Annotated in this window: 53 protein-coding genes and 1 tRNA gene (1 of these 54 only partly in view); 10 read left to right on the forward strand and 44 right to left on the reverse strand. The window is 60.3% G+C overall.

What is annotated here, in order from left to right:
- Positions 1–781 precede the first annotated feature (781 nt).
- The gene (locus tag GJA_RS26355) at positions 782–2800 is read left to right on the forward strand and encodes a right-handed parallel beta-helix repeat-containing protein (protein WP_051781259.1); all 2019 of its coding nucleotides are present in this window, start codon (positions 782–784) and stop codon (positions 2798–2800) included.
- A gap of 65 nt (positions 2801–2865) precedes the next feature.
- Here GJA_RS26355 and ychF read toward each other — a convergent pair whose 3' ends face one another.
- On the reverse strand, positions 2866–3957 hold the full coding sequence (gene ychF, locus GJA_RS22660) for a redox-regulated ATPase YchF (protein WP_038496907.1): 1092 nt from the start codon (positions 3955–3957) through the stop codon (positions 2866–2868).
- Between the two features lie 331 nt (positions 3958–4288).
- Between ychF and GJA_RS22665 the strand changes: the two genes are divergently transcribed.
- Entirely contained in the window at positions 4289–5317 is a 1029-nt protein-coding gene (locus tag GJA_RS22665; protein ID WP_038496910.1) for a D-cysteine desulfhydrase family protein, read from the forward strand.
- Positions 5318–5319: 2 nt separating this feature from the next.
- Here the strand turns inward: GJA_RS22665 and pth are convergent, their stop codons facing one another.
- The 7 genes from pth to GJA_RS22700 all read right to left on the reverse strand — a co-directional run bounded on the left by pth (position 5320) and on the right by GJA_RS22700 (position 11553).
- The gene (gene pth / locus GJA_RS22670; protein ID WP_038496913.1) at positions 5320–5904 is read right to left on the reverse strand and encodes an aminoacyl-tRNA hydrolase; all 585 of its coding nucleotides are present in this window, start codon (positions 5902–5904) and stop codon (positions 5320–5322) included.
- A 126-nt stretch (positions 5905–6030) separates the two neighbouring features.
- On the reverse strand, positions 6031–6654 hold the full coding sequence (locus GJA_RS22675) for a 50S ribosomal protein L25/general stress protein Ctc (protein WP_038496916.1): 624 nt from the start codon (positions 6652–6654) through the stop codon (positions 6031–6033).
- A gap of 268 nt (positions 6655–6922) precedes the next feature.
- Positions 6923–7873, reverse strand: coding sequence for a ribose-phosphate pyrophosphokinase (locus GJA_RS22680; protein ID WP_038496919.1), 951 nt, complete (start codon positions 7871–7873; stop codon positions 6923–6925).
- A 174-nt stretch (positions 7874–8047) separates the two neighbouring features.
- A tRNA-Gln gene (locus GJA_RS22685) sits at positions 8048–8124 on the reverse strand.
- A gap of 90 nt (positions 8125–8214) precedes the next feature.
- Entirely contained in the window at positions 8215–9099 is an 885-nt protein-coding gene (gene ispE, locus GJA_RS22690; protein WP_038496922.1) for a 4-(cytidine 5'-diphospho)-2-C-methyl-D-erythritol kinase, read from the reverse strand.
- Positions 9100–9125: 26 nt separating this feature from the next.
- Entirely contained in the window at positions 9126–9716 is a 591-nt protein-coding gene (locus tag GJA_RS22695) for an outer membrane lipoprotein LolB (protein WP_038496925.1), read from the reverse strand.
- Positions 9717–9777: 61 nt separating this feature from the next.
- Positions 9778–11553, reverse strand: coding sequence for a tetratricopeptide repeat protein (locus tag GJA_RS22700; RefSeq protein WP_051781486.1), 1776 nt, complete (start codon positions 11551–11553; stop codon positions 9778–9780).
- 216 nt (positions 11554–11769) lie between these two features.
- Between GJA_RS22700 and mutM the strand changes: the two genes are divergently transcribed.
- From mutM to mutY, 3 genes are read left to right on the forward strand one after another with little or no spacing between them, the layout of a single operon-like run.
- Positions 11770–12603, forward strand: coding sequence for a bifunctional DNA-formamidopyrimidine glycosylase/DNA-(apurinic or apyrimidinic site) lyase (mutM, locus tag GJA_RS22705; RefSeq protein WP_038496931.1), 834 nt, complete (start codon positions 11770–11772; stop codon positions 12601–12603).
- A 35-nt stretch (positions 12604–12638) separates the two neighbouring features.
- Positions 12639–14573: a dynamin family protein gene (locus GJA_RS22710; RefSeq protein ID WP_038500830.1), complete on the forward strand. Its 1935-nt coding sequence runs from the start codon at positions 12639–12641 to the stop codon at positions 14571–14573.
- Between the two features lie 40 nt (positions 14574–14613).
- Positions 14614–15756 (forward strand): A/G-specific adenine glycosylase, encoded by a 1143-nt coding sequence (gene mutY, locus GJA_RS22715; RefSeq protein ID WP_038496934.1) that lies wholly within the window; start codon positions 14614–14616, stop codon positions 15754–15756.
- 59 nt (positions 15757–15815) lie between these two features.
- On the opposite strand, the gene GJA_RS22720 is transcribed toward mutY, so the two are convergent.
- The 8 genes from GJA_RS22720 to GJA_RS22755 all read right to left on the reverse strand — a co-directional run bounded on the left by GJA_RS22720 (position 15816) and on the right by GJA_RS22755 (position 26193).
- Positions 15816–16952 carry a deoxyguanosinetriphosphate triphosphohydrolase gene (locus tag GJA_RS22720; protein WP_038496937.1) on the reverse strand — a complete coding sequence of 379 codons (1137 nt, stop codon included), beginning with the start codon at positions 16950–16952 and terminating at the stop codon, positions 15816–15818.
- A gap of 1 nt (position 16953) precedes the next feature.
- The gene (gene aroKB / locus GJA_RS22725) at positions 16954–18573 is read right to left on the reverse strand and encodes a bifunctional shikimate kinase/3-dehydroquinate synthase AroKB (protein ID WP_038500833.1); all 1620 of its coding nucleotides are present in this window, start codon (positions 18571–18573) and stop codon (positions 16954–16956) included.
- Positions 18574–18691: 118 nt separating this feature from the next.
- Complete coding sequence (locus tag GJA_RS22730) at positions 18692–20923, reverse strand: beta strand repeat-containing protein (protein ID WP_169803239.1); 2232 nt, start codon at positions 20921–20923, stop codon at positions 18692–18694.
- Between the two features lie 114 nt (positions 20924–21037).
- Positions 21038–23179 carry a type IV pilus secretin PilQ gene (locus GJA_RS22735; protein ID WP_038500836.1) on the reverse strand — a complete coding sequence of 714 codons (2142 nt, stop codon included), beginning with the start codon at positions 23177–23179 and terminating at the stop codon, positions 21038–21040.
- Positions 23180–23238: 59 nt separating this feature from the next.
- Entirely contained in the window at positions 23239–23778 is a 540-nt protein-coding gene (locus tag GJA_RS22740) for a pilus assembly protein PilP (protein ID WP_038496943.1), read from the reverse strand.
- A complete protein-coding gene (locus tag GJA_RS22745) occupies positions 23775–24452 on the reverse strand; it encodes a type IV pilus inner membrane component PilO (protein WP_242404607.1) in 678 nt (225 codons plus the stop codon). Before GJA_RS22745 ends, GJA_RS22740 begins: the two co-directional genes overlap by 4 nt.
- On the reverse strand, positions 24449–25087 hold the full coding sequence (locus tag GJA_RS22750; protein WP_051781261.1) for a PilN domain-containing protein: 639 nt from the start codon (positions 25085–25087) through the stop codon (positions 24449–24451). The genes GJA_RS22745 and GJA_RS22750 overlap by 4 nt, the downstream gene beginning before the upstream one ends.
- Complete coding sequence (locus GJA_RS22755) at positions 25084–26193, reverse strand: pilus assembly protein PilM (RefSeq protein ID WP_038500845.1); 1110 nt, start codon at positions 26191–26193, stop codon at positions 25084–25086. The genes GJA_RS22750 and GJA_RS22755 overlap by 4 nt, the downstream gene beginning before the upstream one ends.
- Positions 26194–26529: 336 nt before the next feature.
- Between GJA_RS22755 and GJA_RS22760 the strand changes: the two genes are divergently transcribed.
- Positions 26530–28881, forward strand: a complete 2352-nt coding sequence (locus GJA_RS22760; RefSeq protein ID WP_038496946.1) for a penicillin-binding protein 1A — start codon at positions 26530–26532, stop codon at positions 28879–28881.
- 283 nt (positions 28882–29164) lie between these two features.
- Here the strand turns inward: GJA_RS22760 and cyaY are convergent, their stop codons facing one another.
- Entirely contained in the window at positions 29165–29494 is a 330-nt protein-coding gene (gene cyaY, locus GJA_RS22765; protein WP_038496949.1) for an iron donor protein CyaY, read from the reverse strand.
- A gap of 39 nt (positions 29495–29533) precedes the next feature.
- Between cyaY and lptM the strand changes: the two genes are divergently transcribed.
- The gene (gene lptM, locus GJA_RS22770) at positions 29534–29764 is read left to right on the forward strand and encodes an LPS translocon maturation chaperone LptM (RefSeq protein ID WP_038496952.1); all 231 of its coding nucleotides are present in this window, start codon (positions 29534–29536) and stop codon (positions 29762–29764) included.
- Positions 29765–29769: 5 nt separating this feature from the next.
- Here lptM and GJA_RS22775 read toward each other — a convergent pair whose 3' ends face one another.
- The 6 genes from GJA_RS22775 to GJA_RS22800 form a co-directional block, all read right to left on the reverse strand.
- Positions 29770–30759 (reverse strand): Rpn family recombination-promoting nuclease/putative transposase, encoded by a 990-nt coding sequence (locus GJA_RS22775; protein WP_038496955.1) that lies wholly within the window; start codon positions 30757–30759, stop codon positions 29770–29772.
- A gap of 56 nt (positions 30760–30815) precedes the next feature.
- Positions 30816–31439, reverse strand: a complete 624-nt coding sequence (locus GJA_RS22780; protein WP_038496958.1) for a protein-methionine-sulfoxide reductase heme-binding subunit MsrQ — start codon at positions 31437–31439, stop codon at positions 30816–30818.
- A 26-nt stretch (positions 31440–31465) separates the two neighbouring features.
- Positions 31466–32446 (reverse strand): protein-methionine-sulfoxide reductase catalytic subunit MsrP, encoded by a 981-nt coding sequence (gene msrP / locus GJA_RS22785; RefSeq protein ID WP_038496960.1) that lies wholly within the window; start codon positions 32444–32446, stop codon positions 31466–31468.
- A gap of 130 nt (positions 32447–32576) precedes the next feature.
- Positions 32577–33728: a c-type cytochrome biogenesis protein CcsB gene (ccsB, locus tag GJA_RS22790; RefSeq protein WP_038496963.1), complete on the reverse strand. Its 1152-nt coding sequence runs from the start codon at positions 33726–33728 to the stop codon at positions 32577–32579.
- A gap of 65 nt (positions 33729–33793) precedes the next feature.
- On the reverse strand, positions 33794–35911 hold the full coding sequence (locus tag GJA_RS22795) for a cytochrome c biogenesis protein ResB (RefSeq protein ID WP_038496966.1): 2118 nt from the start codon (positions 35909–35911) through the stop codon (positions 33794–33796).
- A gap of 223 nt (positions 35912–36134) precedes the next feature.
- A complete protein-coding gene (locus tag GJA_RS22800; RefSeq protein WP_038496969.1) occupies positions 36135–36812 on the reverse strand; it encodes a c-type cytochrome in 678 nt (225 codons plus the stop codon).
- A gap of 169 nt (positions 36813–36981) precedes the next feature.
- Between GJA_RS22800 and yihA the strand changes: the two genes are divergently transcribed.
- Together yihA and hemB are read left to right on the forward strand one after the other, a co-directional pair.
- Positions 36982–37701 carry a ribosome biogenesis GTP-binding protein YihA/YsxC gene (yihA, locus tag GJA_RS22805; RefSeq protein ID WP_038496971.1) on the forward strand — a complete coding sequence of 240 codons (720 nt, stop codon included), beginning with the start codon at positions 36982–36984 and terminating at the stop codon, positions 37699–37701.
- A gap of 33 nt (positions 37702–37734) precedes the next feature.
- Positions 37735–38751 carry a porphobilinogen synthase gene (hemB, locus tag GJA_RS22810; protein WP_038496974.1) on the forward strand — a complete coding sequence of 339 codons (1017 nt, stop codon included), beginning with the start codon at positions 37735–37737 and terminating at the stop codon, positions 38749–38751.
- A gap of 174 nt (positions 38752–38925) precedes the next feature.
- Here hemB and GJA_RS22815 read toward each other — a convergent pair whose 3' ends face one another.
- From GJA_RS22815 to GJA_RS22835, 5 genes are all read right to left on the reverse strand, one after another.
- Complete coding sequence (locus GJA_RS22815; protein ID WP_242404608.1) at positions 38926–39840, reverse strand: hypothetical protein; 915 nt, start codon at positions 39838–39840, stop codon at positions 38926–38928.
- Positions 39841–40398: 558 nt separating this feature from the next.
- On the reverse strand, positions 40399–43485 hold the full coding sequence (locus tag GJA_RS22820) for an efflux RND transporter permease subunit (protein WP_038496977.1): 3087 nt from the start codon (positions 43483–43485) through the stop codon (positions 40399–40401).
- Positions 43482–44672: an efflux RND transporter periplasmic adaptor subunit gene (locus tag GJA_RS22825; protein WP_038496980.1), complete on the reverse strand. Its 1191-nt coding sequence runs from the start codon at positions 44670–44672 to the stop codon at positions 43482–43484. The genes GJA_RS22820 and GJA_RS22825 overlap by 4 nt, the downstream gene beginning before the upstream one ends.
- 260 nt (positions 44673–44932) lie before the next feature.
- On the reverse strand, positions 44933–46303 hold the full coding sequence (locus tag GJA_RS22830) for an ATP-binding protein (protein ID WP_038496983.1): 1371 nt from the start codon (positions 46301–46303) through the stop codon (positions 44933–44935).
- Positions 46300–47028 (reverse strand): response regulator, encoded by a 729-nt coding sequence (locus tag GJA_RS22835; RefSeq protein ID WP_038496986.1) that lies wholly within the window; start codon positions 47026–47028, stop codon positions 46300–46302. The genes GJA_RS22830 and GJA_RS22835 overlap by 4 nt, the downstream gene beginning before the upstream one ends.
- 209 nt (positions 47029–47237) lie before the next feature.
- Here GJA_RS22835 and GJA_RS22840 point away from each other — a divergent pair, with 209 nt between their 5' ends.
- Positions 47238–47735 carry a Spy/CpxP family protein refolding chaperone gene (locus tag GJA_RS22840; protein WP_038496989.1) on the forward strand — a complete coding sequence of 166 codons (498 nt, stop codon included), beginning with the start codon at positions 47238–47240 and terminating at the stop codon, positions 47733–47735.
- Positions 47736–47811: 76 nt separating this feature from the next.
- On the opposite strand, the gene dsbD is transcribed toward GJA_RS22840, so the two are convergent.
- The 16 genes from dsbD to rpsN form a co-directional block, all read right to left on the reverse strand.
- Entirely contained in the window at positions 47812–49686 is a 1875-nt protein-coding gene (gene dsbD / locus GJA_RS22845; protein WP_051781262.1) for a protein-disulfide reductase DsbD, read from the reverse strand.
- Between the two features lie 205 nt (positions 49687–49891).
- On the reverse strand, positions 49892–50287 hold the full coding sequence (rplQ, locus tag GJA_RS22850; protein WP_038496992.1) for a 50S ribosomal protein L17: 396 nt from the start codon (positions 50285–50287) through the stop codon (positions 49892–49894).
- 153 nt (positions 50288–50440) lie between these two features.
- Positions 50441–51418 carry a DNA-directed RNA polymerase subunit alpha gene (locus GJA_RS22855; RefSeq protein ID WP_038496995.1) on the reverse strand — a complete coding sequence of 326 codons (978 nt, stop codon included), beginning with the start codon at positions 51416–51418 and terminating at the stop codon, positions 50441–50443.
- Between the two features lie 102 nt (positions 51419–51520).
- Complete coding sequence (gene rpsD, locus GJA_RS22860; RefSeq protein ID WP_038496998.1) at positions 51521–52144, reverse strand: 30S ribosomal protein S4; 624 nt, start codon at positions 52142–52144, stop codon at positions 51521–51523.
- A 253-nt stretch (positions 52145–52397) separates the two neighbouring features.
- Entirely contained in the window at positions 52398–52802 is a 405-nt protein-coding gene (rpsK, locus tag GJA_RS22865; protein ID WP_010394475.1) for a 30S ribosomal protein S11, read from the reverse strand.
- A 16-nt stretch (positions 52803–52818) separates the two neighbouring features.
- Entirely contained in the window at positions 52819–53184 is a 366-nt protein-coding gene (gene rpsM / locus GJA_RS22870; RefSeq protein ID WP_038497004.1) for a 30S ribosomal protein S13, read from the reverse strand.
- 14 nt (positions 53185–53198) lie between these two features.
- Positions 53199–53312: a 50S ribosomal protein L36 gene (gene rpmJ, locus GJA_RS26910; protein ID WP_010394471.1), complete on the reverse strand. Its 114-nt coding sequence runs from the start codon at positions 53310–53312 to the stop codon at positions 53199–53201.
- A 42-nt stretch (positions 53313–53354) separates the two neighbouring features.
- Positions 53355–53573, reverse strand: a complete 219-nt coding sequence (gene infA, locus GJA_RS22875; RefSeq protein ID WP_005663428.1) for a translation initiation factor IF-1 — start codon at positions 53571–53573, stop codon at positions 53355–53357.
- 18 nt (positions 53574–53591) lie between these two features.
- Positions 53592–54926: a preprotein translocase subunit SecY gene (gene secY / locus GJA_RS22880; RefSeq protein ID WP_038497008.1), complete on the reverse strand. Its 1335-nt coding sequence runs from the start codon at positions 54924–54926 to the stop codon at positions 53592–53594.
- Positions 54927–54960: 34 nt separating this feature from the next.
- Positions 54961–55392, reverse strand: a complete 432-nt coding sequence (gene rplO / locus GJA_RS22885) for a 50S ribosomal protein L15 (RefSeq protein WP_038497011.1) — start codon at positions 55390–55392, stop codon at positions 54961–54963.
- Positions 55393–55422: 30 nt separating this feature from the next.
- Positions 55423–55602, reverse strand: a complete 180-nt coding sequence (rpmD, locus tag GJA_RS26915; protein ID WP_010394435.1) for a 50S ribosomal protein L30 — start codon at positions 55600–55602, stop codon at positions 55423–55425.
- A 10-nt stretch (positions 55603–55612) separates the two neighbouring features.
- Positions 55613–56131: a 30S ribosomal protein S5 gene (rpsE, locus tag GJA_RS22890; RefSeq protein ID WP_038497012.1), complete on the reverse strand. Its 519-nt coding sequence runs from the start codon at positions 56129–56131 to the stop codon at positions 55613–55615.
- A 12-nt stretch (positions 56132–56143) separates the two neighbouring features.
- Positions 56144–56506 (reverse strand): 50S ribosomal protein L18, encoded by a 363-nt coding sequence (gene rplR, locus GJA_RS22895; RefSeq protein ID WP_010394431.1) that lies wholly within the window; start codon positions 56504–56506, stop codon positions 56144–56146.
- Positions 56507–56519: 13 nt separating this feature from the next.
- Positions 56520–57053 (reverse strand): 50S ribosomal protein L6, encoded by a 534-nt coding sequence (rplF, locus tag GJA_RS22900; protein WP_038497015.1) that lies wholly within the window; start codon positions 57051–57053, stop codon positions 56520–56522.
- 10 nt (positions 57054–57063) lie between these two features.
- Complete coding sequence (gene rpsH, locus GJA_RS22905) at positions 57064–57459, reverse strand: 30S ribosomal protein S8 (protein ID WP_008444325.1); 396 nt, start codon at positions 57457–57459, stop codon at positions 57064–57066.
- A gap of 14 nt (positions 57460–57473) precedes the next feature.
- Positions 57474–57671: the 3' portion of a 30S ribosomal protein S14 gene (gene rpsN / locus GJA_RS22910; protein ID WP_038497021.1), read on the reverse strand. Its footprint extends 108 nt past the window's final position; 198 of the gene's 306 nt are visible here — the last part of the coding sequence; its start codon lies beyond the right edge, outside the window — the gene reads right to left on this strand; the stop codon is at positions 57474–57476.

Raw genomic sequence — 57671 nt, forward strand, 5'->3', positions numbered from 1 at the left:
GTACTTGAGGAATTCATCGGTGATTTAAACCCGCAGTCGCCCCCCCCTCTCCTCTCCATTGCAGAGCAGCGGTTAAACATCGATCCATGAGTACATGCATCCATCTCCAAGGTCCTCATGACCGCAAATATCTGACAAGAACTCCGGACTCAAGACTTCAACATTACCCAAGGCACAGCTGCAAACTAATTCAAGCGCGGTGTTGCCCCAAACCTGTCGCACCATGCCCGTACCTTGCACTCAACATTGAGCTCCAAGGCCATCTTCTTTCCTCGCATCAATTGCTGTAACTAACATTCCTACGGTGGCACGATCGATAAGAACTGGGACTTTTTGCATAGGATAAAACTGGCATCTCCGATCAACATTATCAATACAGCAATAAATAACGGTTCACGGCCCACCAACCGTTTTGAGTCGAAAACAAGACGCACAGCGGAGAACATGCTGTCGACAAAGTCTACGCTGGCATGGCCATTGGACATCGACTCGCGCCCCCATCGGCAGCAAAGCATCGATTCAGGCCCTCCTACAATGGAAGCAACAGAGGCTGGAATTATTTGCTAAACACGTTCATCGCTACCAGTGATATGACAGATTCGTCGCATTGACACATCAAACTGACAATTATTTCTTTTGGTTAAATTATCAATATATGCAATAATTTCCATACGGAAACTTTAATTAAATATTTGCATCGATATCGTCAAATGCGTAATTACCAGGGAAATAAGGCATGACAAACTTTTTGAAAATCGGACTTGCCAGTGCGGCAAGTATCATGTTGCTGGCCTCGTGCGGCGGCGGTGGTGGCGAAAGTAGTGCCGGCGGCTCGCCGGCCGCGCCTGACCCGGTGGTGGTAGCCGGCAAGCTGAGCATCAGCGGCACGGCGGCAACCGGTCTGGCGATTGCCGGCGCCAATGTCAGCGCCAAATGCCAAAGCGGCAGCGCGGCGGCAATCACCAAGGCCGACGGCAGCTACAGCTTCGTCATCGCGGACGGCAAATTGCCCTGCCTGCTGGAGCTGGTCCAGCCGGCGGACGGCTTGACCTTGCATACGGTCGCCACTGGCAATAGCACTACGCTTAGCGCCAACATCACGCCGCTGACCAACATGGTCGTGGCGCGCGCGGCGCGCAAGGAACCCGCGGTGCTGTTCGCGGCCTTTGACGCCGCCGCATCTGCGGCGCTGACCGGCGCCGCGCTGAAGGCGGCGCAAAGCGATGTCACGACGGTCTTGAGCGGCATGGTCGAGACTGGCTCCGTGGCCGATTTCATCGCCACGCCGCTCAAGGCCGCCACGCCAGACCAGCCGGCCGGCGGCGATGCGCACGACAAGATCCTGGATGCGCTGGGCGCCCGCTTCAATCGTGCTCAATTAACGCAAATTGTGGCGTCGCTGAGCAACATCGCCAATCCGGCCGACATCAAACAAACCTTGCACGATATGACGGGCACGCCGCCGCTGGCCGATGCCGGCGTCGTCCAAAGCGTGCTGGTCGGCGCTACCGTCGCCCTCGATGGCAGCGGCAGTTCGGTCGACCTGAACCAGTCGCCGATTTATAGCTGGACACTGATCGCCAAACCGGCCGGCAGCAGCGCCACCTTGTCTTCGGCCAGCGCGGTGCGGCCATCGTTTACCGCCGATGTCGCCGGCACCTATATTGCCGGCCTCTCCGTCAGCGATGGCAAGATCAACAGCGGCATGGTGCCGGTCACCATCACCGCATCGACAGGCAATGCGGCGCCGGTGGCCCATGCCGGCTGGCTGCAAAATGTCGGCGCGGGCACCTTGGTCACGCTCGACGGCAGCGCCAGTTCGGACGCCAACCATGACAAACTCAGCTATGCCTGGAGCTTGACGGCAAAACCGGCCGGCAGCACGGCGGTGTTATCGTCCACGTCCAGCGTACAGCCTACCTTCACCGCCGATCTGGCCGGCACCTATGTCGCGTCGCTGGTCGTCAATGACGGCAAGGCCGATAGCCAGACTGCCAGCGCCACGGTCAATGTGGGCAACGCGCTCGGCAACATCATCTCCCGCGATACCGTGCTGAGCGCCGACAAATCGCCGTACTTCATCACCGACACGATACAGATTGCCTATGGCGCCACGCTCACCGTCGGGCCGGGCGTCACGCTGCGTTCGCAGGGCTTGCCGATCTATGTGTACGGCACGCTGAAAGTGGCGGGCAATGCCAGCGCCTATGCGCGGCTGGACAATGTGCAAATCTATCAGGCTGGCGCCAGCGAAGCCCAAAGCAGTTCCATCCAGATCAGCTACGCCAGGATGAATGGCGGCAAGCTGATGCAATCGAGCGGCGGTGCGATGTATGGCAATGTCGTGCTGACCGATTCGGTGCTGAGCTCGGTCAATACCTTTGGCGAGATGTATCTGTGGTACCCGGTGAAAGACAGCTACATCGAAAGGAATATCTTCCGCAATTCCGGTGGCTTGAGTATCGGCGTGGACGCGCGTTCCGTCGCCAAAAAAGTCTATGTCCGGAATAATGTCTTCACCAGCATATGGGGCACGGCGGTGACCAACTGGGCCAGTTATGGCGGCGAGACGACCGTAGTCTCAGGAAACTCTTTCCTCGACCACCAGGAGGACGCCATCCTGCGCCTGCGCGGCTCGGCGAGCGCCATGACGGCCACCGGCAATTACTGGGGCACCACCGATGCCGCCGCGATCCAGGCCCGCATCGATGACAAGACCAATAATCCGGACGCGGGCGGCTTGATACCGTTCCTGCCGGCGCTGGCCCAGCCGGACCCGGCGACGCCGACGTATCCATAACGCACGGACAATAAAACCCGCCATGGCGGGTTTTATTTTGCCCGGCAATGACTGCCGCTGCGCTGTTAGACGTTGAACAGGAAGTTCAGCACGTCGCCATCCTTGACCACGTATTCCTTGCCCTCGGCGCGCATCTTGCCCGCTTCCTTGGCGCCGGATTCCCCCTTGTAGGCGATGTAGTCGTCGTAGGCAATGGTTTGCGCGCGGATGAAGCCGCGTTCGAAGTCGGTGTGGATCACGCCGGCCGCCTGCGGCGCGGTGTCGCCGATGTGGATGGTCCAGGCGCGGACTTCCTTGACGCCGGCGGTGAAGTAGGTTTGCAGGCCCAGCAGCTTGTAAGCGGCGCGGATCAGGCGGTCCAGGCCCGGCTCTTCCATGCCCATGTCGGCCAGGAACGCGCCCTTGTCGGCGTCGTCCAGGTCGGCGATTTCCGATTCGATCGATGCGCAGATCGCCACGATCGGCGCGTTTTGCGACTTCGCGTAGGCGGTCAGCTGGTCCAGCAGCGGGTTATTGGTGAAACCGCTGTCCGACACGTTGGCGACGTACATCGCCGGCTTGGCGGTGATCAGGCACAGCGGCTTGATCAGCAGCATTTCTTCGGCGTCCAGGCCCAGCGCGCGCACCGGCTTGGCGTCGTTCAGGTGCGGCATGATGCGTTCCAGCAAGGTCACCAGTTTCAGCGCATCCTTGTCGCCGGAACGGGCTTTCTTGTTTTCGCGGTGAATCGCCTTTTCCACGGTGCCCATGTCGGCCAGCGCCAACTCGGTCTGGATCACTTCGATATCGTCCAGCGGATTGATCTTGCCGGCCACGTGGATCACGTTGTCGTCCTCGAAGCAGCGCACCACGTTGACGATGGCGTCGGTTTCGCGGATGTGCGACAGGAACTGGTTGCCCAGGCCCTCGCCTTTCGAGGCGCCCGCCACCAGGCCGGCGATGTCGACGAATTCGACGATGGCGTTGACCAGCCGCTCGGGCTTGACGATATCGGCCAGCGCCGCCATGCGCGGATCCGGCACTTCGACCACGCCGACGTTCGGCTCGATGGTGCAGAACGGATAGTTCTCGGCCGGGATGCCGGCCTTGGTCAGCGCGTTGAAGAGGGTGGACTTGCCGACGTTAGGCAAGCCGACGATGCCGCATTGGAGACTCATGGAAAGACTTTCTAATTCAATTAACAAAGGCGTCCGCATCAAGGGCGGACAGGCGGGGCCAGGCTGTGCAACGGGGCCGGCTGGGCATACTGGGACGCTCCCTGCTGAGATAGCTTCTTAGGCCGCCGGATTCCCCAACCCCGCCATTGTACCCCCGCTCAGCCCCGAATATCGCAAAAACCAACTTTTTCAATGGCTTGGAGCACAGTTTGCCACAGGATTTTCAAAGATTTTTTGAAACAGAATCGGCGGCGCACGGGTTTTTCGCTACTGGCCACGCTGTTACACTTTCGGCATCTCCGCAGCGTTTTCGCCTTCAAGGACAGCATTCATGACGACTCTCCCACTCTCCGGCCTCGACCGTTTCCCACGCCTGCCCCTGCTGGACGGCCCGACGCCGATCCAGCGCCTGGGCCGGCTTGAAGCCCGCCTTGGCGATGCGCTGCGCGGCGTGCGCCTGTACGTCAAGCGCGACGACCATATCGCGCTGGGCGGCGGCGGCAACAAGTTGCGCAAGCTGGAATTCCTGCTCGGCCAGGCCGTCACCGACGGCGCCGACACCATCATCACCATGGGCGGCTTGCAGTCCAACCATGCGCGGCTGACCGCCGCCGCCTGCGCGCGGGCCGGCCTGGCCTGCGAATTAGTGCTGCCGCGCCTGGTGCCGCGCGACGATGCCGACTATGAACACAGCGGGAATGTGTTGCTGGACCGCTTGTTCGGCGCCACCGTGCACGCGCTGCCCGGCACGGTCAGCGCGCTGGAATGGGCCGAACGGCGGGCGCTGGAATTGCGCGCCCAGGGCCGGTCCGTGGCGGTCTTGCCGACCGGCGGCTCGACGCCGCTGGGCAGCCTCGGCTACGTCGCGTGCGCGCAAGAAATCGTGACGCAAGCGCGGCAAATGGACGTCGAGTTTGCACAGATTGCGCTGGCCAACGGCAGCAGCGGCACCCACGCCGGACTGGCCGCCGGACTGGCGGCGCTGGGCTTGCCGGCATCGCTGGTGCGTTCGTACGCGGTGCTGATCGACGGCGAGACCACCCAGCGCAAGACGAGCGAGCTGGCGCGCACCGCGCTGGCCCTGCTCGATGGCGCTAACACCATCGCGGAGACCGACATCGATGTCGACGGCAGCCAGCGCGGCCCCTATTATGGCGCGCCGACCGAGGCCATGATCGCCGCGGTGCGCGCGCTGGCCGGCAGCGAAGGTTTATTGCTGGACCCGGTCTACTCGGGCAAGGCGTTCGCCGGCTTGCTGGCCGATATCAAAAACGGACGCTACCAGCCGGGCCAGAACGTGCTGTTCGTCATGACAGGCGGTGCGCCCGGTCTGTATGCCTACCGAAGCATCTTCGAATAAATTTACACGGTATGCAATTGCATCGTGGCGGCGTCGAACTTGCCTTCGCACACCATGGTGATGATGCGCAAACTCTTGTCGATCGCTTCATCGATCAGGGTTTGCTCTTCCTTGCGCGGCCGGTGCAGCACAAAATCGGCCACCGCCTGCTGCAATCCCAGCGTGCGCGGATGGCCGATACCGAGCCGCAAGCGCCAGTAATCCTGGGTGCCCAGTGCGGCGGTAATATCCTTCAAGCCATTGTGGCCGCCGGATGAGCCGCCCTTCTTCATCTTCACCAGGCCGGGCGCGATGTCGAGCTCGTCGTGCACCACCAGCACTTCATCCGGATTGATCTTGTAAAAACGGGCCAGCGCGCCGACCGATTGCCCGGAGCGGTTCATGAAAGTCAGCGGTTCCAGCAGCCAGACGTCGTGGCCGGCGAGCGCCGTTTTTGCCACCATGGCGTTAAAGCGCGATTCGCGCTGCAGGCGCACGCCGGGCAAGCTGTTGGCAAGATTGTCCACCAGCCAGAAGCCGGCATTGTGGCGGGTTTGTTCGTATTCGGGGCCGGGGTTGCCGAGGCCGACGATCAGGCGAATAGGCATGGCGTTCTGACAAAAGGAAAAAAACGATTATCACGGAAAAGCGGGCAATAAAAAACCCGCCAGGCGGGTTTTTTATTGATTGGCGCCATGCTGCCGATGCCGGCAAGACAGCGCCTGTCGCAAGAATTACTTCTTGCCTTTAGCAGCAGGAGCAGCAGCTTCAGCGGCTGGAGCGGCGTCAGCCGAAACGTGGCCTGGCGGTACCAGAGCGGTTGCAACGGTTGGGTTTGCAGCCAGGGCAACAGCGGTAACGCCTTCCGGCAAGACCACGTCAGCCAGGTGCAGCGAGTGACCGACGTCGATGTTCGACAGGTCGACGGTGATGAATTCCGGCAGTTTGCCTGGCAGGCACGATACTTCGATTTCGTTCAACACGTGGCTGATGGTCGCAGCGTGCAGTTTGACGGCTGGCGAAACGTCAGCGTTGGCAAAGTGCAGAGCGACTTTCATGTGGATCGGTTGATTGGCATCGATGCGCTGGAAGTCAGCGTGCAGGACCAATTGTTTGTACGCGTGGACTTGGAAGTCGCGCAGCAGAACTTGTTGGGAAACGCCATCGATTTCCAGATCCAGGATCGACGAGTGGAACACTTCTTTTTTCAGCGCGTGGTACAGCGCGTTGTGATCCAGGGAAATGGTGACAGGGGCTTCAGCGCCGCCGTACACGATACCAGGGGTTTGGCCGGAAGTGCGCAGGCGGCGGCTCGCTCCGGAACCTTGCAATTCGCGTTTGAATGCGATAACTTTCATGTGATACTCCAAGAAGAACAAGGCTCGCGCCTTGCGTTATGAAAACCCCCGCGACCAGGGATTTTCGGAAATTGAACGCGGAAATCGCGCCCAAGAATAAAAACATAACGGCGCAAGCGGCAAATTTGCCGGCCGCGCCGCAGAATACTGCTCGTGACTTATCGTTTAAAAACCGTAGCGAGCGGATGGGAGTTGCGGCTGAGAAGCGGAGCTGTGCGACTGCACAGTGAGCATCGCAGGCCGCAAATCGCGACGCGCAGCAGGTTTTTTAGTCGATAAACAGGGAGATGACGGAATCTCCCTTGATAATGCGTTTGAACGTCTCTGCCAGCAACGGCGCGCACGTCAATTGACGAATCTTGCCGCAAGCCAAAGCAGCTTCCGACAGTGGAATCGTGTCGGTGACCACCAGTTCATCCAGCGGCGAGGCCGAGATGCGGTCGATCGCCGGGCCGGACAAGACTGCGTGCGTGCAATACGCGACCACTTTCTTGGCGCCGCGCTCTTTCAGCACTTCAGCCGCTTTAGTCAGCGTGCCGGCGGTGTCGACCATGTCATCCATGATCACGCAATTGCGGCCTTCGACTTCACCGATGATGTTCATCACTTCGGAAACGTTGGCTTTCGGACGGCGCTTGTCGATGATGGCCAGGTCGCAGCCGAGGCGTTTCGCCAGGGCGCGCGCGCGCACCACGCCGCCGACGTCCGGCGATACTACCAGCAAATCCTGGTAGTTTTTCTTTTGCAAGTCACCCAGCAAGATCGGCGATGCATAGATGTTATCGACTGGAATATCGAAGAAACCCTGGATCTGGTCGGCGTGCAAGTCCATGATCAGGACCCGTTCGACGCCGGCTTTTTCCAGCATATTGGCGACCACCTTGGCCGAGATCGCGACGCGCGCGGAACGCGGACGACGGTCTTGGCGGGCGTAGCCGAAATAAGGAATCGCTGCCGTGATGCGGCCGGCGGAAGCGCGTTTCAAGGCATCGACCATCAGCATGATTTCCATCAAGCTGTCATTGGTCGGAGCGCAGGTGGATTGCAAAACAAAAACATCCTTGCCGCGAACGTTTTCGTTAATCTCGACCATTACTTCGCCGTCAGAAAATTTCGAAACGTTTGCTTTGCCGAGGGGGATGCCGAGATTTTTTGCGACCCCTTCTGCCAACGCTGGATTCGCGTTGCCGGTAAAAACCATCAGGTTTTCGTAAGCCATTGGAGTCCCAAGAGGTAATCGTTGTGAAGTCTTGAAAAGTCATCGAGCCGAACAAAAGTCCGGCCCAACGCTGTAGTTTGTACTGATACTGTGCTTAGAATGATTCGCGTAGCGAATTATCTGCTTTCCCGGCCCGGACGCTGACTTCGCATCGACAGTACCGGCGAAAATGAATGGCAGGGGAAGAAGGATTCGAACCTTCGCATGCTGGAATCAAAATCCAGTGCCTTAACCAGCTTGGCGATTCCCCTACGCAACTGACTGCTTGCCGTCACATTGGCCAGTATTCTACCGGCAATTTCACGTTAAGCCAAATCTTTTTTGATACTTTTTACTGCGCTCTACAACATCGCAAACATCGGATGCCTGTTCAGCGCTTTTGCCTTCCAGCCGATCCAGACAGGTGGCACATTACTGAGCACCGCATCCGCTTCCGACTCGCTGGAAAACGCGCAAAACACACAAGCACCGGAGCCAGTCATCCTGGCCTTGCCGTAACGCCCTAGCCATTCCAGCGCCTGTGCTACCTGCGGGAATAAGCGGCTTGCCACTTGTTGTAAATCGTTTTGTCCAAACCCGCTTGCATCATTATCTTTTGCGAGGTGCCTGGAAAAGTCCGCTATTGTGACGAGTTTCGTATCGCGTGTCAAATCTTCTGCGCAAAAAATTGCGGCGGTCGGTACTTGCACCCCGGGTTCGAGCACCACATACCAGCACTCCGGCGTGTTTACGGCTTGCATTTGCTCGCCGACGCCTTCGGCGAACGCACTTTGGCCAAAGATGAAGAACGGGATATCGGCGCCCAGCGGCAAGCCCAGCGCCATCAATTCCCCGCGGCTCAGGCCGGCCTGCCACAAGGTATTGAGCGCCATCAGCGCGGTGGCGGCGTCGGACGAACCGCCGCCCAGCCCGCCGCCCATCGGCAAGCGCTTGTCGATGGCGATATCGACGCCGGCCGGCAGCGCGCCGCTACGGCGCCGCACCTCGGCCTGCAACAGCCGGGCCGCGCGGATGATCAAGTCCTGCTCTTGCGGCACGCCGGGAAGGTCGTTGACGCGATGGATTTGATCGTCGCTGCGCAAGGTGAAGTGCAGCGTGTCGCCGTGGTCGATCAGCTGGAACACGGTTTGCAGCAAATGATAGCCATCGGCGCGCCGGCCGTTGATGTGCAGGAACAGGTTCAGTTTGGCCGGGGCCGGGCAATTTTCAAGTCTGGAGAGTGTCATGCGTTATTGGCGAGGCGTGAAGCGGGTTATTGGTCGAGCACGATGCGGATCGCCACCTGTCCCGCTGCGACGGTGGCGCTGCGTTCGGCGTCGATGCGCCTGGGCCGGGAATAAGCGCCGTCGCCATCTTGCCATGACACATAATGCAGGCGCCAGCCGTCGCGCGTGGTGACGCTGTCATTCAGGGGCGAGGCGACGAAGCGCTTGCCGTCGGCGTCTTGCGCATACCCTTGCAGCCAGTCGCGCAAGCCCGACACCGGCAGCGACCAGCCCAGCGCCTGCGCGCTCAGCGTATCGATGTCGGCGGCGCTGCGCGGCGCCTTGCCGGCCTGTGTCAGCGTCGCCTGCCCCGGTATCACGCTGATGCTGGCGATGGTCTGGCCCAGCGGCGAATCGAGGCTGACATCGGTGCGCGCACCGCTCTGGCGCCAATTGAACTTGCCGGTCAGCGATTCGCCCTTGCCATCGCGCTCGTAATTGACCGACAGGCGGCCAGACAATTCAACGGCGTCGCTATACGGCGCGGCCGGCGTGGACGAGCGCGGCGCGCTGGTGGTGGCGCAAGCGCTCAGCAAGGCGCACAGGACGCTCACGGTGACGAAGTTGTTCAGGGTCATCGGTTTTCTTAAGGAGCCTGGTTAGGTGAGTGGGCCAGAGTGTCGGCAATTGCCGCGCAGCTTACAGGCTCAGGTTCAGGCGCGCCAGCGTGCTTTTCAGCGCGTCGTTGCCCGGATCCTTGGCCCGGGCCGCGCGCCACAATGCCTGCGCGTCCTCTTTCTCGCCTTTTTGCCATAATACTTCGCCCAGGTGCACCGCGATTTCCGGATCGCTGCGCAAGGCGTAGGCGCGGCGCAGCAGGTTTTCCGCTTCGCCCAGCTGGCCGAGGCGGAAATGCACCCAGCCCATGCTATCCATGATGAAAGGATCGTTCGGCGCGATCGACAGCGCCTTTTCGACCAGCGCATACGCTTCCGGCAAGCGCACATTGCGTTCGGCCAGCGAATAGCCCAGCGCATTGTAGGCGTGCTGGTTATCCGGCGCCTGCGCGATCACCTTGCGCAAGCTCGCTTCCATCACATCGGTGCGGCCCAGTTTTTCAGCCGCCAGCGCATGGTCGTACAGCAATTCATTGCTGTCGGGGAAGCGTTTCAACGCATTATCGAGTACCGTGAAGGCGGTCTGGGTATAACCGCCGTCGCGCAGCAATTGCGCATCGACCAGCAGGATTTGCGCCTGGTCGTTGACATCGTCGCTCCTGATCTCGGCCAGCGCCTTGCGCGCGCCATCCAGGTCGCCATTCCTGGCGATCAATTGGGCGCGGCGCAGGCGGGCGTCGTAATAGGCGCGCGGTTCGCGGCCGTCGATCTTGTCCAGCCACTGGATCGCGCCCTTGACATCGCCCCGCTCCTCGGCCATTTGCGACAGGATCATCAATACCTTGGACGGATCGCGGTCATCGTCGGGATTGGCCGCCAGCACCGCCAGGAATTGCTTGAAATAATTCTCCGCCACCGCGTTGTCATTCAATTGCAGCGAAATGATGCCCAGCGCATACATCGTCACGATATTGTCCGGCTGGGCTTTTTGCAACAGCAGGAATTGCTGGCGGCCCGCCTCGAACTGCTTTTGCTCGACCAGCAGCCGCGCATAGGCCGAACGCACTTCCAGCGCGCCGGGATTCTTGTCGAGGAAGGCCGACAATTGCTTGCCGATCGCATCCGCATCGTCCATCACCTGGGCCAGCGACAGCACCGCCAGTTCCGAATCCGGCTTGAGCTCCAGCGCTTTTTGCGCCTCGCGCACGGCGCGGTCGCGTTCGCCGATCGAAAACGCGCCTTGCGATATCACCATATGCGCTTCGGCCGTGGCGCCGTACGGCGCCATCAAGCGCTCCAGGATCGAGAAGGCCATCAATTTATCCTTGGCGCGGCTGAGGAATTGCTGCGTCTGGAACATTGCGGCCGGCAGCGCTGCCGGCTTGGCGTCCTTCAGGCGCTGGGCGAATACCGGTTCGGTTTCCAGGATATCGTCGGTCAGCACGACGAAGCCGAGGAAATACTGGTTCGCCTCGTCGGAATTGGGCGCCAGTTCGCGCCACAGGCGGATCGCCGCCAGCGCCTCGCCGCCCTGCTTGGCCGCCAGCGCCATTTCCGCCGCCCGCTGCGCCAGGCGCGGGTCGCGGGTTTGCTGCGCGGTCACCATCATCGTAATGTACGGCCCTTGCCACTGGCCCTGCTTGAATTCGAGTTCCGCCTTGGTCAGCTTGTACAGCAGGTCGCTGCTCAGGGCGACGTTCGGCAACGCTTGCGCCGGCGAAGCCGTGGCCGGGCCAGCCGGGACTTTCGCCGGCACGATATCGGGGACACTGGCGGGGACACTCGCCGGGGCCTCGCCCGGCGGCTGGTCGGCGGAAACTGGCTGTGCCTGCGGTGCGGCGGCGCACACCGACATCATGGCGGACAGAGTTACAATGGCGAAAGCGTTTTTCAAAGGACGTTCCTGGCTATGCGGGCAAATACTGATTCTACGCCCAACCCGCCGTTTGCGTGCTTCACGTATGTAACGAAATATTTAACGAATTGTTGAACCCTTTATTCAAGTTAGCAATTTTAAGTAACCAATCACCGGTGCGCGCCATGTGCCGCGCCGGACAACCAGATCCGAGCAAGCATGCCTGAATTGCCAGAAGTTGAAGTGACGCGGCGCGGTGTCGCGCCCCATATCGAAGGCCGCGCCGTGCAGGCGGTGGTATTGCGCCGCAGCGGCTTGCGCTGGCCCTTCCCCGCCGGCCTGGCCGGGCAATTGTCCGGCCACACCATCGGCCTGACCGGGCGGCGCGGCAAATACCTGCTGATCGGCTTCGAACACGGCACGCTGATCATCCACCTCGGCATGTCCGGCCACCTGCGCGTGCTGCCGCCGGACACGCTGGCCAACAAGCATGACCATTTCGACCTGGTGGTCGAGGGTGCGGATGGCGCGCAAGTGCTGCGCATGACCGATCCGCGCCGCTTCGGCGCCGTGCTGTGGCACGATATCCGCGAAGGCCCGGTCGACAGCCACATCCTGCTGCGCGGCCTGGGCGTCGAACCGCTGGAAGACGGCTTTACCGGCGCATTGCTGTACCAGCAGACCCGCAACCGCGGCGCCAACATCAAGCAAGTGCTGCTGGCCGGCGATATCGTGGTCGGCGTCGGCAATATCTATTGTTCCGAAAGCCTGTTCCGCGCCGGCATCAATCCCAACACGCCGGCCAAACGCATCGGCCTGGCCCGTTATGAAAAGCTGGCGCAGGCGATCCGCGAAACGCTGGCCGCCGCGATTGTCCAGGGCGGCAGCACCTTGCGCGACTTTATCGCCGTCAATGGCCAGTCCGGTTATTTCCAGCAAAGTTATTTTGTGTACGACCGCGGCGGCCTGCCGTGCAAAGTGTGCCAGGCGCCGATCCGCCAGATCAAGCAGGGACAGCGTTCGACGTTTTATTGCGTGAATTGCCAAAAATAGTCCTCGTATCCGGTGTATCAAGACAAGGGAGCATGATGGTCAGGGATTTCGAACAATACAGCGCATGGCGCCAGGCCGTCGCCGCCACGTTGCAACGCTACCAGGCTGGCCTGGCCGAAGCCGGCCTGATCGACGGCGCCATCGCGCTGCGCCTGCACCGCACCCTGCACCGCCTGGCCGACGATAAATTGTCGGTGGCCTTCGTCGCCGAATTTTCGCGCGGAAAATCCGAATTGATCAATGCGATTTTCTTTGCCGATTACGGCCAGCGCATCTTGCCGTCCGGCGCAGGCCGCACCACCATGTGCCCGACCGAATTGCTGTACGACGCCAGCCGGCCGCCATCGATACGCCTGCTGCCGATCGAAACCCGGGCCGGCAACCTGTCGACCGGCGATTACCTCGACGACGACGCGGCGTGGACCGTACTGCCGCTGAACCTGGACGCCGGCGGCGACATGCAGGCGGCGATCCGGCAGGTCAGCCTGACCAGGCACGTCAGCCTGGCAGACGCGAAATCGTATGGCCTGTACGACGACGATGCCGACCATGTCGCGCCGCCGGACGAAAACGGCACCATCGAAATTTCAATGTGGCGCCACGCCATCATCAACTTCCCCCATCCGCTGCTGAAACAGGGGCTGGTGATACTCGACACGCCCGGCTTGAACGCGATCGGCACCGAGCCGGAACTGACGCTGAACCTGATCCCGAACGCGCACGCGGTGCTGTTCATCCTGGCCGCCGACACCGGCGTCACGCGCAGCGATATCGAGGTCTGGCGCCACCATATCGGCGCCGGCCCGGGGCGGCTGGTGGTGCTCAACAAGATCGACAGCATGTGGGATGAATTGCGCAGCGATGGCGAGGTCGATGACGCGATCCGGCGCCAGCAAAACAGCGTCGCGCATTTGCTGACGCTGGACATGCAGCAAGTGTTTCCCGTATCGGCGCAAAAGGCGCTGGTCGGCAAGATCAACCACGATACCGCGCTGCTCGGCAAGAGCCGTTTATTGGCATTGGAAACGGCGCTGTTCGACGAATTGATACCGGCCCGCAAGGACATCATCCGGCGTCAATTGTCGGTCGATGTGCAGGCGATCAACGCGGCCCGGCACAGCGCGCTGTCGGCCCGGCTGCGCGGCATCGCCGAACAATTGCATGAGCTGAAAAGCATGCGCGGCAAGAACCAGAGCGTGCTGGCGCACATGATGCGGCGCATCGATATCGAGAAAAAGGAATTCGACAGCAGCCTGTTCAAATTGCAGGCGACCCGCGCCGTGTTCACCCGCTTGTCGACCGAGCTGTACACCAGCCTCGGCATGGATATCGTGCGCGACGATATCGAACTGGTGCGCGAAGAAATGCAGCGCAGCCGCTTTTTCACCGGCGTGCGCGAAGCCGTCAGGCAGTACTTCGAGCGCATCGCCCACAACTTGCAGCGCTCCGAGCGCAAGACGGCCGAGATCACGGAAATGATGGGCGTGATGTACCGTAAATTTTCGGCCGAACATGGCTTGACGCTGGCCTTGCCGATGCCCTTTTCACTGGCCCGCTATCGGCAGGAAATCGGCGATATCGAAGCCGTGTATCACCGGCAATTCGGTACCGCGACCTTGCTGACCACCAGCCGGGTGGTGTTGATGGAGAAATTTTTCGACACCATCGCTTCGCGCGTGCGCAAGAGTTTCAAGACCGCCAACGACGATGCCGAAGCGTGGCTCAAAGTCATCATGGCGCCGCTGGAAGCACAAATCCTGCAATACAAGGAACAATTAAAACACCGCATGGCGTCGATCCAGCGCATCCACGATGCGACCGGCGGCCTGGAACAAAAAATCGAGGCGCTGGAAGCCGGCCTGTCCACGCTGGAACAACAGCAATCGCAGCTCGACGAATTAGCGGGCGACATCGGTGTCGCCATCCAGGCGGACGGGGCGGATCAGCCCGGCCATGGCGTCGCCGCATAAGAAACTCAGCAAAAGAAACGCCGCATAAGAAGGATTTTGAATGAAACGCTTGACCCATCCCCTGGTCCAGGAACACCTGGCCGACCCGACCTTTTCCGCCGACGTGATCGCCTGGCAAAAACAATATGGCCGCCACGTCTTGCCATGGCAAAACACGCGCGACGCCTACCTGATCTGGCTGTCCGAAATCATGCTGCAGCAAACCCAGGTCGCCGCGGTACTCGGTTATTACGCGCGCTTCCTGGAGCGTTTTCCCACGCTGCGCGACTTGGCCGAAGCCAGCAGCGAAGACGTGATGGCGCAATGGAGCGGCCTCGGTTATTACACCCGCGCCCGCAACCTGCACAAATGCGCGCAGCGCGTGATGGCCGAATACGACGGTGTGTTTCCCAGCGACCCGCTGTTGCTGGCCGACTTGCCCGGCATCGGCCGCTCGACGGCGGCGGCGATTTCCGCGTTTTCCAGCGGCACCCGCGCCGCCATCCTCGACGGCAACGTCAAGCGCGTGTTTGCGCGGGTGTTCGGCATCGACGCCTATCCGGGCGAAAAACGGGTCGAGGAAGGCTTGTGGCGGCGCGCCGAAGCCCTGCTGCCGGAACAGGGGATCGAATCCTATACCCAAGGCTTGATGGACCTGGGCGCCACGCTGTGCACCCGTAGCAGTCCCGATTGCGGGCGCTGTCCGTTACAGGCGCGCTGCGTCGCCTACGCCACCAACCGCACCAAGGATTTGCCGGTGCGCAAACCGAAGAAAACCAGCCCGGAAAAACACGCGACCATGCTGCTCATCATCGACCGCGGCCAGGTGTTGCTGGAACAGCGGCCCGGCACCGGCATCTGGGGCGGCTTGCTGTCGCTGCCGGAACTCGATGGCCATGTGCTGCAGGATGACGATGGCCGCGAACACGACCACGATGCGGTGGCGCTGGCGGTCAACAAGTTTGGCCAGATTGAATCGCAGCACTGTCTGCTGCCGATCACGCATGTGTTCACGCACTACAAATTGCACATCACGCCTTGCCGCATCGTACTGGCGCGGCGTCTCGACGTAGCCGGCGAAGCGGGCCACGTCTGGTACGACGGCGACAAGGTCGCCGACGCGCCGCTGCCGGCGCCAATCAAAAAACTGCTGCTGGATATCTTCGGCGATGCCACGGCGGCGCAAAGCCGGATGGTGTTTTAACCGGGGACAGACCACGATTATCAGGCAACTAATTGCTTCATGCGTGGCCTGTCCCCGGTTTAGAGTTCGTCGAGGGAAAACAGACGGGTGTGCTCGCGGATCGCGTAGCGGTCGGTCATGCCGGCGATGTAGTCGGCGATCTTGCGCGCCTGCTTGCCGATGTCGCCGCCGGCCACCTGGTAATCCGGCGGCAGCAAGGCCGGTTCCGCCATGAAGCTTTCATATAATTCGCGCACGATGCGGCTGGCCTTTACGCGCATGCGGTTGACCTGGTAATGGCGGTACAGATTGGTGCGCAAAAAGCGTTTCAGCTCGGTCGCATCGTTGCGCATCGGTTCTGAAAAACGGATCAGCGGCGGGCTGACCCGCACTTCATCGACGCTGCGCGGCGCGGCCGACTGGATCAGCCCGGTCGAGGTGGCGATCAAGTCGTCGGCCAGCGCGGTGATCAGGCGGCGCAGCGTTTCATAAATCGCGCGCCGGCCCGACAGGCCCGGATACCTGGCCTGCACTTCCGACCACAGGCGGCCGAAAAACGCGACTTGCTCCAGCTGGGCGATGGTGATCAGCCCGGAGCGCAAGCCGTCGTCGATGTCGTGGCTGTTGTAGGCGATTTCATCGGCCAGGTTGGTCAGCTGCGCTTCCAGCGTCGGCTGGGTGCGGTCGATAAAACGCTGCGCCACCGGCCCCAGTTCTTTTGCATTGGCCAGCGAGCAATGCTTCAAGATGCCCTCGCGGGTGTCGAACATCAGGTTCAAGCCGTCGAAGGCGCCGTAATGTTCTTCCAGCGTATCGACCACCCGCAAGCTTTGCAGATTGTGCTCGAAGCCGCCATGGTCTTTCATGCATTCGTTCAAGACATCCTGGCCGACATGGCCGAACGGCGTGTGGCCCAGGTCATGCGCCAGCGCGATCGCCTCGACCAGGTCTTCGTTCAGGCGCAGGTTGCGCGCGATCGAACGGCCGATTTGCGCCACTTCCAGACTGTGCGTCAGACGGGTGCGGAACAGGTCGCCTTCGTGGTTCAGGAATACCTGGGTCTTGTATTCGAGGCGGCGGAAGGCCGACGAATGGATGATGCGGTCGCGGTCGCGCTGGAACTGGCTGCGCGACGCATGCGCCGTCTCGGGATAACGACGTCCCTGCCCGGTAGCCGAACGGGCCGCGTACGGGGCGAGGAAGTCGTCGGGTATCATGTCACAGCACGCCGGCGGCCAGCGTCGCCAGCAAATGTTCTTGCGGCGCATTGGTGATGCTCGGACTGCCTAGCGGCTTGAGCAAGATGAACTTGATCGCGCCACCCTCGTTTTTCTTGTCCACCTCCATCAATTCCAGCCAGCGTTCGATGCCGAGATCGGGCGCCGTGACCGGCAAGCCGGCCGCTTCCACCAGCGCCCGCACGCGGGCCGCGCTGTCCGCGTCGATCAAGCCCATCCGTTGCGACAAGTCGGCCGCCATCACCATGCCGCAACCGACCGCTTCGCCATGCAGCCACTCGCCGTAGCCGAGGCCCGCTTCGATCGCGTGGCCGAAGGTGTGGCCGAAATTGAGGATGGCGCGCAAGCCGCCTTCGCGCTCATCCTGGCGCACCACCTCGGCCTTGATTTCGCACGAACGGGCGATCGCATACGCCAGCGCGCCCTTGTCGCGCGCCACCAGTTTCTCGATATTGGCTTCGATCCAGTCGAAGAATGCGGCGTCGATGATGGCGCCATGCTTGATCACTTCGGCCAGGCCGGCCGCCAGTTCGCGCGCCGGCAGGGTTTCCAGCGTCGACGTGTCGGCGATCACCACGCGCGGCTGGTAAAACGCGCCGATCATGTTCTTGCCCAGCGGATGGTTGATGCCGGTCTTGCCGCCGACCGAGGAATCGACCTGCGCCAGCAAGGTGGTCGGGACTTGCACGAAGTTGATGCCGCGCATGTAGCTGGCCGCCGCATAGCCGGTCAAGTCGCCGATCACGCCGCCGCCCAGCGCCACCAGCGTGGTCTTGCGGTCGCATTTGTGTTCCAGCAAGGTGTCGAAAATCGTCATCAGGCTGGACCAGTTTTTATGTTCTTCGCCATCCGGCAACACGATGCTGATGACTTCCTTGCCGCCATCGGCCAGCGTCTGCTGCAATCGCTGCAGGTACAGCGGGGCGACGGTGGTATTGGTGACCACGGCGACCTTGTGGCCATTGATATGGCGCAGCAGCAAGTCGCTATCGTCCAGCATGCCGGGACCGATCGCGATCGGGTAGCTGCGTTCGTCGAGGTCTACGGTTAACAGCATTTTGGATTGTTCATTCATCGAGGGCTCGGCTTGTGTGGTGCAGTTCGGGGTCGCCTCGCATTCGAGGCTGGCCAGCTGCATCAAAATAGTTTGGACCATTGATTGTACGTTAGGACGGCCGGTATCGATGACGATGTCCGCCACTTCCAGGTACAACGGTTCGCGCTGGAGCGTCAATTCTTCCAGTTTCTTGCGCGGGTCGGCGGTTTGCAGCAAGGGCCGGTTCTTGTCGTGGCTGGTACGCGTGATGATGCTGCTGACATTGGCGCGCAGGTAAATCACGGTACCGCGCCGCATCAGGAACGCCCGGCTGTCGGGATCGAGCACGGCGCCGCCGCCGGTCGCCATGACGATGCCTTCCTGCATCGTCAAATCGCGTATCACTTCCGCTTCGCGGCGCCGGAAGCTCGGTTCGCCTTCGATTTCGAAGATCCATGGAATCGACGCGCCGGTGCGGGCTTCGATTTCATGGTCCGAATCGACAAAACGCATGCCGAGCTTGCGGGCCAGGATGCGGCCTATCGTGGTCTTGCCCGCGCCCATCAGCCCGACCAGGAAAATATTGCTGTTATAAATTTCAGACACTGTGTTGTATATCAATCAAGTAAAAGCAGTCAGCGCCCGGCCCGGCGCCTCGCCACCTGATCTGACCGTGGCCCCTTTATTGGCATTTGAACGTCAGTGTAAACGGATAGGTGGTGGTTAGTAAATGCGGCGTTGTAATTGCGACATTAAACGTGGCCACATTATCCGCGGTACAAGTCGCCGCCAGGGTGCTGCCGATCGTGAAGCTGTGGTTCGATCCCTGGTTGCCGCTGATGTTGTTGCCGCTCGGGTCGTCGCCGCCGGCATAGTGCGGGAAAATGCCCGGCACGGTGGCCGGCAGCACGCCGCCATTGCTGGCATTGATGATGTTGCTGATGGCTACCGTGGTGCCGGCCGGCATAGGATTATTGTTCACATCGTTGATTTGCAAGGTAAACACTTTCGACGCGGTTTTGGCCGCCGTGCCCAGGTCGACCACGCTGCCGTTCAACGGCGTGGCGCTGCCGTTCAGGTAGACATTGGCCGCGGTGCTGCCGCTGAAGAAAATGCCGACCTTGGCAAACAGCGTATTGCTGCCGTCGGTGCTGCTGGCGCACACCGTCGCCAGGCCCGGACGGGTGCTGTCGTTGTTGCCGCCGGGCAGCGTGTTGCATGGCGTCGATGGCGTATTCGGCGCCGCGACGCGCGGGTTCTGGGTCCGGAAATCGACCGAGCAACCGCCATTGACGGTATTGCAAGCGCCCTTGCTGGACGAACCGACCGAACCCAGGTTGGTCTGGAATACCACCGGCACGCCATCGGGCACCGGATTGCCGGCCTGGTCGGCCAGCAGCACATTGACATTGGTGGCCGGCGTGGTCGGACCGCTGTCGAGCGTCCAGCCTTCGACGTTCGGGCTGCCGACGCTGAGCGAGAATGCGCGCTGCACAGGCACGCCGGTGGTGACGACGATGGAATCGGATTGGGTAAAGATGCCGCTGTCGAGCGTGGCCTTGATGCGGAAGGTGGTCGGCGTCGATTTCGAATTGACGGTGGTAATTACTTCGCCGTTCGCATCGGTGCTGTCGGCCAGCTTGTTGATCGTCACATCCGGCGAGGTGGTGCTGAAGGTCACGTTCTTGCCCGGCAATGGATTATTGAAGGTATCGAATACCTTGAATTTCAAGGTGGCCGTTTCGGTGCGGCCGATGCCGCCCTGGCCCTGGATCACGATCGACTTGTCGGTCGGCACGGCCGAGTTGAACTGGATCGATGCGGCGCTCGGCGCGGCAATCGCAATGGTGGCGCTGCTGCTGCCGCTGATGCCGTCGACCGACGCCGAGATGGTGTCGTTATTGCCGCACCCCTGGTCGCGGTACACCGACGTCGCCGTGCCATTGCTGGTCGGCACGGCGGCGGCGAAAGTCGCCTTGCCGGCGGCCACGCAAGCCGACGTGAAATTGACCACCAGTTTCTGGTCGGTATATTTCACGCCGCCAGCCAGCACGTCGAGCGAGACCACGGTCGAATCGTAGGCGACGATGCTGGGCGCGCTCAGGCGCAGGCTGCTCAAGCTCAGCGCGGTGGCGCCGACCACGTAATTGGCCGAGCTGTTGGCGGTGCTGCCGGCCACCGTCACGACCGCATTCAGCGTGGCGGCGCCGCCGGCCGACAGGCTGGCCGGACGCAGCGTGATGCTGGCCACGCCATTCGCATCGCTCAGCACGGTGCCCGCCGATGGCGAAAACACCGCCAGCGCACTATTGGTCGAGAACGCCACCAGTGCGTTGGCCAGCGTCTTGCCATCCTGGTCCTTGACCAGCGCCTTGGCGATCAGCGGCGTGGCGCTGGACAGGGTATTGCTGGCGGCGCCGCTGGAATTGACCAGCGACAAGGAAATACTGGCGGTCGACACCACGCTGGCAGTGACCTGGTAATTGATGTCGGCAGTGACCGTGGCGCTGGCCAGCGTCACGCTGGCACTCAGTTTGCCTGCCCCGCTGAGGCCGCCGGTAGCGGGACTCAAGGTGATTGTCGCTACGCCGCTGGCATCGGTCAGCGCGGTGCCGGCCGATGGCGACAGCCTGGCCAGCGTCGTATCCGTCGTAAACGTCACCAGCACATTGGCCATCGGCCGGCCGGCCGAATCGGCCACCAGCGCCTTGACGGTCAACGGCGACGCCGAGGTGGCCAGATTGCTGGTCTTGCCGCCGGCGTCAAGCAAGCTCAAGGTGATCGACGCGGCCGCCGCGCCGCCGCCCGACCCGCCGCCACCGCCCACCGCACCGGGACTGCCGCCGCCACCGCCGCAAGCGGCCAGCAACGCGGCGCAGGCCAGCAGCGCCAGCCAGTTCAATATATTGTTCACGACCATCTTCGGGGTGGTTCTCATCGGGCGCCCTAGTAATAAAGCAACATCAGTCAAGTGGGTAAAGCCGTATCGGCCGCATTCATCAGGCAGGCTGATATAAGTTGCAATACATTAACGTGTTGACAGCCGCTCGGCTACTATTTTCGGTGTCAGGAATACCAATAATTCGGTTTTGTCGTTCTGCCGATTGCTGCTGCGGAATAAATAACCGAGCACCGGCAGGTCGCCCAGCAGCGGCACCTTGCTCACGACATTGTTTTCGACCTGCTGGTAAATACCGCCCAGCACTACCGTGCCGCCGTTTTCCACCATCACCTGGGTCTTCACATGCTTGGTGTCGATCGCGAAACCGGCCGTGGTTTGCTGGCCGACGCTATCCTTGTTGACATCGACTTCCAGCACCACGTTGCCGTCCGGCGTGATTTGCGGCGTCACTTCCAGGCGCAGGTTGGCTTTGCGGAAGGTGATCGAGGTGGCGCCGCTGCTGGTCGCGACCTGGTAAGGCAATTCGATGCCTTGCTCGATCAGCGCGATCGACTTGTCGGCCGTTACCACCCGCGGGCTGGAAATGATCTTGCCCTTGCCGTCGGCTTCCAGCGCCGACAATTCCAGGTTCAGGAAACGGTTGGCCGCCGATGAAAACAGGCTGACCGCCAGGCTGCCCGGCGCGCTGCCGTTGATGTTGGCCGCCGGCAGGTTGACGAACTGCGAATTGGCGTAGGCGTTGGCGCTGACCGGGGTTTGCCCGGTGACTTCGCCAACGCCCTGGATATTGCCACCGATGGCGACCCGGTTGTTCGAATTGCCGAGCTGGTAGCCGCTGTCGCCGCCGCGCTGGGTGCGCAAGTCGGAAAAGCCCAGCTTGGCGCCCAGGTTGCGGCTGAAGGTGTCGGACGCTTCGACGATGCGCGCTTCGATCAGCACTTGCTTGGTGGCGATATCGGTCTTCTGGATCAGCTTGCGGATATCCTCCAGCTTGGACGCGGTATCGGTGACAAACAGCTGGTTGGTGCGCGGCTCGATGATGGCGCTGCCGCGCTTGGACAGCATGCGGTTGCGGTTATTGGTGTCGCCGCTGGCGCCGCCGGTGGACGCATCGAGCCCGAACACGGTGCGGAACGCTTCGGCCTTTTGATAATTCAACTGGAAAATCTCGGAGCGCAACGGCTCCAGGTCGGCGATCTGGGCGCGCTGTTCCAGCTCCAGCTTTTCCTTGGTCAGCAATTCTTCGCGCGGCGCGATCCACAGCACATTGCCATTCTTGCGCATGTCCAGGCCCTTGGCCTGCATCACCACATCGAGCGCCTGGTCCCATGGCACTTCCTTCAATTGCAAGGTCAGGCTGCCGCTGACGCTGTCGCTGGCGACGATGTTTTGGCCCGAAATTTCGGCCAGCGCCTTCAGCACCGCGCGGATTTCCACATTCTGGAAATTGAAGGACAGTTTTTCGCCGCGATACCCCTGGGTGCCCTGGGTCAGCTTGTTCGGGTCTTCCTTGATCGGCTTGACTTCGATCACCAATTGGGTGTCGCTCTGGTAGGCGCTTTGCTCCCACAAGCCGTGGGCCTCGATGGTCATGCGCACATTGTCGCCTTGCGGCGCGGTGGTGATGCGCGACACCGGGCTGCCGAAGTCCTGCACGTCCATGCGCCGCCGTAAATTTTCCGGCAAGCCGGTGCGCATGAAATCGACCAGCAGCTTGTCGCCCTGCTGGCGCACGTCGACCGCCACCTGGTTGTTCGGCAAGTCGACCACGATGCGGCCTTCGCCGTTATTGCCGCGCCGGAAATCGATGGCGCGCAGCATCTGCCGCGCCGGCAGCGCCGGCTTGGCGGCGGCCACCGGCACGCCGGCCGCGTTGACCGCCGTCGCCACGCCGCCCGACGCTTCGATGGTGACGATGAAATCCTTGCCGTCGACAGCCGTCGCGTAATTGAGCGCGCGCGCCAGGTTCAGCACCACGCGCACCCGCGCACCGGCCTGCACCAGGTGCACGCTGCGCAAGTCGCCCAGGTTCAAGTCGTAGCCGCCCTTGCCGCTGGCATTGTCGGTATCGTTAAAGTCGAGCACGATGCGCGCCGGACTGGCGATCGAAAACGCCGCGGCCGGCGGCGCCGGCGGATTTTTCATGCTGATCTTCAAGACCACGTTGGCGCCCTGCTGGTGCGCGCTGATCGCCTCGATGCTGTTGGCGCTACTTTGCGCATGCGCCGGATTGCCCATCGTCACGAGCAACAGGCACACCGTCAACATGGCGCCGGACGCGCCGGCCAGCCTCGCTGGCCAGCTGCGTAACATTCCTGATAAAGCGCTCATTTCCCGGTCTCCTTACTATCCTGCAACTCCAACTTCGTCATGCGCTCGACCCAGTCGCCGGCGGCATCCTGGACTATTTCCTTGATCGTCACGGCCGCCTCGTTGACGCCGGTGACCAAGCCAAAGTTCTGCCCCAGGTGCTGACCGGCCTGCACCTGGTAATACACGCGGTCCACTTGTAGCAAAGCAAAGATCTGCTTGCCTTTTTGCAGGGTGCCGACCATCTTGATGGTGTCCAGCGGATAACTCTCCAATGCTTCCTTGCGCCGTTCCAGGTCCGGCTTGAAGGTGCTGCCGGACTTTTCCTGCCGCGCCAGTTCGGCCAGCAATTTATTGGGACTGAACGGGTCGGGCAATTCGTGGCCGCCATACGCAAACGGGATGAAGGTCTTGGGCGGCTGCAACGGCGGCACGGCGACCTTGGCCTGCTGTTGCACGTTCGCCATCCACGCCTGCAATTCCTGCGCATCGTGATCGCCGCAACCGGCCACGGCCAGCAACAGCAGCACGGCCAACAAAGTCAGCGCGGCCCTCATTTTTTCCCCGCCTTCTTGTCGGCCTGCGCCTTGCGCTGGGCAATCAATTCATCCTGGTCCAGGTAGCGGAAGGTCTTGGCCACCGCCTCCAGCGCCAGGCTGCCATCCTTGCCGGTGGTCAGCGCCATATTGTTGAGCGTGACGATGCGCGGCAAATTGGCCATGTCGCCGGTGAACGCGCCGATATCGTGATACGAACCGGTCACCCTGATATCGATCGGCAATTCGGCGTAATAATCCCGGACCACCACCTGGCCCGGCCGGAACAGCTCGAATTGCAAGCCCCTGCCCAGGCCGGCCTGGTTGATGTCGGACAACAACGCGGCCATTTCCGCCTTGCTCGGCAATTGCTTTTGCAAACGGTCGACATACTGGTCGACCAGCATTTTTTGCGCGCGCAACGCCTGTAAATTGATCGCCTTGCTCATCTTCAGCTGGTATTCATTGCGCAGCGACGTTTCGCGCAGCGCGCCGGCGTCCTGCTCGTCGAACTGGCCGCTCCAGTAGCCGACATAACCGAGCGCCACCACCAGCAGCATCACGCCGAAGCCGCACAGCAGGCGCGGCGCCAGCGGCCACTGGCCGGGATGGCGTCCGCCCAGGCCGCGGAACTGGTCCAGCAACGGCGCCATCGACAAGGACGGCTTGGCGATCACGCCATGCTGCGCCTTCATGATGCCGCTCCCGCTGCGCCCGGCTTGACGGCCGGCGTGGCGCCGGGCTTGCCTGGATGCTTGTCGGCGTCCTTGTCGCGCGGACGCTTGATGCCGACCACCAGCGTGAATTCCACCACTTTCTTGGCGCTGCGGCCCTGCCCCAGCGCGGTGGCGCGCACTTCGATCAGTTCAGGCCGTTCCAGCCACGGCGACTGGCCGGACAGCTTGCGCAGGAATTCCGAGACCCGCTCCTGCGACTGGGCATACCCGCCCACATTGACCTTCTGGCCATCCTGCTTGAACGATTTCAGGTACACGCCTTCCGGCGTCTGCTTGGCCAGCTCATCCATCAAATACACCGGCTGGTTGCGGTCGCCCTGCAAATCCTCGACCGCTTGCTGGCGCGACTTGAGCGCTTCGATATCCTGTTTCAAGGTGGCGATTTCAACGATTTTCTTGTCCAGTTCCTTGATCGCGGTTTGCAGCACCGCATTGCGCTGATCCTGGATCGCCAATTGCCGCGCGTTATACGCGGCCACGATCAGCACCACCGCCGCGCCTGCCAGCGCGCCGCACACCAGCAAGGCGACAAACGCCGTCTTCTGCTGCTTGCGCCGCGCTTCCCGATGCGGCAAGAGGTTGATGCGTATCATGGCGCAAACCTCCGCAACGCCAGGCCGCACGCGACCAGGTAGGCCGGCGCGTCGCCGCGCAACGCGCTTTCGCGCACGCCGGGTGCGAACGACATGCCGGCGAACGGCGACAGCAGCGTGGTCGGGATCTTGCTGCGGGTGGCGATGATGTCGACCAGGCCCGGCAATTGGGCGCAACCGCCGGCCAGGAACAGCTGATCCACCTTGGTGTAAGGCGTGGAGGTGAAAAAGAACTGGATCGCGCGGGTGATTTCCAGCGCCGCGCTGTCGAGGAAGGGCGGCAGGATTTCTTGCTGATAAGACTCTGGCAAGTCGCCGGTCTTCTTGCGCGCCTCGGCCTCATCGAATGGCAAGCCGAAGCTGCGCACGATATCCTGGGTCAGCTGATTGCCGCCGAAAATCTGTTCTTTTTCGTAAATCGTCACGCCGCCCTGCAGCACCGAAAGATGCATCACTTGTGCACCGATCTGGAACAGCGCCAACACGTGCTGCGCGCCGATGGCCGGCGTGCGCAAGGTGACCCGCTCCAGCGCGGCGCGCGCCGCATACGAATCGATATCCATCACCAGCGCCTTCAAGCCGGCGGCCTCGGCGACGGCGATGCGGTCTTCCACTTTTTCGCGGCGCGACGCGGCCAGCATGACTTCGATATCGTCGCCGGCATTGGCGGCCGGGCCGATCACGTCGAAATCGAGGCTGACTTCATCGAGCGCAAACGGGATATACTGGCTGGCCTCGGACTCGACCTGGATTTCCAGTTGTTCTTCCGACAGCCCCGCCGGTAAAATGATTTTCTTGGTGATCACCGACGCCGGCGGCATGCCAAGCGCGATATGGCGGGTGCGCGCGCCGCTCTTTTTCCAGACCCGGCGCACCGCTTCGGCGACTTGCTCCAGGTTTTCAATATTGCCGTCCACCACAGCGCCGCGCGGCAGCGCCTCGGTGGCGTAGCGTTCCAGGCGGATGTCGGGCGGCTCGCCAGGCCTGGCGCCCTTGCCGGGCTTGGCCCCCAGCGACAATTCGACCAGCCGCACGCCGGACGTGCTGATATCGACGCCCAGCAAAGGGCCGCCGCTTTGCCCGAACAGCGCTTTCAGTTCAAACACGACGTATCCCCGGCGCGCGGCGATGCCGCGATGCCCGTGCAAGCGCTATTGTGCTGGGAAGCACAGATTAGTACCATTTGCATAAGAGAAACTTGTTTAGAAACCGGCGGTTAAACGGAACAGATCAGACACTACATTAAATCGTAGCAATAAGGCTTGTCGCCTGTAAAGATATTTCTCTAATGCATAATTTAAAGCGGGCCGAACAGCCACATTTGATGATACAACGCAATATTGCCAACTTCATCAAGTTACTTCACCTTGGCTTGCGCGCCACCCCGAATCGACCTCGCTTATAATGACCCGGATAAAAATATAGCGAAAGACCACAAGCGCATGACCACATCCCACTCCGCCGGCGCCGCCTCCGGCAAGCAGCCTGGCAAGAAGCCCGGCAGCAAATCCAAGCGTTTCCTTTTGCTTACCCTGTTTTCACTGCTGGGATTGGGCGTGGTCGGCGTGCTGCTGGTGGTGTTCGGCCTGGCGCTGGCGTATCCGAACTTGCCGGCGCTCGACACGCTGACCGATTACCGGCCGAAGATGCCGCTGCGCATCTTTACCTCGGACAGCGTGCTGATCGGCGAATTCGGCGAAGAGCGTCGCAACCTGGTGCATATCAAGGATATCCCGGATGTGATGAAAAAAGCCGTGCTGGCCATCGAGGATGACCGTTTTTACGAGCATGGCGGGGTCGATTACCTGGGCATCACCCGGGCCGCGCTGCACAACCTGACCGGCGGCGCCAAACAGGGCGCATCGACCATCACCCAGCAAGTGGCGCGCAATTTCTTCCTGTCCAGCGAGCAAACCCTGAAACGCAAGGCGTATGAAGTCTTGCTGGCGTGGAAGATCGAGCAAAACCTGAGCAAGGATCAGATCCTGGAAGTCTATATGAACCAGATCTACCTGGGCCAGCGCGCCTACGGCTTCGCCTCGGCCGCGCAGATTTATTTTGGCAAGGACCTGAAAGACATCACCGTGGCCGAAGCGGCCATGCTGGCCGGCCTGCCGAAAGCGCCGTCGGCCTACAACCCGGTGGTCAACCCGAAACGCGCCCGCACCCGCCAGCAATACATCTTGCAGCGCATGAGCCAGCTCGGCTACATCACCCCGGCCCAGTACGAAGACGCCAAAAACGAACCGCTGAAAGTGAAGACCGACAGCAGCGACTTCGGCGTGCATGCCGAATACGTGGCCGAAATGGCGCGCCAGCTGGTCTACGAGCAATTCAAGGAAGACACCTACACGCGTGGCTTGAACGTGTTCACCACCATCACCAAGGCCGACCAGGATGCGGCCTACCTGGCGCTGCGCCGCGGCGTGATGGACTATGAAAAACGCCATGGCTACCGCGGCCCGGAAGCGTATATCGACATTCCGAAAACCAAGGAAGAGGCCGACGACGCGATCGAGACCGAACTGGCCGACCATCCGGACAGCGACGACATCGTCGCGGCGATGGTGTTGCAGGCAACGCCGCAAAAAATCGTCGCGGTGACCGCCGCCGGCGAGGAAATCGCCATCACCGGCCCCGGCCTGACGTTCGGCGCGGCCTGGCTGTCGGAAAAAGCGGCGCCGAACCGGCGCATCCGGCGCGGCGCGGTGATCCGCGTGATCCGCGAAGAAGCGGGCTGGAGCGTTACGCAGATGCCGGAAGTGCAATCGGCCTTCATCTCGGCCAGCACCACCGACGGCGCGATCCGCGCGATGATCGGCGGCTTCGATTACAACCGCAACAAGTTCAACCATGTGACGCAGGCCTGGCGCCAGCCGGGTTCGTCGTTCAAGCCGTTCATCTATTCGGCATCGCTGGAACGGGGCTTGTCGCCGTCGACCATCATCAACGATGCGCCGATCTCGTTCGACGCCGGCCAGACCGGCGGCCAGGCGTGGGAACCGAAGAACTACGACAGCAAATACGAAGGTCCGATGACCATGCGCAAGGGCTTGATGAAATCGAAAAACATGATTTCGATCCGCATCCTGCACAAGATCGGCGCCAAGTACGGCCAGGAATATGCGACGCGCTTCGGTTTCGACCCGGAGCGCAACCCGCCCTACCTGACCCTGGCGCTGGGCGCCGGTTCGGTGACGCCGCTGCAAATGGCCGGCGCCTACGCGGTGTTCGCCAACGGCGGCTACAAGGTCAATCCCTACCTGATCGCCAAGGTGACCGATAGCGACGGCAAGATCTTGTCGCAAGCCAATCCGGACAAGGCCGGCGAAGAAGGCAACCGCGTCATCGACGAGCGCAACGCCTTCCTGATGAACAGCATGCTCAACGACGTGGTGCGCCACGGCACCGCGATCAAGGCGATGGCGCTGAAGCGCCCGGACCTGTCCGGCAAGACCGGCACCACCAACGATTCGATCGACGCCTGGTTCGCCGGATATCAGGCCAAGCTGGTCGGTATTGCGTGGATGGGCTACGACCAGCCGAAAAACCTCGGCAACCGCGAAACCGGCGGCGGCCTGGCGTTGCCGATCTGGATCAACTACATGCAAAAAGCGTTGAAGAGCATCCCGGTCGAAGAACGCGCGGTGCCGGATGGCGTGATACAGGTCGGCGAGGATTATTACTATGCCGAAAATCCACCAGGCACCGGCGTGAGCAGCCTGGAAGGGGCGGCGCGCGGCACGCCGGCCGAGGAAAAAGCCAAGGAAGCGGTCAAGAACGAATTGTTCTGATGATCATTATTTGAAACGGTACTAAGAGCCTATCCCAGTAGATGAATACGCCCTCTTCTGGCGCCCCTCAGGAACGGGGACTGCGTTGATCGTCGTCGCGTGGCGCGCCACGCTTGCTCCTCACGCCTGGTCCGCGCTCCTGATGCGCGGCCAGTAGACGACGCTCACTACTGGGATAGGCTCTAAAACAAAGAGGCTTGTCGGATTAGCCCAAAGGGCGTAATCCGACAAGCCAGCAACGGCTAGCTGTTTGCTTACGCTGCGCTAAGCAAACCTACGCACTTTACGACAAGACGACCGTGGCGCCCGCTTGCTCGCTGACCAGGCCTGACAAGGCGGCCAGCAATTCGGAACCGTCGCGGGTATTGACCCACGCGTCGCCCGCCCGTTTATAGTGGAAACCGCCGGACCGGGCGGCGACCCACAGTTCCTGCATCGGCGCCTGGCTGTTGACGATGATTTTCGAGCCATTGTCGATAAACTCGATTTCCAGCACATTGCCGCTGCGGCTGCATTCCACGTCGAGCGCGTCTTGATCGTTCAAACGATCCAGCGCCGCCTCGATGTCGCTCAAGGTCGCTTCGGCCAGGGCCAGGAATTCCGATTCGCTCATGCTACACTCCAAGATCTTAATCAAACCGTGATTCTAATCGTGAAGTCATCTCCAGCGTTTTATATCGGCATTTTCCTTGCACTTGGCGGCGTCCTGAGCGGCTGCGGCCAGCCCGGCCCGCTGTACCTGCCACGGCCACCGGCCAAGGCCGGCCCATTTACTCCGGCCCCGGTACCGCCTCCGCCCGCGCTGCAAGTGCCGGCCAATCCAGACGCGATTGCGCCGATCGCCGCGCCGGCCTCGAATAATCCACCGGCGCCGGCCAGGTAAGCCACTCAGTCCGGCTTGAATAGTTCTTCGAGGGTATTTACCCTCAAGAACCGTTTAAACCAGCCATCCAGTTCGGATGCCGACGCGGCAGTGATACGCTGCTGCGCCGCGACCGGCACATCGGGGAAACGGTTATTCAGCAAGAAAAGCAGGCGCTCCCGATCAGCCTCGATCCGGCCCTGGATCCGGCCCTGCAATCGGCCCTGCAACCGGCCCTTCTCAACCGCCTCGTACTCCCACTCTTCTTCAAATGTCTTGAATTTTTGGTTGTACATTGCTTTTACCTCCAATAAATCATCGACCATGGGTATATCCGCATCCACCCGCTGACGTTTCAGACATGCCACGATCCAGTGCGACAGGCTGGTGCGCAAGGTCGCATTCTTGCCATGTTTCAGCCATGCCGCCAATTTTGTGATCACGTCCAGTATATCTTCAGTACTGCGCCAGCGCTGCAAACGGAAAATGGCGGCCACCAGATTGGTTTGCTCGGCCAGGATTCCCGGTTGATAGCTATTTTGATCTATTAAGAGGTATTTTTGTTCCGGCTGCAAGTCCTGCAAACCTTCCGGCGGACTCAGCATCAATGACGACAGTGCGATGGCCGCGCGCCAAGGCTGGTCGCCGCTGTACAGCACCAGCGGCAATACCGGCGGCAGCATGCCCTGGACGGTCAGTTGATGCCGCTTGACCAGGTCTTGCAACAACAAGCCGACATACACTTGCATGCGCAGCGCCATCCAGCGCTCGCTGTGCGACTGGAACTCCAGCAAAAGATAGACATAGATCCAGTCGCCGCCCAACTTCAAACGCCATACCATATCGTCGTGGCGCTGCTGTCCTACTTCACTGACATAACTGGCGTTGACACGTTCGAAGGCCGAAACGTCAAGTTGCCGTACCCACGGAAAAGGCGCAAAGCCGGCCAGCAAGTCACGCACCATTTCTGGATGAGCAAACAGTTGTTTGTAAGCGCTGTCGTGCGAACTGGCCATCGTTATAGTGTGATGGCCCAGGCGCTGCCCGCCTTGGGACAGCGCAAAGGAATGACTCAGGCCGGCGTCACGGCGGCCTTCTTGGCCCTGGAATAATACACGCGGATAGCGAGCAATAAGGCGACGATGAGACCAAATAAGATCGGTTGTGCAAAATTATGCTTGCCGGCCTTCATCCACCAAAAGTGCAGGATGCCGAGCGGCGCGATCACGTAGATCAGCCGGTGCAGCCATTGCCAGCGCTTGCCGCCGAGCCGGCGCACCATGCCGTTGGTGCTGGTCACTGCCAGCGGGATCAGCAGGATGAAGGCGATGAAACCGACCGTGATGAACGGCCGTTTCAGCACGTCGGCCCACATTTCGGCGATATCGAAGAAATGGTCGAACCACAGGAACGTGGTGAAGTGCAGCGCGCCATAAAAGAACGCGAACAGTCCCAGCATGCGGCGCAGCTTGATCAGCCAGTTCCATTTCGCGATGCGGCGCAGCGGCGTCACCGCCAGGCTGATGCACAGGAAATACAGCGTCCAGTCGCCGGTGCCGCGGGTGATGAATTCCAGCGGCTCGACCAGTTGGCCGGTGTAGCTGAGCCACACCATGCGCACAAAGGGAATGAGCGCCAGCACGAAGATGACGGCTTTCAGCAAGCTGAGTTGTTTGGGCGCTGGAGTAAATGGCATGGCGGCGGCTACCTGGGCTGGCTGATTTAGAAAAATTTCTTCAAGTCCATTCCCGTATACAGGGAAGCGACATCGTTATAACCGTTAAACATCAAGGTCTTGCGTTTGCGGTTGAAGAAACCGTCTTCGCCGATGCGCCGTTCGGACGCCTGCGACCAACGCGGATGGTCGACATTCGGATTGACGTTGGAATAAAAGCCATATTCCGCCGGCGCCACGGTATTCCAGGCGGTTTTCGGCTGGTCCTTGACAAAGCGGATCTTGACGATCGACTTGGCCGACTTGAAGCCATATTTCCACGGCAATTCCATGCGTACCGGCGCGCCATTTTGATTCGGCAAGACTTCGCCATACATGCCGAAAGTCAGCAAGGCCAGCGGATGGTTCGCTTCATCGATGCGCAAGCCCTCGACATATGGCCAGGTCAGCACGCGGCTGCCGATGCCGGGCATTTGTTTCTTGTCGGCCAGCGTGACGAATTCCACATATTTGGCATTGCCGGTCGGCTCGACTTTCTTGATCAATTCGGACAGCGAATAACCGATCCACGGGATCACCATCGACCAGCCTTCGACGCAGCGCATGCGGTAGACGCGCTCTTCCAGCGGCGCGATCTTCATCAGCCCATCCAGGTCCAGCACCATCGGCTTCTTGACTTCGCCTTCGATCGACACAGTCCACGGACGCGTCTTCAAGGTGCCGGCGTTTTGCGCCGGATCGGCCTTGTCGGTGCCGAACTCGTAGTAATTATTGTAGGTGCTGGCGTCTTTGTAGGGGGTCTGCTTGTCCAGCGCCGAATAGGCCGGATTCAGTCTGGCGGCCAGTTTCGGGTTGCCGGCGGTTTGCGCAAACGCCTCGCGGCTGGCCATTTCCAGCAAGCCGGCGCCGGCGATCGAGCCGGCCGCCACCTGCTTGATGAAGCTGCGGCGCGACTCGAACACCGCGCGCGGCGTGATTTCTGAAGAGAACGGCAATTCAATGCCGTTGGGACTACGTTTAATCAACATGGCAACTCCGGGACAGAAAGACAAACAGTGAATAACTGGGTGAATGGGTCTTGGACCTCATACCTTGGTCTGTCCAGGACCCAGTAACCTTACACCATCCGTCAAATTTCCGCAGTTGCCTTTTTAATGATTAAAGTTTTCCGTAAGAATGCAAGCCGGACAGGAACATATTAACGCCCAGGAAAGCAAAGGTCGTCACCAGCAAGCCGACCAAGGCCCACCACGCCGCCGGACGGCCACGCAAGCCCGTCATCAGCCGCATGTGCAGCCAGGCCGCGTAATTGAGCCAGACGATCAGCGCCCAGGTTTCCTTCGGATCCCACGACCAGTAGCCGCCCCACGCTTCGGCGGCCCACAGCGCCCCCAGGATGGTCGCTACCGTGAAGAAAGCGAAGCCGACCGAAATCGCCTTGTACATCACGTCGTCCAGCACTTCCAGGTCCGGCAAGCGGTCGACCAGGTAGCCGCTCGACTTCAGCAGATAGGCCGAAGCCACCATCGCCGACAGCGCGAACGTGCCGTAACCGATGAAGTTGGCCGGCACGTGGATTTTCATCCACCAGCTTTGCAGCGCCGGCACCAGCGGCTGGATATCGGCGGCGTCGCGGGTGACGGTGTACCACATCAGGAAACCGACGGCCGCGCTGATCACCAGCATGACGAAGGCGCCCAGCTGGCGGGTCTGGTAATGTTGTTCGTAATACAGGTAGAACATCGCGGTGATCAGCGAAAACAGGATGAATACTTCATACAGGTTCGACACCGGGATGTGGCCGACGTCGGCGCCGATCAGATACGATTCATACCAGCGCACCAGCATGCCGGTAATGCCCAGCACCACGCCGGCCCAGCACAGCCTGGAGCCGACCGAGGCGCCGAAATCCGAACGGGTCACCAGGCCGATCCAGTAAAACAGCGTCGACAGCACGAACATGGTGGCCATCCACAAGATCGCCGACTGGCTGGAGATCAGGTATTTCAGGAAGAATTTCTGGTTAGCCATTTCAAGATTGCCGCTGTACAGCGAAATCGCGAACAGCGCCAGCAGCGCCGACAGCGGCAACAGCCAGCGCACCGGTTTCCAGGTCCAGCCCAGCCACGCGAAGGTCGGCGCGGCCGCCAGCAAGATGGCTTTTTCATAGATATCCATGAAGGCGCCATAATTGCTCAAGCCAAACAGCGAGCCACCCAGCAAGACCGCGCCGTACAGCCAGTCCAGCAACGTCAAGCTCTTGAAGAAACCTGGTGCCTGGGAATAAGTTTGTTTTTGTGTCAATTCCATTATGTTCTCCAAAACCGCCCCGCCACGGCCGCCGCTCCAGCGGGCCGGGCAAGACTGTGCACAAATTACGCCGATTGCGGCAGCTTTGTTTTCAAGTTCTCAAACTCTTTTTCGAAATCCAGCGTCTTGCGCTGCGTGCTCATCGCCATCAACGCATCGCTGCCGCCGTTTTCATGATCCTTGACCCACACCCACAGGCGCCGTTCGCGGATATAAAACATCGAAAACACGCCGATCACCAGGAACAAACAGCCCAGGTAAACCACGCCCTTGCCCGGCGAACGGGTGACTTGCAAGACCGATGCTTTGACCTCGGTAAAGTCTTCCAGTTGCAGGTACACCGGCGCGCCGTAAAAGAAGCTGTCCGACAAGGCGTTGGTCGCCAGTTGCAGGAAGCGGCCATGGGCTTCATCGGCCGTCACGGCTTCCAGGCCATCCTTGGCGCGGGCCGCCTGCCACAAATCCCACAGGCTGCCATTCAAGATTTTCATGAATATTTCTGCCGCTTTTTCTTGCTCTCCGGGTGGAATCTTCTCTAAAAACTTTGAAATCGCCAGGAAACCACCTTCCTTATCATGGCCGGCAAAGATGCCCAGGCTTTTGGCGGCCGATTCCTGCAATTGCACGCGCAGCGAGGCGGCCTCGTCTTGCGGCATGGCGCGCTGCGCATAACGCTGCGCCGCCTGCTGGCGCAAGGCCGGATCCTGCAAGGCCGCCCGCAAGCGCATCCATTCGGTCACGCCATGTCCGTCGTCGGCCGGGATGCGCAGGAAACTGAACTGGTCCGATGGATTGACGCGCATGCCCGCCAGGAACACGCTGGCGCCGTCGACCGTCACCGGCTGCATATAATTCTGGTATTCGCGCGCCTGGCCGGTCTTGTCGCGCAATTTGTATTGCACGCTCGGGCCGACGTTTTTTAAATCCTTGTTGTTGGCGTTCCTGGCGGCAGAACCGAGACGCTTGTCGAGACCGACCGCGAACTTGTCGTTGAAACTTTCCGACTTGTTGACTGCGCGCACATCCTGGCCGGCGCTGAGGTTTTCCACGTTGAAGGGACGGAAACCCGACCATTCGATGCTGTACGTCTCGCCATCGCCGGCATAGTCGGCGCTCAGCGAGGTGTTGGCGCCCACTTCGCCAGCGATGTTGAAACGCTTGCTATTGGCGCCGGTCATCGGGAAGCCGGTCAGTTTCAGCTTGCTGCCGCCGTCTTCGAAACTGGACTGGTACACCGCCAGTCCCTTGTACAGCAACGGTTCGTTGACCTTGATGGTGGCCGGGAACACGGCGCCGGTCTCGTGGTCCTTGATGTCGACATCGCTGGCGAACAGCTTCGGCATGCCGGTACTGTAGAAATCGATGTGGAATTTTTTCAGCGAGATGGTGAACGGCAACTCCTGGATCAGCACGCCATCGGCTTGCGGAATGATCGCCACCTCGCTGCTGGAGCCTTCCGGGATCATGGTATTGCCGCGGAACGTAGGATTGCCCAGTCCCAGGCGATGTTCGGCCGGGATTTCGGCGATGACGCCGCTGCCGGCGAACGGGGTCTTGCCCATGAACCATTTCTGCATGCGGATCGGCATCTCGGAATCGAGCAAGCCGCCGATGCAGATCACCACGATGGCGCCGTGGGCGAAGATATAGCCCCATTTATTGGCGGCGCCCTGCTTGGCGGCGATCAAGGTAGCGTGGTCTTTTTCGACCACCTTGGCCTTGTAGCCTGCGTCAGCCAGCCGCGCCACGGTCTGGCCCACCAGCGCGGCCCGGCCCAGCGGGGCTTGCCATTCAGCCTTGTGATGGAAATTGCGCAGCGATTGTTCGCGCACGTTTTCGCGCCAGCTGCGCATGTCCTTCAACATCTTCGGCGCATTGCGGATGATGCACAGCGACGTCGATATCACCAGGAAGGCCATGATCAGCAGGAACCACCATGCCGAATACACCGCATACAGGCTGAACTTGTCGAAAATCCCGAACCAGAACGGCCCGAACTGGTTCACATAGTCCGGCATCGGCTCGTTTTGCTTGAGCACCGTGCCAATCATCGAGGCGATCGCGATCAGCGTCAGCAGGCTGATCGCAAAGCGCATCGACGACACCAGCTCGACGGCTTCGGCCAGCAGCGGGCGGCGCGTTTTTATTTCAATTCCAGTAGTGCGGGTGCTAGGGATATCCATGCTTGCTTTATCTCATGTGGGACGGCCGGGCAGTCAGTATAAGCAAAAGGGCAGCCCGCTTGCGCTGCTGCCCTTTTGGTATCGCCCGCACCGTGGTGCCAGCCTGTGTGTTCTTGATCTTGACCGGGCTTACTTAATTGATGCTTAAGTATATATTCGGAGTATCCGTCAAATATTGCCACATGGCAATAAAAATAATATTGTATGTGGCAACTCCGCGGTTTTATTTCAGGCCGGCGATATAGTCGGAGACCGCCTTGATCTCATCGTCGGACAGGCGCTTGGCGAGGATCGTCATTTGCGGACTGTTCTTGCGGCCGCCCTGGCGGAACAGCGTCAGCTGCTCGCTGGTGTAGTCCTGGTGCTGGCCGGCGATGCGCGGATACTGGACCGGGATGCCCGCCCCGGCCGCGCCATGACAGCTGGCGCAGGCGGCGACGTTTTTCTCGGCGATGCCGCCGCGATAAATTTTCTTGCCCAGTTCAACCGTATCCTTGTTTTTCGCGGCGCCCGGCTTTTCGGCCTGGGTGCTCAGGTAGGCGGCGATGTTTTTCTTTTCCGCGTCCGTCAGCATCTTGGCGTAGGTCGCCATGATCGGCTGCTCGCGTCCCGGAGTGGTGAAATCGACCAGCTGCTTGTACAGGTAGCCTTCGTGCTGGCCGGCCAGTTTCGGATTGGCGGCGATGGTCGAATTGCCGCCGGCGCCGTGGCACGATACGCAGGCCGGCAAGCCGCGCGCGTTGTCGCCATCGGTGTACAGGGTGCCGCCCTTGGCCGCATCGGCCTTGACCGGCGTTGCGGCTGGCGCCGGCTTTTTCTCTTCGGCCGCGTGGGCGGTGGTCGAAACGGCGAGCAAGGCGGCAAACAAGGATTTTACAAACGGTGAAAATGCACGATTCATTCAAACACCCTGGGACTAGTAAAAAAAGTTGTTGTAAAGATCGCTGCCCGGTTCGACCTGTGAAAGCGCCGTCAGCGTGATTCCGCTGGCATGGCAACAATTCGTAACCCCTTATTGTACAATAGCTTTCTAGCGTAACCGCTCCATTTGTTGCATTTCTACCCACTCCATGTCTAAACTCTGGCAAGCCCGCTTCTTTACGACCGTCAACCAATTGCGTGATCTTCCTGACACGACCGTGCCGGAAATCGCCTTTGCCGGCCGCTCCAACGCCGGCAAATCGACCGCGATCAATATCTTGTGCAATCAGAAAGGTTTGGCCTTCGCATCGAAGACGCCGGGCCGTACCCAGCACATCAATTACTTTTCGATCGGCGGCGCCCACGTCGCGCAGCACCGCAAGGACGCCACCATCGTCGAAGAGATCGAATGCCTGCTGGTCGACTTGCCCGGTTACGGCTACGCGGAAGTGTCGGGTTCGGCCAAGCTGCACTGGCAACGCTTGCTGGGCGACTACGTCCAGCGCCGCGACCAGCTGGCCGCGCTGATCCTGATCATGGATTCGCGCCGCCCGTTCACCGACCTCGACATCCAGATGCTGGAATGGTTCGCCCCTACCGGCAAGCCGATCCATTGCATCCTGACCAAGGCCGACAAGCTCAACCGCAACGACTCGGTCAATGCGCTGCGCCAGGCCAAGGCCAGGCTCGACAGCTATGTCGATGAAGACGGCGAAGGTTTCCCCTTCACCGTGCAACTGTTCTCGGCGCTGAAACGCATCGGCATCGACGAAGCCAACGACAAGATCATGGAATTGGCCGGCATCACCGAAGATGCAGCGGCGGTGATGGAAAACGTCAAGCTGATCGACATGGAAGACGACGAGTAAATCCCTCTAATCATTTATCCGGACACCACAGCGATGCATCATTCCCAGACCACAGCCCAATTCCCCGGCATCCGCATGCGCCGCATGCGCCGCGACCCGTTTTCGCGCGCGCTGATGCGTGAAAACGTCGTCACCAGCGCCGACCTGATTTACCCGGTCTTCATCCTCGAAGGCACGAACCAGCGCGAGCAGGTAGCGTCGATGCCGGGCGTGGAACGGGTTTCGGTCGACCTGCTGTTGAAAGTGGCGCAAGAATGCGTGGCGCTGGGCATCCCGGTGCTGGCCTTGTTCCCGGTCATCGATGTCGCGCTGAAAACCCCGGACGGTATCGAGGCGACCAATCCGGACGGCCTGGTGCCGCGCGCCGTGCGCACGCTGAAACAGCACTTCCCGCAACTGGGCATCCTGACCGACGTGGCGCTCGATCCGTACACCAGCCACGGCCAGGATGGCTTGATCGATGAAAACGGCTATGTGCTCAACGACGCCACTACCGCCATGCTGATCCGCCAGGCGCTGACACAGGCGCGGGCCGGCGTCGACGTGGTGGCGCCGTCGGACATGATGGATGGCCGCATCGGCGCGATCCGCACCGCGCTGGAACAGGAACAATTCATTCATACCCGCATCATGGCGTATTCGGCCAAATACGCGTCGGCCTTCTACGGTCCGTTCCGCGACGCGGTCGGTTCCGCCAAGAACCTCGGCAAGGGCGACAAGAACACTTACCAGATGGACCCGGCCAATAGCGACGAAGCGCTGCGCGAAGTGGCGCTGGACTTGTCCGAAGGCGCCGACATGGTGATGGTCAAGCCGGGCATGCCTTACCTGGACATCGTGCGCCGCGTCAAGGATGAATTCAAGGTGCCGACCTTCGCCTACCAGGTCAGCGGCGAATACGCGATGATCAAGGCCGCGGCCCAGAACGGCTGGCTGGACCACGATAAAGTGGTGATGGAAGCGCTGCTGGCCTTCAAGCGCGCCGGCGCCGACGGCGTGCTGACTTATTTCGCGCTCGACGTCGCGCGCATGCTGAAAGCGCAGGCTTAAAGCGTCCTGACCTCAAAAAAGGCGGCTCCCGCATGATGCGGGAGCCGCCTTTTTTCATGGCCAGCCAAAGCCGGAGTAGCAGGCACAACGTTCAGGGCAAGGCGCATCGCCGCAGGCAGTACGACTGTACGACAAGGCGATGCAACGCAGCCATGGACGTTGTGCCAGCGACTCCTATCGGGCGCGACGGTAATTGGGGAAGAATTCCTGTAACAGGAACGCTTGCAATTCCGCCGTATCTTCGACCCGCGCGCTCATCGGTATATTGCGGCCCAGGCGGCGCGATTCCCACACGAAGTCGCCCGGTTTTTCCTGGCGGATCAACTGGATCATCTTCTTGACGATCGCCGTCTCGATATCGCGCTCGCTGCCGATGTCGACTTTTTCCTCTTTCAGCCAATTACGCTTGAAGTTGGTATTCCAGCCGCGGAACTTGATGGTCGCGCTGAACGAGGTCTGGTCGACGATCGAGAACACGCCGCCCGAATCGTCGCTGTCGGCGCCCGAATTACGGCCCTGGGCGCCGGCGATATTGGCCTTGGCGATGCGGATCGCGCGGTCGTTATCGCTCTCGGCCGGCGCTTGCGGCGGCGCTGGCGGCTGCGCATCTTCGCGGGCCTTGCGGCGCGCGGCGATCATCGATTCCATATCTTGCTGCGGCGGCGGTGGCGGCACTTTCATGGTCGCCACGACCGGCGGCGTAAAGGTTTTCTCGACCGGCTGTTCGCGCGGCGCATTGCGGGGAGTGACCGGTTTTTGCGGCGTCGGCGGCTTGACCTTTTCCTTCACCGGCTTGGTTTTCTTCGGCTCGCTCAGCGGCTTGGACAAGGGCTTGGTGCTCGGCGGCGCGATATACACCATCGCGCTTTCGCGTTTCGGCTGCGTCACCTTGACGATGGTATCGCTGCGCAACATGAAATACAGCGCGGCGATCACGTGCAGCAGAATCGAGATACCGATGCCGATGCGGCTCGATAAACTTCTTCCAGACCCGTAAGTTTCCGGCGGCTTGATCAATTGACCGCAGGTTTCGCAATATTCCGAATGGGCGGCCATCAAATGGGTCTTGTCATGCAAAATAAATAACACTTTCTTTGGAACGACATCGGAATAAGATCAAACGGCAGCCAGTGTGCCAGAGCGGCACATTTTTGTGAACCGCCGACGGCACAGACTACAGGATACAGTCTTTCTTTGCAGAACCTTGCCGACCGTGGGCAAAACCATGGCCGGATGATGATGCTAGGGTACTAGAGGCGGCTCTTTATTGTTGTTACCGTATGTATCAGTTTATTTGACCAAGCTGATAAAATTCGGTCAATCGCGGTAAACAGGGCATGGATGAAGGGCTGGAATCTGGCATCGGCGCGGCACGGACGCCGGTCGCGGCAAGAGGAAGGCCGGCGGCGCCGCGTCACTTTCCGCAAGAACCGGGCGCCGCCACTACGGGGAAGGGGCGATGGTGCGGCTGGTGCGCTTAGAGCCTATCCCAGTAGATGAATACGCCCTGTTCTGGCGCTCCTCAGGAACGGGGACTGCGTTGATCGTCGTCGCGTGGCCCGCCACGCGTCCTCCTCACGCCTGGTCCGCGCTCCTGATGCGCGGCCAGAACAAGACGCTCACTACTGGGATAGGCTCTTAGTCTGGCTACGTATCGCCCGCCATCAATTGCTCGTCGCTCATCGGGCCGTTGCCGCTGTATTTGTCGAGGAACAGATAAATCACCGGCGTGATGAACAAGGTGATGACTTGCGAGAACAGCAGCCCGCCGACCACCGCCAGGCCCAGCGGCTGGCGCAGTTCGGCGCCGGCGCCCAGGCCCAGCGCGATCGGCAGCGCGCCCATCAGGGCCGCCGCCGAGGTCATCATGATCGGACGGAAGCGCAGGATGCAGGCCTCGCGGATCGCCGCGGCCGGCGTCATGCCGTCGTTGCGCTGCGCATGCAGCGCGAAGTCGATCATCATGATGGCGTTTTTCTTGACGATGCCGATCAGCATCAGGATGCCGATGATGGCGATCATCGTCAAATCCAGGCCGAACAGGCGCAGCGTCAGCAGCGCGCCGACCGCCGCCGACGGCAAGCCGGCCAGGATCGTCAGCGGATGGATATAACTTTCATACAGCACGCCCAGCAGCACGTAGATCACCGCCAGCGCCGCCACGATCAAAATGATCTGGCTCGCCTGCGACGACTGGAACACCGCCGCGTCGCCGCCGTATTTGGTGATGATGGCCGGCGGCAAGCTCATCGCCGCGCCCATCTGGTCGATCTTGGCGGTGGCCACGCCCAGCGGCACGTCCGGCGCCAGGTTGAAGGCCACCGTCACGGCTTGCAGCTGGCCCTGGTGATTGACCGAGGTCGGGCCGATGGTGCGCCGCACGCTGGCAAAGCTGGACAGCTTGACCAGCTCGCCGGTCTTGCTGCGCACCGCGATCCTGGTCAGCGCATCGTCGTACTGGCGGTCCGGCGTGGCCGCTTCGAGTATCACGTAATAACTGGCGGCCGACGAATAAATGGTCGATACCTGGCGCTCGCCAAAGGCGCTGTACAAGGCGGTGCGCACGTCGGCAATTTGCACGCCGAGATTATTGGCCTTGTCGCGGTCGATTTCCAGCGACGCTTGCAAGCCCTTGATTTGCGAATCGCTGGTGACGTCGCGGAATACCGGGTCTTGCCGCATGCGCGCCAGGAATTTTTCGGCCCAGTCGTTCAAGGCATCCGGACTGACGCTTTGCAAAGTGTATTGATAACGGCTCTTGCTCTGGCGTCCGCCCAGCTGCAAGTTTTGCACCGGACGGAAATACACGGCGATGCCGGGCACGGTGCGGGCGGCGCGGCGCAGGCTTTCCAGCACCACCGGCATTTTCGGCCGCTGCTCGCGCGGTTTCAGCACCATGAACATGCGTCCGGTATTGCCGCCACCGACGAACGACGTCACGTCTTGCACGCTCGGGTCGGCTTGCAGCACGGCGGCGACGCGGTTTTGCAAGTCTTGCAGCGCGACCGACGAGATATCTTCCGACGCTTCGGTATTGATCTGGATTTGCCCCAGGTCCTCTTCCGGGAAAAAGCCTTTCGGGATCGTCGCATACAGCACCACCGTCAGCACAAACGTGCCCAGCGCGATCAGCAGCACCAGCGTACGATGGGCCAGCGCCTGGTCGAGCCAACGCACATAACCGTTCCTCAGCCACGTAAAGCCCGCTTCGAAATGGCGTCCGATAAAAGTGTCGTCGCCTTCGGCCTCATGCGCGCCGGCCGGCAGGAAGCGGCTCGACAGCATCGGCACCAGCGTCAGCGACACCAGCGCCGATACCAGGATCGACAGCGACACCACCACCGCGAATTCGTGGAACAGCAAGCCGATCACGCCCGGCATGAAAAAGATCGGGATGAACACCGCCACCAGCGACACCGAAATCGAAATGATCGTGAAGCCCATTTCCCTGGCGCCGACCAGCGCGGCCTGGATCGGCTTCTTGCCCATCTCGATATGGCGCACGATGTTTTCCAGCACCACGATGGCGTCATCGACCACCAGCCCGACCGCCAGCGTAATGCCGAGCAGCGACACGTTGTCGAGGCTATAGCCCAGCCAGTACAGCAGCGCCAGCGCGCCGAGCAGCGAAATCGGCATCGTGACGGCGGGAATGAAGGTCGCCGCGGCGCGCCGCAGGAACAGGAAAATCACCAGCACCACCAGGATCACGGTCAGCGCCAGCGTCAGGTTGACGTCGTGGATCGCTTCGCGGATCGAGACCGAACGGTCGTTGACCAGGCTGATCTGTATCGACGCCGGCAATTGCGCTTTAAAGTCAGGCAACAGTTTGCGCACCGCATCGACCACTTGCACGGTGTTCGCGTCCGGCTGGCGTTGCACCAGCAACGCGATCGACCGTTCGCCGTTAAAACTGCCGGCCGTCTTGGTCGACTGGAAACTGTCCTCGACCGTCGCCACGTCTTTCAGGCGCACCGGCTGGCCATTGCGGTTGGCGATGATCAACTCGGCAAAATCGACGGCCTTCATCATTTGCTTGTTGCCCTGGATGGTCAGCGTCTGGCTCGGGCCATCGAGGATGCCCAGCGGCGAATTGGTATTGGCGGCGCGCAAGGCGGCGGCCAGCTCATCCATCGTCAGGTTGCGCGCATTCATCAAATCGGAATGGGCGCGCACCCGCACCGCAAAACGCTTCTGGCCGTTGACGCTCACTTGCGCCACGCCCGGCAACGTCGACAGGCCAGGCGCGATCAGGTTTTCGGCGTAATCGTTCAAGTCCGACAAATTCAGCGACGGCGACGTCATCTGGATGAACAGCACCGGCGCATCAGCCGGATTGACCTTGCGGTAAGACGGCAAGTCGGTCATTTCCACCGGCAATTGGCGCTGCGCGCGCAGCAACGCCGCCTGCACGTCGACCGCCGCGTCATTGACGTTGATGCTGGGGTCGAATTCCAGCGTCAGCGAGGTATTGCCGAGCGTGCTGGTCGACGTGATCAGGCTCAGGCCGGCGATTGTCGAAAATTGCTTTTCCAGCGGCAGCGCGACCGATGACGCCATCGTGTCCGGGCTGGCGCCGGCCAGGTCGGCGCTGACGTTGATCACCGGGGTGTTGTAGCTGGGCAGCGCCGCGACCGGAATATTTCCATATGCCAGCACACCAGCCAAAATCACGCTGATCGACAGCAGCACCACCATCACCGGGCGGCGAATGCATAATTCTGACAGGTTCATGCTGGCTTGCCCTGCTTGGCGGCGACGTTGGCATGCGCGTCCCTGGCCGCATCCCCAGGCGCTTCCTTGACCTTGTCGGCGAGGCGCACCTTGCCGCCCGGACGCAGGTTTTGCTTGCCGTCGACAATCACCTGTTCACCGCCTTGCAGGCCGGACACCGCCGCGTTGCCCCCGAACGCATACAGCGTACTCACTTTGCGCACCCTGGCCGTATGCTCGCTGTCGACGATGTACACAAAGGTGCCGCTGGTATTGTTGATGATGGCGTTTTGCGGAATCACCAGCGCATCCTTCAACGTCTGCACCGTCAGGCGGGTATACACATACTGGCCCGGCCACAACTGGGTATCCTGGTTGGCGAATTGCGCCTTGACCCGGATCACGCCCGCTTGCGGATCGACGGTGTTGTCGATGAAGCTCAGCGCGCCCCGCACTTCCTTGCCGCCGGCGTCCGGCAGCAGCGCCTGCACCGGCACCGTGCCGGCCTTGTTGGCGGCCAGCAAACCCGACAGCCTACTTTCAGGCAAGGTAAACGCCACCGTGATCGGATCGAGCTGGGTAATCGTGGTCAGCGACGTGGCCAGTTGCACCAGGCTGCCCGCATACACCGGGATCGCGCCGACCCGGCCGCTCATCGGCGCGCGGATGGTGGTGTAGCTGGCGTCGACTTGCACCGCGCGCAAGGCGGCGGTATCGGCGACCAGCAGCGCCCGGGCCGAATCGCGCTGGCTTTTCAGCGTATCGACGGCGCCCTGGGCGATGAAATTCTTGCTCAGCAATTCCATGCTGCGTTTGTATTGACGCTCGACATCGGCCAGCGCGGCCTGGTCGCGCAACACCTGCGCCTTGGCCTTGTCGACATTGGCGTGTTCGCTGCGCGCATCGAGCGTGAACATCAAGTCGCCGGCCTTGATGAACTGGCCTTCGCGGATATGCACCTTGGTAATCGTGCTGGTGGTTTGCGGATGCAGGTCGACGCTGCTGATCGGCGTTACCGTGCCGTTCGCTTGCAACACCACCGGCACATCCTGGCGCAGCGGCGTAATGGTGCTGACCACGGTGGCTGGCTGCGCCGCGCCGGCGCCGCCCTTGCCGCCTTCCGGCCCCGGCTTTTGCGTGAAATACCAGGCGCCGGCGACTATGCAAACGGCCGCGCCCACCAAGATTACCGTGGTTGTTTTTTTCATTTTTTTATCACGCTTCCACTGCGGGAAGCTGTAGGTTGATCAATCTTGCTTCAATACATGAACCGGGCATTGTCGCATAACTTTGACCAGGGCCAGACAGCCTTCTGGCCACTGAAGGTCATAGTGTAAGACAGGCAGATGGCGCCATGATGACAGGCAGGCAAGAGAATAAAACAAGACAGCAAGGCTAGACACTAAAGCAATACAGCTGGACAAGAGAGTAACACTGGAAGGGCACGGTCTCCAGCGCGGCCGGTCCCTCATTTGCCGCCGTAATATTCCGGCACGATCAAGGTGACTTCCAGCCCGCCGTCGACGTGGTTGGCCAACAACACACTGGCGCCATGCTGCTCGGCGATATTGCGCGCGATCGTCAGCCCGAGGCCGGTGCCGCCGGATTCGCGCGAACGCGACGTTTCGATGCGGTAAAACGGTTCAAACACTTTCGCCATCTGGTCTTGCGCGATGCCGGGGCCGCCGTCGCGGATGCGGATGCGCGCCGCGCCGGCGATCCGCTCCACCGTCACATTAGCGTACTGGCCATATTTGACGGCGTTGTCGATCAGGTTCACCAGGCAGCGCCGCAGCGCGATCGGGCGGCCCATCAGCGCCATGCCGGCGTGACCGTTCAGTTCGACGCGCTGGCCGGCGTCGGTGGCGTCGGCGCACACGCTGTCGAGCAGCGAGTCGAGGTCGAGCGCCTGCATGGTTTCGGTGGTGTCCATCGACCGCGCCAGGTCCAGGCCTTCCTTGACCATGCCTTGCATCGCCGACAGGTCGCCGACCAGTTTTTCATGCAATTCGTGGTCGGCGACTTTTTCCAGCCGCAAGCGCAAGCGGGTCAGCGGGGTTTGCAAGTCGTGCGTGATGGCCGCCAGCATCTGGGTGCGCTGGAAGATATGCTGGCGTATGCGCGCCTGCATCGCATTGAAGGCCGCGCTGGCCTGGCGGATTTCGCTGGCACCGGCCAATTCCAGCGGCGGATGGTTGATATCGTTACCCAGGTCCTTGGCCGCTTGCGCCAGGTGTTTCAGCGGCCGCATCGTCATCCGCGTGACCAGGTAGGCCAGCGCCGCGATACTGATCAGGAACGGCAGCAAGGTGGTCCAGTCGTTGTGCTCGATGCGCGCCGGCAGCGCGCGCGGCGGCAAGACGGTCAGGCGCAGCCAATGGCCATCGCGCATGCGCACGTCCATCGATTCGCACACGCCGCCCCATTGGGTCGAACCGAACAGGGTGCTCGGCTTGCGCGGCTGGCCGCACGCCGCCGGCCGCACGGGAAGCGGCGTCAACTTGAACTCGTCGCCCAGGCGTGCCGCCAGCGCGCCCGAAAACTCGGTCGGCGGCACTGTCCTGGCCGCCGCCGCAGCAGCCGGCTGGGGGCTGATTTCCAGCCGCAAGTTACCGCGGTTGATCACGGCCAGATAGGCCGCGCGCGACGCCAGCGGCACCACGTCGGCCGCCTGCACCAATTGCTCGGCTCGTTCGACGGCGTGGAAATCGCGGTATTGCTCGATCGCGCGCTGCCGTTCGCCGACCGCCAGCCATTGCGTCAGCGCGGCCGACGCGACCACGCCCAGCAGCAGCACGATGAAGACGCGGCCGGTCATCGATCCGAAAAAAGCCCTCATGCCGACGACTCCACCGTGACCTGGCCAGCCAGCACATAACCGCCGTTACGCACCGTCTTGATGATTTGCGGCAAGCGCGCATCTTCGCCCAGCTTTTGGCGCAGCCGGCTGATCTGGATATCGATCGAGCGGTCGAACGGATCGGCGTCGCGGCCCTGGGTCAGGTTCAGCAGCTGGTCGCGGTTCAAGACCCGGTTCGGATGTTCGAGGAATACCCGCAGCAAGCGGAATTCGGCGCCCGACAGCATGATCACGATGCCATCCGGATTTAATAAATGGCGCGCGGTCAGGTCCAGCGTCCAGCCGGAAAAGCGGATTTGCTGCGCCTTGTCGGACGGCGTATTGGACGGCATCGCATGGCTGCGGCGCAATACGCTGCGTATCCGCGCCAGCAACTCGCGCGGCTCGAACGGTTTCGGCAAATAATCGTCGGCGCCCATTTCCAGGCCGAGGATGCGGTCCAGCGGCTCGCTGCGGGCGGTCAGCATGATCACCGGCAACGATGAATGGGCGCGCAGCTTGCGGCACAGCGTCAGGCCGTCGTCGCCCGGCAAGTTCAGGTCGAGCACCAGCAAATCGGGGCGCGCCTCGTCGAGTATCTTCCACATGGCGGCGCCATCGCCGGCCCCCAGCGTGCGGTAGCCATTGGTTTCCAGGTAATCCGCCAGCAAGGTGCGGATATCGCGGTCGTCGTCGACGATCAATATAGTTGAAGTGGGTTCCATGGTTTCAATTATCCCCAGTTAAAGCCCGCGTGACTAATGTGTATTTGTATCGTCTTGTATATGCGACCACAGACGAAACATATCGATACAAAACGCGGCGCAGCCGACACTTCGGCGTAACAAGGTGCGTCCAAAATGATTCCATGTGCAGTGTACTGAATAAGTTGTGTCTAGTGCACATGTTCCGTTGACCTTAAAAAGGAATCAAAATGAACACATTCCGCAAGAGTTTGCTGATCGGCCTGAGCGTGATCGGCATGGGTGCGACCACCCTCGGCGTGCAAGCGCAGGAAGCGGCCCCGGCGCCGGCCGCCCATACCCGCCCGACACCTGAACAGCGCGCCGCCAGGATGGCCGGCCGCATGGCGAAATACCAGGCCAGACTGCATGACAAGTTGAAACTGACCGCCGCACAGGAACCTGCCTGGCAAACGTTCATCGCGTCGGCCACGCCCAAAGGCCCCGGCGCGCGTGCTGGCCGCAACGCGATCGCCGCGATGAGCGCGCCGCAGCGCCTGGAACAGTGGATCGCCCTGTCGAAAGACCGCATCGCGGCCCAGGAAACTCGCCTGGCCGCGCTGAAAACGTTTTACGCGGTGCTGACCCCGGAACAGCAAAAAGTGTTTGATGACAGCGTTCCTGGCGGTCAGCATGGCTGGCATCGCGCTGGCCATGGCGGCATGGGGCACGACCCGGCACAGCAATAATCGCCACCGGACATGAAAAAGGGAGCAACGCCAGGCGTTGCTCCCTTTTTCATCCCTGCGGCTTATTGCTCACAAATTACTGCAGCTTGCTGAGCGAGATCAAGAACTTGTCCGTATTCTGGAAACCGATGACCCTTGAATCGGCGATTTCCTGGCCTTGCGGATTGAACATGATGATGCCCGGCGGGCCAAACAAATTAAAGCGTTTCAGCATCGCCTTGTCGTCCGCATCGTTGGCCGTCACGTCGACCTGCAACAAGACGGCGCCGGCCATCCTGGCCGCCACTTGCGGATCGACAAACGTCAGCTTTTCCATTTCCTTGCATGACACGCACCAGTCGGCATAAAAGTCGAGCAAGGCCGGCTTGCCATTCAGCTGGCCCAGCGCGGCGTCGAGCTGGGCCACGGTCTTGATGCGGGTAAACGCGGCATGGACCGGCGCCGCGCCGGCGCCGCGCAAATGCGCCAGCGGCGCCAATGGATCGCGCCCGCCGCTGGCCACGCCGACCAGTTGCAAGGCGCCCAGCACCGCGAAAACAAGGCCGACCGATTTGGCGACCCAGCCGCCTTTACCGTTCAGCAAATACATGCCGTAGCCGATGCCCAGCGCGGTCCAGCCCAGCATTTGCACGGCGCCCGGCAAGACCGGCGACACCATCCACCATGCGGTGACCAGCAGCATGAAACCGAAGAAGCGCTTGATGCTGTCCATCCAGGCACCGGTGCGCGGCAGCAGCCAGCCGGCCGATGCGCCGACCAGCAACAGCGGAATGCCCATGCCGATCGCCAACGCGAACAGCGCCTGGCCGCCGATCACGGCGTTGCCGGTCTGGCTGATATACACCAGCGCGCCCGCCAGCGGACCGGCCACGCACGGGCCGACGATCAGCGCCGAAATGGCGCCCATGACAAACACGCCGGCCAGCTTGCCCGATGCTTGCTGGTTCGATGCATTGGTCAGGCGCTGCTGCAGCGCGGCTGGCACTTGCAGCTCATAAAAACCGAACATCGACAGCGCCAGCGCCGCCATCAGCAACGCGAAAATGCTCAGCACCCATGGATTTTGCAAGCGCGCCGCCAGGCCTTCGCCCAGCAAGCCGGCCGCCACGCCCAGCGCCGTGTAGACGATGGCCATGCCCAGCACATAGGTCAGCGACAGCAGGAAGGAGCGCGAACGCTTGATGCCGGCGCCTTCGCCGACGATGATCGACGACAGGATAGGCACCATCGGCAGCACGCACGGCGTGAACGACAGGCCCAGGCCCAGCAGCAGGAACAGCGGCACGATGACCAGCAGCTTGCCGCCTTTCAATGCCGCTTCGATGACGCCCATTTCGCTGCTGGATGGCGCGGCCGCGGTAGCTGGCGCGGCGGCCGGGCTCGATATCGTCGATTCAGGAGTCGCCACGCCGATCACGGAAACGCCAGGCGACGCTTGCGCTTCAGGGCCGTTGACCAGCGGCGCGGCCGGCAGCGCGAATTTCGATGCCGCTGCGCCCGGCGCCACGCTTTGGCCGGCGCCGCCGCCGACCAGCTTGATACTGGCTTCTTGCGGCGAATAGCACAGTCCCTTGTCGGAGCAGCCCTGGCTGGTCACGCTCAGCGTAAATGCGCCGGCGGCGTCGACTGGAATGGTGAATGTGACGCTCTTGCGATAGGTTTCGACGTCTTTTTCAAAGGTCTTGTCGTAGTGGACCGTCCCTTTCGGCATCAGCGGCGCCCCCAGCCTGGCGCCGCTGGCGGAGACCTTGAAATGTTCGCGGTACATATAATAACCGTCGGCGATCTGGTAGCTGACCGCCACGGTCGACGGATCCTGCATGCGGGCCGAGAACTTGAACGCGACTTGCGGATCGAGGAATTCATCGTCGGCGCGGGCTGGCGCCATGCTCAGCAGCGCAAGCGCGAGCAGCAGGCAGGCCGACAGCCAGACCATGGCCCGGGCGGCCATACGGGAGGATCGGGGACGGGAAAGCGACGGGGAGGCTGGACTGAACATGTAACCCTTTTCTCGGCAACAACTGCCATTCGACTCAAAGCGCGCGGTCACACGGTATTGCCGCACGGAAGCAGAATACTACACCGCCAAAATGAAAGTTGTCTTAAAAAGCAAAAAAGCCAGGCTAGGCCTGGCTTTCTCGACTACCGCCATCCGATTACTCGGCAGCGACTGCTTCTTCCACTTCGGTGACTTCCGGACGATCCAGCAGCTCGATGTAAGCCATAGGAGCGTTGTCGCCGACGCGGAAACCCATTTTCAGGATGCGCAGGTAGCCGCCGTTACGGTTAGCGTAACGTGGGCCCAGTTCAGCGAACAGTTTGACAACCATTTCGCGGTCGCGCAGGCGGTTGAAGGCCAGACGCTTGTTTGCCAGGGTGTCGGTTTTGCCCAGGGTCAGAATCGGCTCGATAACGCGGCGCAGTTCTTTCGCTTTTGGCAAGGTGGTTTTGATCGCTTCGTGACGCAGCAGGGATACTGTCATGTTGCGCAGCATCGCCAGACGGTGGGACGAAGTACGATTCAGTTTACGGAGGCCGTGACCGTGACGCATGGTAAATCCTTTCGGTGAGAGAGTTTAATTCCAGTTCTTCGATCGACTGAAGGAGACTTTGGGTCTCGATCAGCCGCGGACCGGTTTGGTACTTCAAAATAAAAACCTGGGACACCTGTCCCAGGCAGTTTGCTACAAATTACACACTACACATTACTTTTCCAGGCCGGCAGGCGGCCAGTTTTCCAGCTTCATGCCCAAGGTCAAGCCGCGCGACGCCAGCACTTCCTTGATTTCGTTCAGGGACTTGCGGCCCAGGTTCGGCGTTTTCAGCAGTTCGTTTTCCGAACGCTGGATCAGGTCGCCGATGTAGTAGATGTTTTCCGCTTTCAGGCAGTTTGCCGAACGCACGGTCAACTCCAGGTCGTCGACTGGACGCAACAGGATAGGATCGACCAGCGGCGCGCGCGATGGCGCTTCGGCGGCGGCTTCGGTGCCTTCCAGGGCAGCGAACACATTCAACTGGTCAACCAGCACGCGGGCCGATTGACGGATCGCTTCTTCCGGCGAAATCACGCCGTTGGTTTCGATGTTGATGATCAGCTTGTCCAGGTCGGTACGCTGTTCGACGCGCGCCGATTCAACGGAGTACGACACGCGGCGCACTGGCGAGAACGACGCGTCCAGGATGATGCGGCCGATGGTCTTGTTGGTGTCTTCGGACAGGCGGCGCACGTTGCCAGGAACGTAGCCACGGCCTTTTTCGACCTTGATCTGCATGTCCAGCTTGCCGCCAGCGGTCAAGTGGGCAATCACGTGGTCCGGGTTGATCAGCTCGACGTCGTGCGGCAGATCGATGTCGGAAGCCAGGATCGCGCCTTCGCCTTCTTTTTTCAGGGTCAAGGTGACCGAATCGCGGTTGTGGACCTTGAAAACCACACCCTTCAGGTTCAGCAACAGATCGACGACGTCTTCCTGCACGCCATCGAGGGAGGAATATTCGTGTACGACGCCGGCGATCGTCACTTCGGTCGGCGCGTAGCCTACCATCGACGACAACAGGACGCGGCGCAACGCGTTACCCAATGTATGGCCATAGCCGCGTTCGAACGGCTCCATCACGACTTTAGCGTGGCCGGCGCCGAGCGCCTCTACATCGATAATACGTGGCTTCAACAAACTGTTTTGCATGAAATGTCCTTTTCAATACCCTCGGCTCATTACACCGATAAGGCTGATGGCATTAATAAAACCGCCCACTTGAAAGTGGGCGGCGGATACTCTTGACTACTATTAACGCGAGTACAGCTCGACGATCAGCGATTCGTTGACGTCGTTGGCGATTTCGTTACGCTCTGGCAGGGACTTGAAGGTACCTTCCATTTTCTTGGCATCAACCGAAACCCAGCTAGGCATACCAACTTGTTCAGCCAGCGACAGTGCTTCAACGATACGCACTTGCTTTTTCGATTTTTCACGAACAGCGATGATGTCGCCTACTTTGACCGAGTACGAAGCGATGTTGACAACGATACCGTTCACGGTGAACGCTTTGTGGCTGACCAGTTGACGCGCTTCAGCGCGGGTCGAGCCAAAGCCCATGCGGTAGCAAACGTTGTCCAGACGGGTTTCCAGCAACTTCAACAGCGTTTCGCCGGTGTTGCCTTTACGACGGTCTGCTTCAGCGAAGTAGCGGCGGAATTGACGTTCCAGCACGCCGTACATGCGCTTCACTTTTTGCTTTTCGCGCAGTTGGTTACCGTAGTCCGAGGTGCGGGCGCCGGATTTGACACCGTGTTGGCCTGGTTTGACGTCCAGTTTGCACTTCGAGTCGAGCGAACGACGAGCGCTCTTCAGGAACAGGTCAGTGCCTTCACGGCGGGAAAGTTTTGCTTTAGGTCCGATATAACGTGCCACGATACTTCCTTTTTTTAAATGATAACGCCCCAGCCACATGCATGATTAATCACACCGATGCGGTTAGGCGCTAGTCTGATTTCACTTCAATCAGACGGTGGCTGAAAACGAAAAACCCGTCAAACAGGATTTGACAGGCAAGAACAGCCGGGCAGTATAACCGTTTCCGGCTCCCTGCTCCAGCGTTTTTACTCAACTGTACTGCGCAGACTACACAGCAGCTGGCGCCGTAGCGCCGTCTGCAGTGCAAGTCTTAGATACGACGGCGTTTCGGTGGACGGCAACCGTTGTGCGGTACCGGGGTCACGTCCTGGATTTCGGTGATCTTGATACCCAGGTTGTTCAACGCGCGAACGGCGGATTCACGACCAGGACCTGGGCCCTTGATGCGTACTTCCAGGTTCTTCACGCCACACTCAACAGCAACCTTGCCGGCCGCTTCAGCAGCTACCTGCGCTGCGAAAGGGGTCGATTTACGCGAACCCTTGAAGCCTGCACCGCCCGAAGTTGCCCACGACAGCGCATTGCCTTGACGATCGGTGATGGTGATGATCGTGTTATTGAACGAAGCGTGGACATGTGCGATGCCTTCAGCGACGTTCTTTTTTACTTTTTTACGCACGCGTGCTGATGCGGCGTTATTTTGCGACTTGGCCATAGTTATTCCCTAGCGATTATTTTTTCAGCGATTGAGCTGCTTTACGCGGGCCCTTGCGGGTACGTGCATTGGTACGCGTACGCTGGCCACGGCAAGGCAGACCCTTGCGATGACGCATGCCGCGGTAGCAACCCAGATCCATCAAACGCTTGATGTTCATCGAGATTTCACGACGCAGATCGCCTTCGACGATGAATTTACCTACTTCATCGCGCAGCTTTTCCAGTTCGCTGTCGTCCAGATCTTTGATCTTTTTGTTGGTTGCTACACCGGTCGAAGCACAGATTTTCTCTGCGCGTGGACGGCCAACACCGTAGATGGCGGTCAAGCCGATAACAGTGTGCTGATGATTTGGGATATTAACCCCTGCAATACGTGCCATTTGTTATTCCTCGATTAACCTTGACGCTGCTTGTGACGCGGTTCCACGCAGATAACGCGGACTACGCCTTTGCGCTTGATGATCTTGCAGTTGCGGCAGATCCGCTTGACTGATGCGAGAACTTTCATTTTTGGGCTCTTTCTTTCGCTTCTTTGGTTTGATTCACTGTGTTACTTGGTCCGGAACACAATGCGTGCTCGGCTCAGATCGTAAGGCGTCAACTCCACTGTCACCTTATCGCCAGGAAGGATGCGAATATAATTCATCCGCATTTTACCTGAAATATGTCCGAGCACCACGTGTCCGTTTTCCAGCTTCACTCGAAATGTTGCATTTGGGAGATTCTCAAGAATCTCGCCCTGCATCTGTATGACGTCGTCTTTTGCCATTCGGTATGTTTACCGCGCTTATCGCGTCGGAATTCCGCCCTTGAAATTTGCTTTGCGCAGCAGCGAATCATATTGCTGCGACATCACGTAGTTCTGTACTTGTGCCATGAAATCCATGGTGACAACTACAATAATCAATAAAGAAGTGCCGCCAAAATAAAATGGCACTTTCCACTGGGCCTGCATAAATTCCGGCAATAAACATACCAGGGTGATGTAGACTGCGCCGGCAAGTGTCAACCGTGTCAGGATCTTGTCGATGTAACGTGCTGTTTGCTCGCCTGGACGAATCCCGGGAATAAATGCGCCGCTTTTCTTCAAGTTGTCCGCTGTTTCCTTGCTGTTAAACACCAGCGCGGTATAGAAGAAACAGAAAAACACGATAGCCACTGCATACAACAGCGCATGGATAGGCTCACCAGGCCCCATCGATGCTGCCAAATCTTTCAAGAACCGCACCGCAGGGTTAGCGTTGTCGGCGCCCTTTGAAAACCAGTCCACGATCGTGGCCGGGAACAAGATGATCGACGAAGCGAAGATCGGCGGGATCACGCCGGCCATGTTCAGCTTCAACGGCAAATGGCTGGTTTGACCGCCATAAATCTTGTTACCTACCTGGCGCTTCGCATAGTTGACCAAGATTTTGCGCTGGCCACGTTCGACAAATACCACGAAGAACGTTACCACGCCGATCAGGATCACGATGAAAATCGCGGATACGCTACCGATCGCGCCCGTCGACACCTGGCTGAACAAACCGCCCAGAGCCGATGGCAGACCTGCTGCAATCCCGGCAAAAATGATGATCGAGATGCCATTCCCCAAGCCGCGCTCGGTGATTTGCTCTCCCAACCACATCAAAAACATAGTGCCGGTCAACAAGGTAACGACCGTTACGAAGCGGAACGCAAGACCAGGGTCCAGGACCAGATTCGGTTGCGATTCCAGTGCGACTGCAATGCCCAGCGCTTGAAACAACGCCAGCGCCACCGTGAAATACCGGGTGTACTGGGTGATCTTGCGACGGCCTGCTTCGCCTTCTTTTTTCAACGCTTCCATCTGCGGCGAAACGATCGACAACAACTGCATGATGATCGAGGCCGAAATGTAAGGCATGATACCCAGCGCAAACACTGTAAAACGAGACAAGGCACCGCCCGAGAACATGTTGAACATGCCCAGGACGCCGCCTTCGTGCTCCTTGAACAGCGCGGCTAATTGTGTCGGGTCAATCCCGGGAACCGGGACATGAGCACCGATACGATAAACCACCAATGCGCCAAGCAAAAACCAGAGCCGTCCCCATGGGAAGCCGGCCGCTGCACTTTTAGCAAGTTGTGGATTAGTCGCCAATTTTCGCTCCGATCAAGCTGTTATAGCGGTCAACTCAGGCTACTGAGCCGCCGGCTGCTTCGATGGCGGCTTTCGCGCCAGCGGACACTTTCAAGCCCTTCAAATTCACCGCTTTGGTGATTTCGCCGGACAAGATCACGCGCACGTCACGGGCCAACACGCCCAGAACGCCAGCTTGCTTCAAGACCAGAATGTCGACTTCGCCAACCGCCAGGTTGTTCAGATCGGACAGGCGCACTTCAGCTTTGAAGGTGGCGTGCATCGATTTGAAACCGCGCTTAGGCAGACGGCGTTGCAGAGGCATTTGACCGCCTTCGAAACCGACTTTATGAAAGCCGCCCGAACGCGATTTTTGACCCTTGTGACCACGGCCCGAGGTTTTACCCAGGCCAGAGCCGATACCGCGGCCGACGCGACGCTTGTAATGCTTGGCGCCTTCGGCTGGTGCAATAGTGTTCAATTCCATGATTTGCTCCGTTCGTGTAAGCCCGAAGGCTTACCCGACAACTTTAACGAGATACGATACTTTATTGATCATGCCGCGTACGGATGGGGTGTCTTGCAGTTCGGAAACCGAATTTACACGACGCAGACCCAGACCGCGCACGGTAGCGCGATGCGATTCGCGCGTACCGATCAAGCCTTTGACCAATTGCACTTTGACTGTGTTTGTCATTTTGTCCGCCTTAAGCCAGAATGTCTTCGACCGATTTGCCGCGTTTGGCAGCGATATCGGCAGGAGTGCTCATTTTTGCCAAGCCGTTCAATGTAGCGCGAACCAGGTTGTAAGGGTTGTTCGAACCGGTGGATTTCGCCACCACGTCGGTCACGCCCATTACTTCAAAGATCGCGCGCATTGCGCCGCCGGCGATCACGCCGGTACCCGGTTTAGCCGGGTTCATCAGCACCTTGGAGGCGCCGTGACGACCAGTGACGGTGTGCTGGAGGGTACCGTTTTTCAGCGGAACCTTGACCAGGTTGCGGCGTGCTTCTTCCATTGCTTTCTGCACACCGACCGGCACTTCTTTCGACTTGCCCTTGCCCATGCCGACGCGGCCATCGCCATCGCCAACCACGGTCAGAGCCGCAAAACCCATGATACGACCACCCTTGACCACTTTGGTCACGCGGTTGATCGCGATCATTTTTTCGCGCATGCCGTCATCCGGCTTGTCGCCTTGCATTTTTGCTTGCATTTTTGCCATGACGATTCTTCCTTAGAACTTCAGACCGGCTTCACGCGCGGCTTCTGCCAACGCCTTCACACGGCCGTGGTAACGGAAACCGGAGCGGTCAAACGCGACTTCGGTAATCCCTGCTTTCAACGCTTTTTCAGCGACGCGCTTGCCGATCAAGGCTGCAGCGGCGGCATTGCCGCCTTTGCCGGATTGACCTGCCAGTTCAGCGCGTACTTCAGCTTCAGCGGTCGAGGCCGAAACCAGGACTTTAGCGTCCGGGCTGATCAGGTTGGCGTAAATGTGCAGGTTGGTGCGGTGCACCGACAAGCGATTTACTTTCAATTCCGCGATCTTGATGCGGGTTTGGCGTCCGCGGCGAAGCCGTGATTCTTTCTTATCCATCGTCAGCCCCTAATTACTTCTTCTTGGTTTCTTTAAGCTTAACCACTTCGTCCGCATAGCGAACGCCCTTGCCTTTATAAGGCTCAGGAGCGCGGTAAGCACGAACTTCGGCAGCTACCTGGCCGACCTGTTGACGATCGATACCCTTGATCAGGATCTCGGTCGGGGTCGGGGTTGCGCAGGTAACGCCGGCTGGCATGTCATGCACTACAGGGTGCGAGAAGCCCAGGGACAGGTTCAACTTGTCGCCTTGCGCTTGCGCCTTGTAACCCACGCCTACCAGGTTCAGCTTTTTCTCGAAACCCTTGGTGACGCCGACGACCATGTTGTTGACCAGCGCGCGCAGCGTGCCGGACATGGCATTGGCTTCGCGGCTGTCGTTAGCCACGTCGAAACTCAGGGTTCCTGCATTGTTTTCTACTTTGACCAGGCCGGTGAGGACCTGGGTCAGTACGCCCAGCGGGCCTTTTACGGTGATCGCTTGTGCGGAGATGGCGACTTCGGCGCCAGCCGGCACTACGATAGGCATTTTAGCTACTCGAGACATGTGTAACTCCTTAAGCCACGTAGCAAATAACTTCGCCGCCGACACCGGTAGCGCGTGCTTTGCGGTCAGTCATGACGCCTTGCGGAGTCGACACGATCGCCACACCCAAGCCATTCATCACAGTAGGGATCTCGTCCTTGCCCTTGTAGACGCGCAGCCCTGGACGGGAAACGCGCTCGAGGCGCTCGATGACGGGACGGCCAACATAATACTTCAAACCGATCTTCAGTTCCGCCTTGCCACCAGCTTCGGCAACGGCGAAATCTTCAATGTAACCCTCGTCCTTCAGGACGTTGGCAATCGCAATTTTGACTTTCGACGATGGCATGGCCACGGTCGTTTTTTGAACGCCTTGGGCGTTGCGAATGCGGGTCAGCATATCGGCGATAGGATCGCTCATACTCATTGCATATTCTCCTATTACCAGCTTGCTTTTGTCATACCCGGAATTTCACCACGCATGGCGAATTCACGGAGCTTGATACGACCCAGACCGAATTTACGGAATGTGCCGCGCGGACGACCGGTGATCGCGCAACGGTTGCGTTGACGCGTCGGATTCGAGTTACGTGGCAGCGCTTGCAATTTCAAGCGCGCTTCGTAACGCTCTTCTTCCGA

It is taken from the genome of Janthinobacterium agaricidamnosum NBRC 102515 = DSM 9628, from assembly GCF_000723165.1.
GTDB lineage: Bacteria > Pseudomonadota > Gammaproteobacteria > Burkholderiales > Burkholderiaceae_D > Janthinobacterium > Janthinobacterium agaricidamnosum.

Excerpts from the sequence above, each read along its gene's own strand:
- GJA_RS22840 (WP_038496989.1), top strand. The coding sequence starts at position 47,238 with ATGAACACATTCCGCAAGAGTTTGCTGATCGGCCTGAGCGTGATCGGC.
- cyaY (WP_038496949.1), bottom strand. The coding sequence starts at position 29,494 with ATGAGCGAATCGGAATTCCTGGCCCTGGCCGAAGCGACCTTGAGCGAC.
- ccsB (WP_038496963.1), bottom strand. The coding sequence starts at position 33,728 with ATGGAATTGACACAAAAACAAACTTATTCCCAGGCACCAGGTTTCTTC.
- GJA_RS22775 (WP_038496955.1), bottom strand. The coding sequence starts at position 30,759 with ATGGCCAGTTCGCACGACAGCGCTTACAAACAACTGTTTGCTCATCCA.
- GJA_RS22680 (WP_038496919.1), bottom strand. The coding sequence starts at position 7,873 with ATGGCTTACGAAAACCTGATGGTTTTTACCGGCAACGCGAATCCAGCG.
- rpmD (WP_010394435.1), bottom strand. The coding sequence starts at position 55,602 with ATGACAAACACAGTCAAAGTGCAATTGGTCAAAGGCTTGATCGGTACG.
- hemB (WP_038496974.1), top strand. The coding sequence starts at position 37,735 with ATGCATCATTCCCAGACCACAGCCCAATTCCCCGGCATCCGCATGCGC.
- infA (WP_005663428.1), bottom strand. The coding sequence starts at position 53,573 with ATGGCAAAAGACGACGTCATACAGATGCAGGGCGAGATTCTTGAGAAT.
- pth (WP_038496913.1), bottom strand. The coding sequence starts at position 5,904 with ATGCCTATTCGCCTGATCGTCGGCCTCGGCAACCCCGGCCCCGAATAC.
- GJA_RS22675 (WP_038496916.1), bottom strand. The coding sequence starts at position 6,654 with ATGAAAGTTATCGCATTCAAACGCGAATTGCAAGGTTCCGGAGCGAGC.
- GJA_RS22795 (WP_038496966.1), bottom strand. The coding sequence starts at position 35,911 with ATGGATATCCCTAGCACCCGCACTACTGGAATTGAAATAAAAACGCGC.
- GJA_RS22700 (WP_051781486.1), bottom strand. The coding sequence starts at position 11,553 with ATGATGTCGGTGTGCGCCGCCGCACCGCAGGCACAGCCAGTTTCCGCC.
- GJA_RS22695 (WP_038496925.1), bottom strand. The coding sequence starts at position 9,716 with ATGACCCTGAACAACTTCGTCACCGTGAGCGTCCTGTGCGCCTTGCTG.
- ychF (WP_038496907.1), bottom strand. The coding sequence starts at position 3,957 with ATGAGTCTCCAATGCGGCATCGTCGGCTTGCCTAACGTCGGCAAGTCC.
- aroKB (WP_038500833.1), bottom strand. The coding sequence starts at position 18,573 with ATGGGCGCGGGCAAGACCACGATAGGCCGCATCCTGGCCCGCAAGCTC.
- GJA_RS22835 (WP_038496986.1), bottom strand. The coding sequence starts at position 47,028 with ATGGAACCCACTTCAACTATATTGATCGTCGACGACGACCGCGATATC.
- rpmJ (WP_010394471.1), bottom strand. The coding sequence starts at position 53,312 with ATGAAAGTTCTCGCATCAGTCAAGCGGATCTGCCGCAACTGCAAGATC.
- rpsE (WP_038497012.1), bottom strand. The coding sequence starts at position 56,131 with ATGGCAAAAATGCAAGCAAAAATGCAAGGCGACAAGCCGGATGACGGC.
- GJA_RS22830 (WP_038496983.1), bottom strand. The coding sequence starts at position 46,303 with ATGAGGGCTTTTTTCGGATCGATGACCGGCCGCGTCTTCATCGTGCTG.
- msrP (WP_038496960.1), bottom strand. The coding sequence starts at position 32,446 with ATGTTGATTAAACGTAGTCCCAACGGCATTGAATTGCCGTTCTCTTCA.
- GJA_RS22855 (WP_038496995.1), bottom strand. The coding sequence starts at position 51,418 with ATGCAAAACAGTTTGTTGAAGCCACGTATTATCGATGTAGAGGCGCTC.
- dsbD (WP_051781262.1), bottom strand. The coding sequence starts at position 49,686 with ATGGCCGCCCGGGCCATGGTCTGGCTGTCGGCCTGCCTGCTGCTCGCG.
- rpsK (WP_010394475.1), bottom strand. The coding sequence starts at position 52,802 with ATGGCCAAGTCGCAAAATAACGCCGCATCAGCACGCGTGCGTAAAAAA.
- GJA_RS22665 (WP_038496910.1), top strand. The coding sequence starts at position 4,289 with ATGACGACTCTCCCACTCTCCGGCCTCGACCGTTTCCCACGCCTGCCC.
- GJA_RS22825 (WP_038496980.1), bottom strand. The coding sequence starts at position 44,672 with ATGAAAAAAACAACCACGGTAATCTTGGTGGGCGCGGCCGTTTGCATA.
- ispE (WP_038496922.1), bottom strand. The coding sequence starts at position 9,099 with ATGACACTCTCCAGACTTGAAAATTGCCCGGCCCCGGCCAAACTGAAC.
- rplF (WP_038497015.1), bottom strand. The coding sequence starts at position 57,053 with ATGTCTCGAGTAGCTAAAATGCCTATCGTAGTGCCGGCTGGCGCCGAA.
- rplR (WP_010394431.1), bottom strand. The coding sequence starts at position 56,506 with ATGGATAAGAAAGAATCACGGCTTCGCCGCGGACGCCAAACCCGCATC.
- rpsM (WP_038497004.1), bottom strand. The coding sequence starts at position 53,184 with ATGGCACGTATTGCAGGGGTTAATATCCCAAATCATCAGCACACTGTT.
- GJA_RS22800 (WP_038496969.1), bottom strand. The coding sequence starts at position 36,812 with ATGAATCGTGCATTTTCACCGTTTGTAAAATCCTTGTTTGCCGCCTTG.
- GJA_RS22820 (WP_038496977.1), bottom strand. The coding sequence starts at position 43,485 with ATGAACCTGTCAGAATTATGCATTCGCCGCCCGGTGATGGTGGTGCTG.
- GJA_RS22740 (WP_038496943.1), bottom strand. The coding sequence starts at position 23,778 with ATGAGGGCCGCGCTGACTTTGTTGGCCGTGCTGCTGTTGCTGGCCGTG.
- rplO (WP_038497011.1), bottom strand. The coding sequence starts at position 55,392 with ATGGAATTGAACACTATTGCACCAGCCGAAGGCGCCAAGCATTACAAG.
- yihA (WP_038496971.1), top strand. The coding sequence starts at position 36,982 with ATGTCTAAACTCTGGCAAGCCCGCTTCTTTACGACCGTCAACCAATTG.
- GJA_RS22750 (WP_051781261.1), bottom strand. The coding sequence starts at position 25,087 with ATGATACGCATCAACCTCTTGCCGCATCGGGAAGCGCGGCGCAAGCAG.
- GJA_RS22735 (WP_038500836.1), bottom strand. The coding sequence starts at position 23,179 with ATGTTGACGGTGTGCCTGTTGCTCGTGACGATGGGCAATCCGGCGCAT.
- GJA_RS22745 (WP_242404607.1), bottom strand. The coding sequence starts at position 24,452 with ATGAAGGCGCAGCATGGCGTGATCGCCAAGCCGTCCTTGTCGATGGCG.
- GJA_RS26355 (WP_051781259.1), top strand. The coding sequence starts at position 782 with ATGTTGCTGGCCTCGTGCGGCGGCGGTGGTGGCGAAAGTAGTGCCGGC.
- GJA_RS22780 (WP_038496958.1), bottom strand. The coding sequence starts at position 31,439 with ATGCCATTTACTCCAGCGCCCAAACAACTCAGCTTGCTGAAAGCCGTC.
- mutY (WP_038496934.1), top strand. The coding sequence starts at position 14,614 with ATGAAACGCTTGACCCATCCCCTGGTCCAGGAACACCTGGCCGACCCG.
- rpsH (WP_008444325.1), bottom strand. The coding sequence starts at position 57,459 with ATGAGTATGAGCGATCCTATCGCCGATATGCTGACCCGCATTCGCAAC.
- GJA_RS22710 (WP_038500830.1), top strand. The coding sequence starts at position 12,639 with ATGGTCAGGGATTTCGAACAATACAGCGCATGGCGCCAGGCCGTCGCC.
- GJA_RS22760 (WP_038496946.1), top strand. The coding sequence starts at position 26,530 with ATGACCACATCCCACTCCGCCGGCGCCGCCTCCGGCAAGCAGCCTGGC.
- rplQ (WP_038496992.1), bottom strand. The coding sequence starts at position 50,287 with ATGCGTCACGGTCACGGCCTCCGTAAACTGAATCGTACTTCGTCCCAC.
- mutM (WP_038496931.1), top strand. The coding sequence starts at position 11,770 with ATGCCTGAATTGCCAGAAGTTGAAGTGACGCGGCGCGGTGTCGCGCCC.
- GJA_RS22720 (WP_038496937.1), bottom strand. The coding sequence starts at position 16,952 with ATGATACCCGACGACTTCCTCGCCCCGTACGCGGCCCGTTCGGCTACC.